The organism is Rothia sp. HMSC065C12, assembly GCF_001812085.1.
Lineage (GTDB): Bacteria > Actinomycetota > Actinomycetes > Actinomycetales > Micrococcaceae > Rothia > Rothia mucilaginosa.
Window position 1 is genome coordinate 1 of record NZ_KV807676.1, and the last position, 57,671, is coordinate 57,671.

A 57,671-nucleotide genomic window follows, 5' to 3' on the forward strand; every position below is an offset into this window, starting at 1 on the left:
AAACGATAGCCACGTCCCTTCTCAAACATTTGTACTGCCTGTTTCCGAAGCAAATGGTCATGCCTTGATCTCAGATGTTCAGACATGAAAAGCCTCCCGTTTCTTGGACTTCATTTTCGTTGTCCAAGAAACGGGAGGCAGTTCATTACGGGTACCGGGGCTTTCACATACTTCTACGAAGTTCTTCTACGTATGAAGTTGTGGGGTTAACGGCTTTCTGAACCGTCAACTTCGGCAGTGTCGGCAGCTTCTCCAGCCTCGGCAGTTTCGTCAGCCTCGGGGTCCTCGCTCACCGGTGCCTCCTCGGGAGCCGACACACGCCACGCCAGCCACACGCCCAAAGCGTACAGCGGCAGACCCATAATCAGGCGGGTCGCGCCCAGCGCCTCCACATTATTCGCAAAATACAGGGGCACCTGCACGGCAAGGCGCAGCATCATCAGCACGGTAATAATCCAGGTGGCCAGCATGTACTGGCGCAGGCGTACCGGGTTCTGGCGCCAGCTCAGCGCCTCACCGCGAATAACCGCGAAAATCAGGCCCGTAATCGGCCAACGCACCAGCATCGACAGCAGATACGCCAGGATGTACACGCCGTTCGTCCAGAAGCCCACCACAAAGTAGTCGCTCGCATTACCGGTACGGTACGCGGCAAACGCACAAATCGCCACGCCCACCAGACCGGTCAGCGCACTCACCAGCTTAGAGCCCTGCACCAGACGAATCAGCGTGAACACGCCCGCCGCAGCCAACGCCGCAATCAGGGACAGGTTCAGTTCCTTCGTCACGGTGAACAGCACCAGGAACGCCACAGCGGGCAGGGAGGATTCCACCAGGCCGCGCCAGCCGCCGATAGCGTGCAAAATATCCACATCACCGTTGGCGGTGCGGCGCATATTCGCACCCATGGAGGCGCTCAGGCTCTGCGCGAGCTGGTTCTCCTCCCCCGCAGGGCCAGTTTCAGAGCTAGTTGCGGGGTTAGCGTTCGGATCGGGCTGGGTCGAAGACTGCTCAGCGCTCATGTTTTCCCTTCTCAGCAAAGAATTGCGGCACGATCTCATAGCGCGGGTTATAAATCACCGGCTGATGAGCCCTCACCGATACCACACCGGAACAGCGCAACAACGCACCGGCAAGCACGCCGGGCACCATCTGCTGCCCCTGCCACTTCAGCAGCACCCTATCCCCCGGGTTGAACGGCGCATACGGCGGGAAAGACACCTCGTGAGGCTCCTGCACCGCCACAGTCGCCAAAGACGCCGTGTTCAAATGGTGCTGCTTCTCGGGGTCCTCGGATTCCTCCTCGAAATCCTCACCGGGCGGCTCCACAATCGGCATACCAATCAGCGCCAGCGGGCTCGACCACTGCAGAGGCTTCGACTTAGCCACCACCAGCTCGGCACGGTACATCGGCTTATCCTGCAGCGCAGGTAGCCATACCTGCTCCACGCGTCCGGCAAGGCGTACGCGAAAGCGCTCGGGGTACCCGGGAGCAAGAATCTGCTTCTCAGGAACCGCGAGCGCACTCGGGTAGTTCGAGAACTCAGGCATTAGCCAATCTCGGTAATCTCAGGGCCGCGGCGAGGCATCGGGCGCAGCTTGCTGTGCTCGTTCTCGGTTTCTTCCTCCACGGCGGGCTCTTCCTCAGCCGCAACGACCAGGTCGGCGGGCAGAGTCATGGGCAGCAGCTCGCGCGGCGGGCGCGGGTCGTCGCCACGGTCCACCACGACGGTGCGGAAGACTTCCTCCACGGAGGCGGCAGCCTTATCGTCACCGAGCACAGCCGCGCCAGAGATGACGCCGCGCAGGAACCAGCGGGGGCCGTCCACGCCCACGAAGCGGGCGATGCGCTCGCCGGGCTGACCGTCCGGGGTGACGGCGGGCAGGCGGGTGAGCATCTCGGCACCGAATACGCCGGCGTAGATTTCGACGATGCCGCCCTGGGATGCGACGGACTCGGTCAGGTCATGACGGATGTCGTCCCAGATGCCGGTGGTGCGCGGTGCGGCGAATGCCTGCACCTGCAGGGTTGCGCCGTCGCGGGTGATGGTTGCGGCGATAACCGCGCCGGTTGCGTCGTCAGTTTCGAGGCGCAGGTTCATGCCGTCGAGCAGCTTGATGCGCAGTGCACCCAGGTCGACGTAGTCTTCGAGGTCTTCGGCGGTGACTTCTTCAATGTCGTGCGGGCCGTTGACGCGGTCGTACTTGATGACCTCGGGAGAGTTCTCCTCTTCCTTCAGCTCCTCAACCTCGACGTTGGTCTCCTCATTCTCTTCGGCGACAGCCTTGTCGATGGCGGCCTTTTCAGCCTCCTCGGCGTGCTTCTTCTTACCAAATCCGAACATGGTATTCCTACTTTCACCGCACGCAGGGTGCGGGGGTTTCTTCTCTTCTCTCGTGCGACAATCGCGGTGAGAGCAGACTAGTGGATTCCGCTGGAGCCGAAGCCGCTGGAGCCGCGTTCGGTCTGTTCCAGTTCATCCACCACGGTAAAGGTTGCGTGCTCGTACTTCTGAATGACCAGCTGGGCGATGCGGTCGCCGCGCTGCACGTGGAAGGACTTGGTCTTGTCAGTGTTGAGCAGGGTGACCATCAGCTCGCCGCGGTAGCCGGAATCAACGGTGCCGGGTGCGTTCACAATGGTGATACCGTTCTTGGTCGCCAGGCCGGAGCGCGGGTGCACCAGACCAACGTAGCCTTCGGGCAGGGCAATTGCCACACCGGTGGGGACGAGGGCGCGTTCGCCCGGCTCCAGTTCGAAGTCGATGCGGGAGCGCAGATCAGCGCCGGCGTCACCGGGCTTTGCGTAGGCGGGTGCGGGCAACTCGGGGTCGAGCAGCTTAATGTGGACGTTTACGGGGGTCATCATGGTCAATACTCTAACCTTTCGCGGGTGTCTGTGCCATCACCTCGCGCTGTGTTGAGGCTCTACTGCGGGGTGTTTTCGTTGCGTGTTCGCGTTCAGCGCGTGCGGCGGCGTGCCGTGTTGGGTGCGACGCGGCGCTGTTCTTGCGTGCGAGGCTTTCACATACTCAACGGGGCGGGTGCACTCGGCACTCGCCCCGTCATGAGGTGGATGTCGGGGGGGTGTTATCCCTTCCCTAAAGTTTTAGCCCTCGCACTCGATGCAGTAGGACAGGCCGCCCTCTTCGCGCGCAATCTGCGAGCGGTGGCGCACCAGGAAGCAGGATGCGCAGGTGAACTCGTCGTCCTGAGCGGGCAGAACAACAACGTTCAGCTCCTCGTTGGAGAGGTCAGCACCGGGCAGCTCGAAGCTTTCTGCTGCGCTGTTTTCGTCTTCGTCCACCGCACCGGACTGCATCTCGGAACGGCGGGCGTTCAGCTCCTCGTAGGACTCTTCGTTCTGCTCTTCGTCCTGCTTGCGAGGTGCATCGTAATCAGTTGCCAAACTTTCACGCTCCGTTGGTTCTGTGGCTGTGTGTTGGACTAGGCCACGCTGGTTTAATGAGTGCTCTAGGTGCCGCTGGTGTGTATTTAACCCCGACGGCATGCCAGGTATTGTTCACCATTGGCACCCTATTTGTCTAATCCTGGGTAGGCTTTGGACTGTTTAGGCGTCACATTCTAGCTTTTTCGGTGCGAAAAGTACATCTTTTTTTGGTGAAAATCCCGCCTCCGCTACTGATTTACCGCGCTTTCACGGTACCCTGGTAGGTAGTTTGCGTTCCGTGCAACACATTCACGAACGCGTCCGGTTCACCTATGGAGGTTCTCATGCTTGAACTGCGTCTGATTGGCGTTCACGATGACGGCGAAAATCTGGTGCTTGAGTCTGCTGACGGCACCCGCTTCTTGCTGCCGATTGACGCGAACCTGCGCACGAGCATCACCAAGGCTCGCCGTATTCAGCCCGCCCGCGGTCTGGGCGCTAAGGGCACCTACGGTCCGCGCGATATTCAGACCCGTTTCCGTCAGGGTGCCTCCGTTGAGGAAATCGCTGAAGAGTCCGGTTGGGAGCCGGAGCGCGTGCGCCGCTACGAGTGGCCGATCGTTGCTGAGCGTGCCCACATTATTCGTGCCGCTCAGAGCGTGAAGATTGGTCGCCGTAGCTCCGCTTCGGGTACCGCACAGATTCCCGTGACTCTGAGCGCCCGCATTGAGGAAGTCTCCGAGCGTTACGGTTTTGAGGACGCAACCCAGGACTGGACCACCCGCCAACAGGAGAACGGCCAGTGGCGCGTTGAGGTTGATATTGCACTGAAGGATTCGGTGCGTCAGAACCTGCCCGCGCAAGTCGTCTTCCCCGCACGTTGGGTGTACAACCCAGCGAACCAGGGCCTGTACGCGTCGAATGAGGCGGCGTACTTCCTGATGGGCAATAGTGAGGATGCTGTTGCCGCCGCCGCGAAGAAGGCTCCCGTGGAGGTTCCTCCCGCCCGCCTGCCGAAGGCACCCGAGCCCGCACCGGCACCCCTTACTTCCTCTGAGAGCGCTGATGAGCGTAAGCTCAAGGAGCTTCTGGAACGCGCCCGCTCGGTGCGCCCGGCGCAGGTTGAAGAGCCCGAGGTGTTCGTACACCGCGAGTCCGCTCAGCCCGCTGAGCCTGTAGCACCGGCTGCGCCCGCTGCCCCGGTAGCTCCTGCTGCCCCGGCTGCACCCGAGCCCACTGCAGAAACCACCGATCCGCTGGCTGTGGATTCGGAAGCACCCGTTGACTCCGTTCCGGTCGAGTCCTTCACCCTGCCGGCACCCATCGAGGACGCACCCGCCGCTGAGGCTGCTGAGGCGCCGGCTACTGAGGCACAGGCTGAGCCCGCACCCGCAGCTGAGCCCGCCTCTGAGGAGAAGCCCAAGCCTTCCTCCTCGAAGAAGCAGCGCGTGAGCGTTCCGGCTTGGGATGACATCATCTTCGGTAGCCGCAAGTAAGCGACCGCCCGCGCCGCCCGATAAAAGCTTCTAAGCAGGGGCTTTAGGCAAGGGCATCTAGACATACGAAAACCGCTGGTTATTCACCCGAATAACCAGCGGTTTTCTATGCTCTCTGATGCTTTAGAAGACTAGTACTTTAGAAAGTCTTGAGCATGCGCAACGGCACCAGACGCTCAGCGTCCGTCAGCGAACCGTGCTGACCAACCATGTGCAGGGCACGCTCCTGATAGTGGCGCATATCGTACAGCGCCCAGTCGTCGCGAGCGCACACCATCAAATCGCCGATGCGGCCGCGCGCCGCATCCGTGATGACCGGGCCGAAGTAGCCGGCGCGTATCAGTTCGCGAGAATCAATCACCCAGGCGCGCTCGCCCCAGTACTGCGCCCAACGCTGGGCGGTGGCGGTGCGTGCCGCCTCCGAGGTGTCTTCGAGGTACAGGTGCACGGCGCGCGGTTCACCGGCGGTCATTGCGATGTTGCGGGTCAGCTCCTCCACGCCAGAGTAGTCGATGCGCTGGTGCTCGGGCACGTTCACCATGCCGTGATCGGCGGTCACGAAGAGTGCCGCCCACGCCGGGGCGCGCTCCGCCAGACGCTTCAGCGCCGAGTTCAGTTCCTCCAGCTGCTGCAGCCATTCGTCGCTACCCACGCCGTAGCGGTGGCCCGCCGCGTCAATCTCGCCCCAGTACAGGTACACGGTGGTCGGGGTGCGGCTGGAGAGCGCCTCCAGGGCGTAAGTGACGCGGGCGTTATAGCCGACGGCGTCCACGAAGTCGCCGCCGCGCAACGCCGCCTCCGTCAGGCCGGTACCGCGGTACTTACCCAGCGAAATGGTGAGCACGCGGCGGTTCGTATGGTGGCGTTCCAGCACGGTCGGCAGCGGTTGCCAGGCGTGCGGATCCACCGACTGGTCCCAACCGGACAGGTGGTTCATGACCGAGCCCGCTCCCCCGTTACCTGCCGGGTTGCGCACCTCGTAACCGGCGATGCCGTGCGCGCCCGGTGCCGTACCGGTACCCAGCGAGGTCAGGGAGGCGGCGGTCGTGGTGGGGAATGCGGCGTCCAGCGGGCCCAGATTCAGGGTCTTACGCAGAGAGGGCGCGTAGCCGCCGTAGCTGTTGATGAGCTGCTCGCCCAGACCGTCCACCATGACCACGCAGGCGTGACGGAAAGACGCCGGGTCAATATCCTGCTCCGTGAGGCGACCGGCAAGGTTCAGCGGGTCGGCTACGGAGTTGAATGCCGGGTCGGAGTCCAGGGCGTGCGCGGGGCGCGCCAGGCTTCGCTGAGCCACCAGAGAGGAGGCGGACTCCAGCACATCGGCGATGCTATTGCTGCCGTAGGCGGGCGCGGGAGGCAACGGCGCGCCCAGAACATCGTGCAGAGTGGGCTGTTCGGTGCGGGACGGGGCCGTCATAAGTTCCTCTCGGGTGTCTTAGGGGTGTAGCGAGCGCCGTTGGGGCGCTGGTTTTTATCGGCGGGTTGCGTACATGCGGGCACGGTGCAGAGCACGCGCAAAATGCTGCGCACGCTGAACCGACTCAGGACCGTCAGCGGTCGCAGAAACACGCACCGCAATGTCCTCGCGGCGCGCATCGCCGGTGAAGCCGTGGTCGGCGTTGCACTGCGGATCCTGGCAGCCAGCAGGAGCCAGCTCCATGTGCAGCGAACCGGTCCAGGCAATCTGGAAGGAAATCTCAGTCGGGGCGGTGCTACCGGCGTTGTACGCCTGCGGCTGGCTGAAACCGTAGCTGATGGTGACCGCGTTCAGGGCGCTCAGGTGCACCGCCTCCACGCTCACATGCGCCACGGTGCCCTGCGCGTCACCTTCAAGGTGCTGGTCGTCCAGGTGCGCAAAGATGACGTGCTCACCGCAGAGCACCATCACGGTGATGTGGCGGTGAAAATCATCGCGGGAGAAGTGGGTTTCATGCTGTACGAAGTGCGCGTCCGGGTTCATGCCCGCCAGCGCGTCATCCACCACTTCCAGCACGAGGTCGGGGTAGAAACCGGCATGCTTAATGTCTGCGACCAGTTGCTCGCGTTCGGGGGTGGTGGCGTACATCGTACCTCTTTCGTGCGGTGCCCTCATGAGGCGACGTCGGTCGGCGCACACGATGAAGGCGGTTAGGTATTACTCCCCTCTACCTTAGAGGGTTCCAGCCGGGCTGTGCTACTTGACCACGCTAATACAGGCTCATATGACGGTGTGCGCTCCCCCGGTGCGCTTCGGTTACTGCCCCGCAACCGTCTTGGCGCACCCCACAGATGACGCCGACCAACCAGCCCGTCTCATCCGCTACCACCCGCTAAAATAAGAGGAGCGAAAACACACCGACACGAGGAGATATATGGCTCGCCGATCCAAATCCGCCGTCAGCGACTACCCGGTGGATGTGGTAGAGAATATCGTCGACATCGACGTATCCGCCGAGATGGAAACCAGCTTCCTGGAATACTCCTACTCGGTGATTTATTCGCGCGCCCTCCCCGACGCCCGCGACGGCCTCAAGCCCGTGCAGCGCCGCATCCTCTACATGATGCAGCAGATGGGTCTGCGCCCCGATAAGGGCCACGTCAAGAGCGCCCGCGTGACCGGCGAGGTCATGGGTAAGCTCCACCCGCACGGCGACGCCGCCATCTACGACGCGATGGTGCGCCTCGCCCAGCCCTTCGCGCTGCGCCTACCCCTCGTTGACGGTCACGGTAACTTCGGCTCCCTCGACGACGGCCCGGCAGCCGCCCGATACACCGAAGCACGCATGGCGCCCGCCGCGCAGGCACTCACCGCGGACCTCGAAGAGGACGTGGTTGACTTCGTGCCGAACTACGACAACCAGTTCATGCAGCCCTCCGTGCTGCCCGCAGCGTTCCCGAACCTGCTCGTCAACGGCACCACCGGCATCGCGGTCGGCATGGCAACCAACATGGCGCCGCACAACCTGCGCGAGGTCATCGCCGGTACCCGCCACCTCATCGCCCACCCCGAGGCGACCCTCAAAGACATTATGAAGTTCATCCCCGGCCCCGACCTGCCTACCGGCGGCACCATCGTGGGTCTGGGAGGCATCCGTGACGCTTACGAAACCGGCCGCGGTACCTTCAAGACCCGCGCGAAGGTCTCCATCGAGCAGGTCAGCCCCCGCAAGCAGGGTATTGTCGTCACCGAACTGCCGTACATGGTCGGCCCCGAAAAGGTCATCGAAAAGATTAAGGACGGCGTCAACTCCAAGAAGCTCACCGGCATCTCCGACGTGGTCGACCTGACCGACCGCACCAATGGTCTGCGCCTCGTCATCGAAATCAAGAACGGTTTCAACCCGGAGGCGGTACTCGCCGCCCTCTACAAGCACACCCCGCTTGAGGATTCCTTCGGCATTAACAACGTGGCGCTCGTGGACGGTCAGCCGCAGACCCTCGGCCTGCTCGACCTGATGCGCGTGTACATTGACCACCGCCTGAACGTGGTCCGCCGCCGCACCGAATTCCGCCTGGGCAAGCGCACCGACCGCCTGCACCTGGTGGAGGGCCTGCTCGTGGCGATCCTCGACATTGACGAGGTCATCCAGATTATTCGTGAGTCTGATGAGACCGCTCAGGCACGCGAAAAGCTGAAGGTCGTCTTCGACCTGACCGACACGCAGGCGAACCACATTCTGGAGCTGCGCCTGCGTCAGCTCACCAAGTACTCCCGCCTGGAGTTGGAAGCAGAACGCGATACCCTGCAGCATGAAATCGCGGAATTGCAGCGTATCCTCGGCTCCGATGCGGCGCTGCGCGAGCTGGTTTCTGACGAGCTCGCCGAGGTCGCCGAACGCTACGGCACCGACCGCCGCACCCAGCTCAAGACCAAGGACGACATGCAGGTCGCCATTGAGGCAGTCACCGCGCAGTCCAAGGCGAAGAAGAGCCTGGGCCTCGCCCTCGAAATCGCAGACGATCCCTGCTGGGTGCTGCTTTCGGCCTCCGGCATGATGGGACGCACCCCCGGCAAGCCCATCCGCGAGGCGCTCGTGGATCCCGGCAAGCGTTTCAAGCACGACGTGTTCACCTCGATTGTGCCGACCACCGCGCGCGGCGAAATCGGTGCCGTGACCTCCGCAGGACGCATGGTGCGCCTGTCCGTCATGGACATTGCGGTGCTGGACGAGAACGGTGGCACCCCCTCCATGGCGTCTGCTGTGAAGGCAACCGAGCTGGTTCAGCTCGCCAAGGGTGAGAAGCTGGTCGCCCTCGTACCGCTGAACACGGTGCTGGCGCTGGCAACCACGGGCGGCGTGATCAAGCGTCTCAACCCGGATTACCCGCTGAACCAGACCGAATGGGACATCATGAAGCTCAAGGACGGCGACGAAATCGTAGCCGCCGCCCCCTGCCCCACCGACGATGCGGTACTCACCTTCGTCACCCGCGACGCGAAGCTGCTGACCTTCGACGCGGCAAAGGTCCGCCCGCAGGGACGCACCGGCGGCGGTATCGCAGGCATCAAGCTTGCCGACGGCGACCGCCTCATCACCCTGGGTGTGACCGCGCCCGGCGACGCGGCAGAGGTCGTGACCGTCACCAACGGCAAGGACGGCCTGGCAAGCGCCAAGGTCACCGCCCTGAGCGAGTACCCGCAGAAGGGCCGCGCGACCGGCGGTGTGCGTGCGCACCGCTTCCTCACCGGTGAGAGCCAGCTGGCTCTGGCGTGGGTTGGCGTGGGCCCGGCGAAGGCGGCGTCCTCCGGCGGTGTGGCTCGTTCCCTGCCGACTGAGCACGGTGCCCGTGACGGTTCCGGTGTGATGCTTACTCAGAGCATCGGCATTGTGGGCCCGAACTATGCGGCTGTTTCTGCTGAGCTGGCGGTTAGCCCGGAGGGTGAAAAGCTCTTCTAGGCGCGCCGTTCACGGCCTTTCGACCTCATGTTGCTAACGAAGCCGGGGGTGAAGACACGTTGTGTGTGTCTTCACCCCCGGCTTTTATGTGGTGTACCTTAAGTAACACAGCACACATTTATTGACGCATTGTTCTTAGAGGATTTGTCGTGCTTGATTTACTGTCCGTCACACCAGAGTTATTTATCGTGCTCCTGCTCGCTGCCTTCTGCGCGGGATGCATTGACTCTGTCGTGGGCGGAGGCGGCATGATCCAGCTCCCCGCCCTACTCATGGCGCCCGGATTCTCCCCCGTCGCCGCCCTGAGCACCAATAAAGTTGCCAGTTCCATGGGCACTTTGACGAGCGCCTCAACCTATATTCGCTCGCTCAAAATCCCGTGGAAAATCCTGCTCCCCGTAGCGTTCGTGGCGTTCTGCGCCTCCGCCGCCGGCGCGTACTGCGCCACGATCCTGCCAGCACATATTTTCCGCCCTGCCATTGTGGTGGTTCTAGCCGCTATCCTCGTCTTCTCAGTGCTACAACCGCGCATACCTCGCGGGCAGCCTCGCGTGCTCGCAACCTCATCGTTCCTAGTGCGCGGCTTTGCGCTGGGTCTGATTCTGGGCGGCTACGACGGCATCCTCGGGGCTGGCACCGGCGCGATGATGCTCGTCGCCCTGCAGATAGCCATGGGCTACGATATGCTCCACGCAACCGCAGCCGCCAAGGTTCTCAACACCGCCACCAACCTCGGCGCGCTCCTCTATTTCATTCCGCTAGGCTCGATTCACTGGTTCCTCGGAATCGCCATGGGATGCGCCAACATGGCGGGAAGCTGGGTTGGTGCCCGCACCGCAATTCACCTGGGCGAGCGATTCATTCGCCGCGTGCTCGTTATCGTTATGACCCTCATGCTGCTGCGGTTGAGCGCGCAGATACTCGGCTGGGTCTAGCTCTCTCCTCCCCACCCTCACCCGAACCTATTCGCGCGGAGATATAAACACTCAGAACTATCTGCGCGCACAGAAATGCCCCGGTACTTTCGTGAAGTACCGGGGCATTTCTCGCAGTTTCTTGCGTTCAGTCTCGCCCGTGGTGGCTACGCTCAGCTGCGTTTAGAGGCGAACCACCTCATCGCAGCGGGCAATATCCTCAGGACGGTGCGACACCAGAACCGTAGCCACGGAGCTGGAGCGGGTCGCCGCATCCAAGTCAGCCATCAGCGCGCGAGCAGACTCGGCGTCCAGGTGCGCGGTCGGCTCATCCAGCAGCAGCACCGGCGAGTTCACCAGCAGGGCACGAGCCACCGCCAGACGCTGACGCTGGCCACCCGACAGGAACGAACCACCAGCGCCCACCGGGGTGTGCAGGCCCTGAGGCAGAGCGTCAAACCACTCGCCCAGACCCACACGGCGCAGAACCTCAAGCAGCTCTTCCTCGCTCGGGCGGTCCGAACGATCACGAGCCAGCATCAGGTTACCCTCAAGGGTCGACTCGAAGATGTGCGCCGCCTGCGGGCACCACGCCGCGTAGCCGCGCAGCTGCTCACCCTCCAGGACCTCACCGGAAGCCAGCACACGGCCGGACTCCAGCGGCAAGAATCCCAGAACGGTCGCAAGCACCGTAGACTTACCGGAACCGGAGGGGCCGGTCACCGCAGTCCAGGAGCCCGCGCGGGCGTCCATGTTCAGGTCGGTGAAGACCGGGTGATCCATGCCGGGCCAGCGGGCGGCAGCGTCCTGCAGGCTCAGGGCGGGTTCGGTGACCTTCACACCGAGCTCCTGCGGGGTGCCGCAGCTGACCAGCTTGGGCTCGCCGGGCTTCGGCGGGCGCGGGGTATCACTCTTAGAACCAGCCGCAGATTCGGGGCGGTCAAAGCGGTGGGCACGCTGACGGTCAGCCTCCAGCAGCTCCTCCATCTCAGCCTCCGCGCGGGCACGCAGAAGCTCAGCACGACGCGGCAGAACGTGGGTGTCCACCTCAGCCTCGGTCGGCACGGAACGCTTCAGGGTCGAGGTCGCAACAACGCCCTCCAGGGATACGTCACGCACACTCGGGGCAATCGTAGCGAGCAGGCGGCTGAACGCGGGCCAGGAGCGGACCGCCTCAACATGGCCCAGGGAGCTTTCCAGCATGCCGGTGCACAGCAGCACCACAATCGCCGCTTCGGGGGCACGCACGGTGCCGTCAACAGCCAGCGGGTACGCAATGACTGCGCTCGCCAGAGCCGCACCGAACCAGCTCAGAGTCACGAGGGTACGACCCACGCCCTGAGCGGTCGAGCCCTTCTGCAGGGCGGACAGGTTCTCGGCATCCAGGGCGCCGTTAGCCTTCTCAGCGGTGGTTGCCACGCCGTTAGCGCGCAGATCCTCAGCCGCCGAAAGCATACCGGTGCCCAGGCGCAGCATCTGCGCGGTGGAGCGGCGAGCCAGCGACTCCGCACGGGCATCAGCGCGAAGCACAATCCACGGAGCCACAAAAGTGCTAACCAGCACGGCAAGCAGAACCGGGACCAGAGCCTGCGGCAGAATGCACGCGGTCGTAATCAGCGCCGCGGTCATGACCAGCAGGTGCGCAGCCGGCGGAATAATAACGCGTGGCACGCCGTCGCGCAGCTCATCAATACCGCCCACGAGGCGTTCGAGCAGCGCGTCACCACGCAGCAGAGCACGCACGCTGCTCACGCTCTGCCATGCACCAACCCAGGCGCGCAGACGCAGAATATTCGCGGCGGCAAGAACCTTCGAGTGGGTCATCAGACGCTCAGCGTAGCGGGCGCAGGCACGACCCAGGCCGAAGAAACGCACGCCCACAATGGCGACCATCAGGTACATCATTGCCGGGCCCTCAGCGGCGCGAACAATCAGCCAGCCGGACAGCGCGGTCAGTGCCGCAGCCATCAGGGAAGTAATCGCAGCCATGATGACCGGGCCGGTTGCGGCGCGAACACCGATACCGGTCAGTTCCTTCAGGGTGCGCAGGCTTGCGAACAGGCCGGCAGGCTCGGCTTCCTTGACCTCGGCAGCTGCGGAGGCGCCCGCCGGGGCGGTGCTTTCAGCCTCGTACTCTTCCCTGTCCTTGAGCAGGTGCGCGGGGGCTTGCGCGGGAACCGCAACGCGGGCGGTGTTCGCCTCGGCGGTCCATGTGTAGCCCTGGGCGGTCTGCACGGCATGAACGAGGGTGTCGCAGCCAGCGGCGAGTTCCTGCTCGTGGGTCACAATCAGCACGGTTGCGCCCAGTTCCGCCAGGCGGTGCAGGGCGCGGGTCACCAGGTACGCCGAGTAGGCGTCCAGGTGCGCGGTCGGTTCATCCACCAGGACGGTCAGCACGGTCTGCTCACCGCCGGCACGGTAGATAGCCTCGGCACGAGCCAGGGTACGTGCCACGGCGAGGCGGCGCGCCTGACCAGCACTGAGGGCACCGGGTTCAAGGGCGGTCAGCTTCTCCATGCCCAGCTGAACCAGCGGGCCAACCAGCAGCGCAGACTCGGCATCGGTGATGGACAGCTTCTTGGAGTCCATCGCTTCACCGAGCAGAGCGGCTGCACGCTCACGCTCCGCCTCGGTAGCGCTGAGTGCGTAGAGCGCCATTTCGGTCTGCACGGTCGGTGCGGTGAAGACCGGCGACTGCGGAATAACCAGGGTGGTTCCCAGACCGGTCACGCTACCGGTCAGGTGCACGGGCTCCTCCGAGCCGGTGGGCACCAGACCCTCGCGCACGGCACCGGAGAACACGTTCAGCAGGGTGGACTTACCGCAGCCGGACTCACCCATCACGCCGATAACTGCACCGCGTGCGTCCTGGGCGGTTTCAGTCTGGGTGTTGCCAACGCGACGGTCCAGGTTCAGGGACAGGTTAGTCAGCACGGCAGGACGCGCCGGGTAGCTCACCGACAGGTCCTTAACGGCGATGGTGGAAGGCTGGCCCTTCTGCGCTGCCGGATCCTGTGCAGACGAATCCTGCGCATTCGAGTCCGCAGCGGCGGCGGGCAGGGGCGCATCAATAATCTTCTGGGCGCTACGCAGGGCGGCAACGCCGTCCTCCGACTGGTGGTAGGCGGCACCCACATCACGCAGCGGCTGGTAGCATTCGGGAGCCAGCAGTAGTACAAGAATTGCGGTGTCCAGGCCCAGGGTACCGTTGACCAGGCGCACACCAATCAGCACAGCAATCAGCGCCACCGAAATGGTGGTGATGAGCTCCAGGGCGAGCGAAGACATGAAGGCGCTACGCAAAGTCTGCATGGTGCGTTCACGGTAACGCTGGCCGAGGGCGTTCATGGAGCGGGTCTGTGCACGTTCACGGCCCAGACCGATAATGACGGGCAGGCCGCGCACCAGCTCCAGAATATGGTCGGAGAGGCGGTGCAGTTCAGCCTGAGCTTCTGCGGTTTCGTCGCGGGTGTTCTTACCAATCAGAATCATGAACACCGGAATAAGCGGCAGGGTGCAGGCAAGCACCATGGCGCTCATCCAGTCTAGGGCCGCCACAACAACCCAGAGGATGAACGGCACAATCGCGGTAGACACGAACGCGGTCAGGGTCTTGGTGTAGTAGTCATCCAGAGCGTTCAGGCCACGGGACAGCAGCACAGCGGTCGCGCCGGTACCTTCGGGGGTGTCTGCACCACCGGTGGCGAGCACACGCTTGAGCAGCGAGGAACGAATCTGAGACTTCGCTCCGGAGGCGGCACGCTGCGCGCTCACAGCCAGCAGATAGTCGGTACCCGAGCGGACGAGCAGGGCAGCCACGGCGACCGCAATCAGGCCGGGGGTAATGGTGTCTGCGTCACCGAAGATACCACCGAGGCCGAGCAGCCAGCCGCCGTGCGCCTCCAGCTGCGCCTGCGCGGAGCCCGAGAACTCAATGTAGGCGCGGTACACGTCCGGGGCGCTCGTCTCTTTGAGGCGCGCGTGCTCGGCGGCAACAGCGGCGAAACCGGCGTGTGCCGCGCGGGCAATAATCACAGCCAGGGCGGCGCTGAAAAGCACCGTCGCGAGGGTGTGCACGGCGGTGATAACACCGAACGTGCTGAGGGTTTTACGGGCGTCAGGGCCCAGAGGCGGGCGGCGGTCAGCGCGGTCATTGCGCTTTCCTTCGGCCACCTCTGGTGCCTCAGTGTTCTGATGTTTGTCAGCATGACGCGGTGTGTGCGTTCGACTCACGTGTTGTCCTTAGTCTTCTGCTGTTTTTACCTCCCATCAGTTTAAGGGTTGGGCTATCTAATACCTATTTGACCAGTCAGGTTTCAGGTAATTGGTTGGTCCTCACCCGGCGCTCACTCTAGCCGCGCATCGCGTCGGCGGGGCTCTTGCGGGACGCCACCCACGCCGGGTACGCCGAAGACACCAGACCGGTAAGGGCGCCAACGCCCACGCCGAGCACCACGAATCCGGGTGAGAGAACCGCCTGCCAGCCCTGCACGAGCGAAAGAATGATCGTCGCAATCATGCCGGAGCAGGCGCCGATGGAGCCGCCGAGCACGCCGAGCATGACGCCTTCCATGAGGAAGATGCGGGCAATCAGCCATTTACTCGATCCGATGGCGCGGCGCAGCGCGATTTCGGCAGTGCGCGATTGCACGGACAGGTACATGGCGGTTGCCGCCGAGAGGGAGGCGAGCACCAGCAGAATACCGGAGAGCACACCCACGTACAGGCCCAGATCCGAGGCGATAGACGCGCGTAGGCTCTGCAGGTCGGAGGGGGTTTCCACGTTAATCTGGCTGGGTTCAGCGGGCTTGAGGGTCAGCGGAATTGCCTTGGCGACCGCTTTGCCGTAGCCCCGTTCGGTTTCGGTAATGTAGGTCACCTGGCCGCGTCCGGTGCGCTGAAGTGTGCCCGGCGAGACAATGACCGTATTCCTGAATTCGTAGCCGCTATTGCCGGGGTCGAAAAGGCCGACGACCGGCATCAGCTGACCATCCACCCAGATGCTCACACCGGGTGCCACCTGCGGCAGTCCGCCGAGCTTAATGCCGTACTCGACGGCGGGTAGCTCGCCGGGGCGGGGCTCGGTTGTGGCGTTATCTGCAGCCTTATCTTCGGGAATAATGCCGAGGGCACGGGCAGCGGAGACCGAGACGATAGCGCCGGAGAGCTGCTCGGAGCGTTCACGGTCGGCAACGTTCTGCTGGGTGAGGGTCGAGTTCATCTGTTCGAGCGCACGCAGGGTTTCGGGGTTCATGCGGGCACCGATTTGCTCGAGCCTGGTCTTCGAGGTGGAGCTGAGGCTAATCGCCGTTTTGGGTTCGTCCTCGTAGGGACTGAATCGGGTGATTCGCACGTCGGCGGGTGCCACGCTGCTGACGAATCCGGTGTTCTTCACGTAGTCCAGCGCGCTAATGCGGTCGGCAACGTTCTGTGCGGATTCGCCCTGCCGGTAGGTTCCGAGCATGTTTTGGTCATTGTCCCTGTCGCTGATGTAGAGCGTGGATTGTTCGGATCCGAGCAGGCGCTGGTTCACCTGGTAGCTGGCGGATTCGCTCATGCCGGAGGCGCTGATGAGTCCGCCCACGCCCAGCGCGAAGGACAGGCCCAGCAGCAGGGTGCGTAGCGGTCGTGAGGTGAGCGCCGAGATCGCCTCGATGCTGTCGTCGGTGAGGAAGCTTCCGCGGCGATGCGTAGCGGGCTTCTCCCCCGGTGCGAGGCCGGCGGAGGCGTCTACCGGGGCACCTACCGTGGTTTCCGCCGGAGTGTCCGTTGCAACCGGCACAGCCTCGGTAACCGGCACCGTAGCCAACTCGGCGCGGCTCTGCTCGTGCAACCGCCCATCCTCAATGCGGATCACGCGGCGGGCGGCGGCGGCAACCTCCGGGTCGTGGGTAATCACCAGCACGGTACAGCCGGTCGCGTTAATGCGCTGCAGAATCTCAATGACCTTGGCGCTATTGTGGCTATCCAGGTTGCCGGTGGGCTCGTCGGCAAGAATCAGCGGCGGGCGCGTGGCGAGGGCGCGGGCAATGGCGCAACGTTGCTTCTCGCCGCCGGAAAGGTAGCGGGTGCGGATGCTTGCGCGGTCGCTCAACCCCAGAAATTCTAGGGTTTCTTCGGTGCGTTGCAGGCGCTCGCTGTAGGGTACGCCCTGCACGCGCAGACCCATGGAGGCGTTGGTCGTGCTGGTTTCGTCCAGCAGCATGTTTGAGGATTGGAAGATGAAGCCGAGGTGGTCTCGGCGCATTTCGTCGCGTTCTCGGTCGCTGAGTCCTTCCGTGTTTTTGCCGAAGAGGCTGTAGGTTCCGCTGGTGGGCGTGTCGAGCAGGCCAATGGCGTTGAGCAGGGTGGATTTGCCGGAGCCCGACGGACCAATAATGGCGAGGAATTCGCCGCGTTCCACCACCAGGTCGAGGTGGTCGAGGACGGGCCGGTCGCTACCCTCGAAGACGCGGGTAATGCCGTGCATTTCGATGGCGGGCGCGGTACCGAGCCCGGCGGCAGGTGTAGCGGCGGCCGCTACGTTGGGCGCAATTGTAGGCGCACGTCCTGGGCTTTTGTCGGGGGTTATCTTTCGGCGGCTCATGAGACTAGCACCTTCTGTCCCGCGCTGAGGTTTGCGTTGATTGCGGCGTATCCGCCGGCGGTGCGCAGAACCTCAACATTGACTCGTTCGGTGGCGGGCGCATCCTTGCTGGTCGAGGTGGAGCTTCCGCCCTTTTCAACGAGCACATAGGTGCCCTGGGAGTCCTGGCGCACCGCGGTAGTCGGCACGGCGAGGGTGGTTGAGGTGTTGCCCTTACTGGTGATGGATGCGCTCTGCCCCGGAGTGAGCTTGCTCGGGTCGTCGGCGCTGAATCGCACGCTCTTTGCCGCACCCTTGGAGGGGTCGTTCTGCAGCTCACCGATGCTGGTGATGGTGCCCTCCACGCTACCGGTGGAGGTGCGCAGGCTAACGCGGTCGCCGACCTTGAGCTTATTGGCGACGGCGAGTTCAACGCTGGATTCCACGTAGGGTTCGCTGGTTTCTACGCTCGCGATGGGGTTGCCGTCGCTGATGAGCTGGCCGACCGCGGCAACTGCGGTGACGGTGTGGCTACCGCCGGGCAGAATCGCGTAGTTGTTGCGGGCAATGCTGGTGACCCCTTCGCTGGGCACGCCGGTCAGGTGCGCGCGGTGCAGGCGCGTGACGGCGTCGAGGGTGTCTTCGGTGACGGTGCCGCTCTGAGCGGTGGCGTACCCGGCGGAGTTCAGTGCCTTCTGGAAGGCGAGCACGTCGTCGCCGTTATCGCCCAGGTTGAGGTCGCGGTACAGCGGCAGCGGCCCTTCCAGCACGAAGACGGGGTCGGCGCCGATAATGCCGATGAAGTCACCGGCCTTGAGCACGTTACCGGGCTTCTGGTTCTGGTAGACGAGCACCGGTTCACCGTTGGTGCGCGCGCTAATCGGGGCGGTCTCTCCCGCCTTGGTGGTTCCGGCAATGGCGAGGCCCTCACTGACGGTTCGTTCTTCAACCTTCGCCCAGACCGGAATCACGGTTTTCGCCTGCACGGCCGGGTCGGGGCCCGTGGCGGCGTAGCGGGTGCCCAGGTAGAAGGACAGCATGAGCGAACCGATGGCGAGGATAGCCAGCAGCAGGAGCACGCGGGGTCGGGCGATGCGCTCGCTAAAGCGGTGCCCGCTGTTTTGGTTTTTCGTGTGAGTGGTCATGGCGGTGTCTTTCTGAACTGTGTCAGCGCTGTCTATTTCTCTGCGCTATATTTCGTTGCGCTGTCTTTTAGCGCCCCGGTTTACTGGTGCTCCAGAACGTACTGCTTGAACTTCTCGTCACGCTCACGTTCTGCCTTGCGTTCCTGCTCAAGCTGCGCCTGGTACTTGCGGATGAGCGGCATCTGGTATTGTGCCTCCAGGTCGTAGAGCTGCTTGCTCATGCCGACCTGCTGGTTACATTCGGCCTGGATGGTGGCGATGCGGATCTCTTCTTCGGAGGCGGGCTCGTTGAAACCGCCGTTCTTGCTCAGCTGCTCATTCAGCGGGCTTTCCTCGGCTACCGACCCTGCCTTAATGGGGGTGAGCCCCCGGTCAGAGACGCATTGCTTCCACTTCTCTTCGAGCTCGCGGTGCAGTTTGCTACCGTAAACGGCGCTGGTTGCGTCGCTGGAGATACGACTGGATGTGGACTGCACATCATTCTCGGGCCTCTTGCCTTCGGGCACCGCGGCGTCCAGGGTCTCGCGGGCCTTGTCAAGACATTCGGTGCGAAGCTGCTCCTCGGGGCTCAAGCTCTCCGGTGAGTTAAAGGAGATGGGGGCGGCGTTGGGGTCATGCTTCTGGAATCCGTACTTCTTGGCGTACTCGACGTTCCAGGGACCGTACTTTCGCCCATTATCGCCACGCGGCGCGCTCTCAGATTGGGGAGCTTGGTCGGGGTCGGTGTAATTCTGCCCGTGTTCGGCGTAGCACTGCTTCATGGCGATTTGATGGGCCGTGTATTCGTAATGAGTGCCCAACTCGTAGTAGAGGTAATCGTCCAGGGGCATCTTTACGATGTCCTGCTCCGCGTCGAAGATGGCGTGGACGCTTTCGTCGCGTTCCAGCGGCGGGTTGAAGAGCGAGCAGGCGCTCAGAGGGAGCACGCCGATGCAGAGCAGGGCGCCCGTGGTGAGCAGGCGGCGGCTCATGCCAGTGCGAGGGGCGGTGGTGCGGCGGGTGAGGGATTTCATCGTTGAACACCTTTCATAAGAGTGAGTTGTACACCACATTACACGTTCTGTGCCCTGTCGCGCCCGAATTTCGGGGGGGGTGTGCACCAAAAATTTTTGCGCACCCACTCATCTGCCGAGAGCTGTAGCCTCTGCGGGAATAGTCCCCTGCAGGAATAGTCCTCTGTGTGCATACTCCTCTGGGGGCATAGAAAAATCCCCCGAACTTCTCAGAAGAGAAGTTCGGGGGATCCTTCAATCAGCTACATGCTACTTGGTCGGCAGTTCAGCCAGTTCGGTAGCGTCGTGAGCGTCGGGGATGTGATCCACGTGCAGACGCTTACGGAAGACCCAGTAGGTCCAAGCCTGGTAGACGAACACGACCGGCAGACCCATGCAGGTCACGAAGGTCATAACGCCCAGGGTGTACTCGGAGCTGGATGCGTTCGCAATGGTGAGCGAGTATGCCGGGTCCAGGGTGGAGGGCAGAACGTTCGGGAACATTGCGGTGAAGATTGCCAGCGCGCCGAATGCGAGGAACACGGACAGGCCCGCGAATGCGCGACCCTCGCGGCCACCCTTTGCGGAGATCCAAGCAATCAGAACAGCAACCACAGCCAGGATGGTGCACAGCCAGGAGACGCCGTTACCGGTGGTGAAGTCCAGGGTCAGAACCCATGCAACGATCGGCAGCAGCAGGACGGGAGACCAGCGTACCAGGGTGTTGCGGGCACGGTCGCGGATGTCACCGTCGGTCTTCAGAGCAACGAAGGCCAGACCCTGAACCAGAGCGAAGCCCACGAAGCCCAGGCCGCCGAGCAGAACCGGCAGGGAGACCCAAGCGAAGGCGCCGCCGACGCGGTCACCATTGTCGTTGATGGGCAGACCCATGGAGGTCAGGCCCAGCAGAGCACCGACGAGCAACGCGATGAAGAAGGAAGAAACAGACAGAGCGATGTTCCAGTTACGGATCCACTTCTCGTCGTTCTTCTTACCGCGGTATTCAATTGCGACCACGCGCAGAATCAGGAAGACCAGCGCGAGGGTCAGAGGAATGTACAGAGCCGAGAAGAGGGCTGCGTACCAGATGGGGAATGCTGCGAAGATAGCAGCACCGCCGGACACAATCCACACCTCGTTACCGTCCCAGACGGGGCCGATGATGTTCAGCAGCAGACGACGTTCCTTCTCGTTCTTGGTGAACTTGGAACCCATCAGCATACCGACGCCCAGGTCGAAGCCGTCGAGGATCAGGTACATGATGAGGAAGACGCCAATGGCGACAAACCAGAGGGTGGGCAGGCCAGGCTGACCGGCAAAGATATTGAAATCAAAGTTCATGGTGAATCAATCCTTACCCGCCTAGTAGGCGAACTCCAGCACATCGCGCTTGGACTTGTCGTTGGACTCGTCCTCGTGGTGCGATTGAACCAGCTCGGGCATTGCTGCCACAACACCGGCCTTGACGTACTTAATGAGCAGGTAAACCTCAACCACCATCAGCACACCGTAGAGCAGGCCCAGGGTGAGCAGGGAGAAGAGGATTTCTTCACCGGAAACACCCGGGGAGATAGCTGCTGCGGTGAACAGGTGGATCGAGGGATCACCCTGAAGGTTCGGAGCCACAACGAAGGGCTGGCGGCCCATTTCGGTGAAGATCCAGCCCAGTGCGATGCCAAAGAAGGGAGCCAGGATAGACCAGACAGCAACGTTCTTGAGCAGCTTGGACTCAGGGACGGTGCCTACGCCCTTCTTACGGGTTACCCACAGTGCGTAGAGGTAGAAGGGCAGAACGATTCCGCCGAGGCCCATCATGCCGCGGAAGCCCCAGTAGGAGACCTCGAGGGAGGGCAGGTAGTCAATCTTCTGACCTGCGCGCTCACCGTAGAGCGGGTTGTTGGGCAGGTTGGTGCCGAACTTAGCTTCATACTCGGGCAGCAGGGTCTGGATGCCCTTCACCGGGGTGTCGAAGTTGTCGTGTGCCAGGAAGGACAGCACGCCGGGAACCTCGATGATGGGGGTGATCTTGTCACAGCTCTGAGCGCCGAGCTCACCGACGGTCAGAACGGAGAAGGAGGTGCCGTCGTGGCACGCAGCTTCTGCAGCAGCCATCTTCATGGGCTGCTCGTGAATCATCATCTGTGCCTGAATGTGACCGGACGCGCCGATACCTGCGAAGGCGAGGAGGCCCACAACAGCGCCCAGGCGCAGGGACTTGAACCAGACCTGGAAGTCGGCCTTGTCGCGTGCGCCCTTGTCGGACTCACCAACAACAACCTTGCCGTCAACGACCTTGTCGATGCCGTCCTTGCGGCGGCGCCACAGCTTGTACCATGCGATACCAACCAGGAAGCCACCAGCAACCTGGATAGCGGAGGTGATGACGTGAGTGAAGGTCACCCATGCGAGGGGGTTCAGCAGCACAGCACCGATGTCGGTCATACGGGGACGACCGTCAATCATTTCTGCACCAACGGGGTGCTGCATCCAGGAGTTTGCAACCAGAATGAAGAATGCAGAAATCCAGGAGCCGAGGACTGCCATGAACAGCGAGAATGCGTGTACAGCAGGCTTGAGGCGGTCCCAACCGAAGATCCACAGACCCAGGAAGGTCGACTCAACGAAGAAGGCGAAGAGGCCTTCCATTGCCAGCGGAGCGCCGAAGACGTCGCCGACGAAGCGGGAGTATTCGCTCCACGCCATGCCGAACTGGAATTCCTGAACCAGACCGGTGGCCACACCCATTGCGAAGTTAATGAGGTACAGCTTGCCCCAGAACTTCGTCATGCGCTTGTATTCGTCCTTCTTGGTACGAACGTAGCGAATGTACAGGTAGGTCACAACAAGGCCCAGACCCAGAGTCAGCGGAACCATGAAGAAGTGGTAGACGGTGGTAATACCGAACTGCCACCTACCAAAATCAAGGGGATCCATTGATAGGTCCTTACTATGTGTGTACTTAATGTGTGTTTGTGCCAGATTTCGGGTAGTCCGCCATCGATGGAGGGCATACGAGAGTTACTGACACACTGTCTCTCATGCTTCTAAGGTACAGGGTTTTCCTGAGGAGCTGTGAGTAGGCTGTGCATAGTATGGACGTTTATTGTTTGACGTTTCGCTAAAGGTACGTTGAACGTTATCCCCCGACGCGCGGGTAGATTGAGGGGCGAAGCACTGTGGTGCATTGCGGGGTTGCGAGGTAGTTTCGGAACCACGGTGAAACTTTGCGTTTTTACATTATTTCTGCAAAATTTTGGTGACAGATTCCCGGAATATGACAGGTGGTTCAAGTAGTGCTCAAAGCTTAAATTTGCCTAAACCATACCGATTTTACTGAGATTTTCAAGAAATAGTGTGACTATTATCACGGAAAAATCATGGAATGTGACACGCCAGGCACCGCTCCCCCGCAAGGTACCGCAAGCTACATATCGATGCTCTCAGTATCCAGCTGATGAGCACCCGCAATGATGAACTCCTTACGCGGAGCCACCTCAGAACCCATCAACAAGGAGAACGCACGCTCGGCAGCCTCCGCATCCTCAATGCGAATACGGCGCAACATACGATGACGCGGATCCATCGTGGTCTCAGCCAACTGATCGGCGTCCATCTCACCCAGACCCTTATACCGCTGAATGGGTTCCTTATAGGACACACCCTGCTCCTGCAAAGAATCCAGAAGCTCATGCAGCTGCTTCTCCGAGTAGGTGTACACCATCTCGTTCGGCTTACCGCGGCGCACCACCTCCACGCGATGCAGCGGCGGAACCGCAGCGTACACGCGACCCGACTCAATCAGCGGACGCATGTAACGGTAGAACAGAGTCAGTAGCAGGGTGCGAATGTGGGCGCCATCCACGTCCGCATCGGTCATCATAATGACCTTGCCGTAGCGAGCAGAGTCCAGATCAAAAGTACGGCCCGAGCCTGCACCGATGACCTGAATCAGCGCCGCACACTCAGCATTCGCAAGCACATCAGTCACCGAAGCACGCTGAGTGTTCAGGATCTTACCGCGAATCGGCAGCAGAGCCTGATACGAAGAAGAACGTGCCAGACGCGCAGTACCCAGCGCCGAGTCACCCTCCACAATGAACAGCTCAGAATGCTCAACATTGGTCGAACGGCAATCCACCAGCTTAGTGGGCATGGACGAAGACTCCAGCGCGGTCTTACGGCGCTGAGTTTCCTTATGGATGCGCGCCGAGACGCGGGTCTTCATTTCAGAGACGACCTTCTCGCACAGAGCAGTCGCCTGAGCCTTCTCCGCACGGGCGGTCGACTCCAGGCGAGCCTTCAGCGCATCACCCACAACCTTCGACACGATCTGGCGAACCGCCGGGGTACCCAGAATCTCCTTGGTCTGACCCTCAAACTGCGGCTCAGCAAGACGCACGGTCAGCACGGCGGTCAAGCCGGCGAGCACGTCGTCCTTCTCAATCTTGTCGTTACCCACCTTGTACTTGCGGGCATTATCGGCAAGGTGCTTGCGCATCACGCGCAGCAGGCCCTGCTCAAAACCGGTCGTGTGAGTACCGCCCTTGGGGGTGGCAATAATGTTCACGAAGCTGCGGACCGTCGTCTCGTAACCAATGCCCCAGCGCAGCGCAACGTCCACTTCGCAATCGCGCTCCACGTCGGTCAGCTGCGAGCGGCCGTCCTCACCCAGCACCGGCACGGTCTCGGTGAAAGATCCGCTGCCGCTAAAACGCCAAGTGTCGGTAATACGCTCATCGTGCGCCAGAAACTCGACGAACTCGCTAATGCCGCCGTCGTACTGGAAGACTTCCTCGTGGGGCTCCAACTCGCCGGGGGTGCCGGGCAGGCGGCGCTCATCGCGGATGCAAATACGCAGCCCCGGAATGAGGAACGCGGTCTGGCGCGCACGAGCAGCCAAGTCCTCGTAGCTGAACTTAGCGTCGGGGGTGAAAATCTGCGGGTCAGCCCAATAGCGCACACGGGTGCCGGTCACGCCGCGCTTAGCGCGACCCACAATTTGCAAGGCGTCAGTGCCCTCGGTTGCGGGAGTGAACGGATCTTCGGGCTTGGGGGTGCGGCCAGACTCGAAGAAGCCGGGAATGCCGTGGCGGAAGGACATCTGGTAGGTCTTCGAGCCACGGTCCACCTGCACATCCAGACGGGAAGACAGCGCGTTCACCACGGAAGCACCCACACCGTGCAAACCACCGGACGCGTTATAGGAGCCGCCGCCAAACTTACCGCCGGCGTGCAGCTTGGTGAACACGACTTCGACACCGGACAGGCCGGTGCGCGGCTCAATGTCGGTGGGGATACCGCGACCATCATCACGCACCTCAACCGAACCGTCACGGTACAGAATGACCTGGATGGACTGGCCGAAACCGGCGAGCGCCTCATCCACCGAGTTGTCGATAATCTCCCAGAGGCAGTGCATCAGGCCGCGAGAGTCGGTGGAGCCAATGTACATACCCGGGCGTTTGCGTACAGCTTCCAGACCTTCCAGCACGGAGAGGTGACGGGCGGTGTAGTTCGAAGACGCCACGGGAATCCTTTCGGGTGAATATGTCTGCGGTGGTGAACGCGTGCCACCGGGCGGAGTGCGGGTCCGGCTCAAGTGCTACGGGGGCAGAACGACAGCGGGGCACGACGCGTGTCGTGCCCCGCAGAGCGTTCAACGTTCGGAACTCTATTCTAGCGTGGCTTGGGGAAAAGAGTGATTATGACAGTCACCGCTAATGCGCTGCTCTGCTCCCACGTTCCTTCCCCTAGTGCGCCTCACCCGAGGCACGCGAGGAGCTCTCGTGACGGTTCGTGACCATGATATTGGACTTGAAGTAGAACTCTTCGGGAAGCTCATTCGTGACCGGGCCGTGCGGGAATTCGCTGAGCTTCGGCACGAAGTACCAGTCCATCAGCTCGCCGCTGCTCTGCTTGAGCACGCGGCGTTCCCTCATGGCGTGGCGTACCTTGCGGCGCAGGCGCGGGCTGTCTTTCAGGGTGCTGGTGAAGACCCACGGAGTCTCGTAACCCTCGGTGATCATGCCGAAGGTGATGCGCAGGTTGCCATTCTCGTCGGCGTCCATCGTGAAGTCGCCGTCTGCAATATCAGTGAAGGCAAGCATCCAGCTGTGTCGGCGTTCGTAGCTTTCGCGGGTGGTCTGCAGCGCTGCAATGATGCGGTGGTCGACCAGCAGCTCCACCTTGCGTTCGGTGATTTCGCCCAGACGAGCGTAGGAGCCGAAGGCGCGGTTTGCGCCGCTGCGGCGAGGCCACTTCGTCACCGCACCGTGCGGCACCTCCCCCGCAAAGGTGAAGGGGCCCGTCATGGTGCCGGGCAGACGCAGACGCTCAAACGGAGCCGTCGGCAGGAAGGTCGTCAGCAGCTGATCGGAGCTGACCGACTTACCCCAGCGCGCCATCTCAAAAATGGTCGGTTCAGGGCCTACAGGGTAGATATGCGGCATCTTGCGACCGAACTCGTCAAAGCCCTCAATAAACTCACCGTTGGAGCTGTACCCGGGCATGGTCGCACCGAGCGGGCGAGTCCACGACCCCGAATACGGCTTGGTCAGATGCGGGTTCTCCACCGGCAGGATGCTGGTGCGAGCACCCAGGTAGGCGGGCATGCGCGAGAGATTACGCCAGGCGAACTTCGCGGCAACAGCCTCGCGCCACCACATCGGGCGTTTGCCCGGGGTCTGCCCGCCCAGGCAGTGCATGAGCAACCAGAATCCAGCCCAGCCGAGGCAACCGGCGGCAACCACGCAGAAAATAATCGTCAGCACAGTGTGCAGGGTTCCGGTCGCCCAGATATTCGTGGCGATTAGAGCCATGAACGCCACCCACGCCGCCATGACGTACGGGCCGAGCGTAATCATCGGATCGACCACCTTCACGGCGGCAATGACGCGGCGGTTCAGTCCGCGCCACACGTAGGAGTACGCCCAGCATCCGGCGGCAAGGGCGAGTGCCATCAGCAGAAGAAGGATGAGCATCGGTGTGTCTCTTTCGCTGCAGGTTTTTCTACCGCGGTCGGTGACAGCAAGCATCTGGCAGATGCAGCGTTGAAAGGCTCTTCAATAGCAAAACTCGTCTGCCGAAGGTACCTTCAACAGACGAGTTTCTTTGGTGTCACTAACCTTGAGGTAAAGCTTCTCACACTATTGTGCCTTTAATTGGTATCCCTGTGGGGGATTTTAGAGGGATGCGTGAAAAAATCGCACCTAACCCCGCATTTTCACCCAACAGAGAGGCACAGTCAGAGCGGCACAGCGAGTATGCTCTGGCGTCTCAGCGACGGTTTTAGACAGCGATTTTAGGAGGTCAGCGCAGCAGCAATCTGAGGAATCAGCGCCTCAAAAGCACGCGCACGGTGGCTAATCGAGTTCTTAATCTCGGCGGGAATCTCAGCGCAAGACTTACCAGCGTACTGGCCCTCGTACAGGGCGTTCTCACCGTTCAGCTCCACGGGGCGCAGAATCGGGTCATAACCGAAGCCGCCCTCCCCCGCCGGTGCAGTCAGCAACTCGCCGGGCAGCTCGCCGTACTCGACCGCCTCAAAACCGTTCGGGGAGGCGACCGACGCCGCGCAGCAGAACTTCGCGCCGCGGTGCTCGGCAGAAATATCGCTCAGCTGAGCCAGCAACAGGTTCAGGTTCGCGGAATCATCACCGTGGCGACCCGCCCAGCGCGCCGAGAAAATACCGGGAGCGCCGTTGAGCACATCCACCGACAGGCCGGAATCGTCAGCAATAGCGACCAGGCCGGTTGCCTCGGCAACAGCGCGCGCCTTCAGCAGAGAGTTCTCAGCGAAGGTCACGCCGGTCTCGGGAACATCGGGGGCGTTCACGCTGGAGGCGTCAACCACCTGGGTGTCAACGTCCAGGCCGTCAATTCGTCCGCGCAGAATTTCACGCAATTCCTTGAGCTTGCCCTTATTGTGGCTTGCCAGAACAATCTTTGCCTCTGCCATAGTTTCTCCTTGTCGACGGAACTAGTTACTGGGACGGGTTAGTGTGCCAGTGCTTCGCGCTGAATCTGAGCCAGCTCAGCGGTGCCTTCCAGCGCCAGGTCGAGCAGGCTGTTGAGCTCGTCGCGGTCGAAAGGCGCGCCCTCGGCGGTGCCCTGAACCTCAACAAACTTGCCGCTGCCGGTGACGACCACGTTCATGTCGGTCTCGGCGCGCACGTCCTCGGTATAGGGCAGGTCCAGCATGGGGGTGCCGTCAATAATGCCCACCGAAATTGCGGACACCGAATCGATCAGCGGGTTCGCCTTAGCGGGCAGAATCTTCTGCTCCTTCGCCCAAGAAATAGCGTCAGCCAGCGCCACGTACGCACCGGTAATAGAAGCGGTGCGGGTGCCTCCGTCAGCCTGCAGAACGTCACAGTCGAGCACGATGGTGTTCTCGCCCAGCTCATCCATGTTGATGACCGCACGCAGGGAGCGACCAATCAGGCGAGAAATCTCGTGGGTGCGGCCGCCCACGCGGCCCTTCAGCGACTCGCGAGAAGAACGGGTGTTGGTGGCGCGCGGCAGCATCGCGTACTCGGCGGTCACCCAGCCCTTACCTTCGCCCTTGAGCCAGCGCGGCACGCCCTCGGTGAAGGATGCGGTGCACAGCACGCGGGTGTTGCCGAACTCGATGAGGGCGGAACCCTCAGCGTTGCGGGACCAGCCGCGGGTAATGGTGATGGGGCGCAGCTCGTTGAGGGCGCGGCCGTCTTCGCGGGTTGCAGTCATGGGTTCTCCTTGAATCTGTCTGCGGAATCTGTGTCTGTCTGTTGAATCTATGTCGAAAAGTGGGCGGGGCTGAGCGCAGTTTGAACTAGTCCAGCTCGTTTTAGCCTAGTCCAGCTCGGGCTTGGGCAGCGCAATCGCGGTGTTCAGCGGCGGATCGAGCACCTCCACCACATTAAGGGTAGATGTGACCGGGTGAGCCTCCGTCGGGCGCGGGTAGATACGGTAGCTTGCCGCCATTTCGGCAATGCCGACCGGGCCGGAGAAAGCACTGCGCGCCTCCGCGCGGGCGATGTCCGGGTCGTTCCACACGGGCAGGTGGGTCAGCAACAGGTTACGCACGCCCGCCTCCGTGGCGGCCTCGCCGGCGCGCTTGCCGGTCAGGTGAATACCGCGCAGAGCGTCGTCACGGCCCTCCTGGTAGGCGGCCTCGCAGAGGAACAGGTCAGCACCGCGCGCAGCCTTGACCAGGCCCTCGCACAGGTCGGTATCGCCCGAGTACGAGAACACGGTGTGACCCTCGCGGTCGTTGCAGGTGATGCGCAGCGCGTACGGGTCCTTCGAGGGGTGAACCACACGGAACGGCTCCACGCGGAAGGGACCAATCTGCACGGGCTCACCCTCAGTCCAGGTGTGGTACTCAAACTCGGTGCTCATGCCCGGATCCGGGTCCAGGCCGTGAGTCGCCGAAAGGTACTCGTTAATCGCGGCGGGACCGTACAGCGGAATGCGGCCCTTGGGCCAGCCGCGCGGATCCCACTTGACCGCCACGTGCAGACCGGACAGGTCGATGCAGTGGTCCGGGTGCAGGTGCGAAATCAGAATCGCGTCGATATCGCTCAGGTCGATATGGCGCTGGAGCATGCCGAGTGAGCCGTTGCCCATGTCCATGATGATGCGCCAGGTTCGACCCGCGAAGTCCGTGGCGGTGAGCATGTAGCAACTAGCCGGTGAGACGGGGCCGGGGAAGGAGCCCGTGCAACCGATAACGGTTAGACGCATGAGGTGTCGTCCTTAGGGGTGGTGCTAGAAAATTCGGTGTCCGCGGAGGTGCGTGCCGCCTCTGCAGGATCTGCCGATTCGTCGAGGGTAATGTTGCGGTGTGCCGCAAGCATTTCGGGGGTGAGTGCCGCCAGCGAGCCGGTCGGATAGCGTTCCGCCACGGAGCTGGTGTGGCGCACGTTGGTGACCTCGGGGCCGAGGAAGCGGCGTGCCAGCTGCGAGAACGTCTCAGATTCGCCGGTGGCGAGGAACTCGTGGTGCGGATTTTCCTCGGGGACCGGGCTTTCAATGGCGAGGTTGAGCAGTTCGCGGTACACGTCCTTCGCGGTCTCATCCGCGGAGGACACCAGGGTGACGTCCTCACCCATAATGTAGGAAATCACGCCGGCCAGCAGCGGGTAGTGGGTACAGCCGAGCACGAGGGTGTCCACACCGGCGTCCTTGAGCGGCTGCAGGTACTCGCGGGCGGTCTCCAGCAGCTCGGGGCCGGAGGTAATGCCCTTCTCCACGAACTCCACGAAGCGCGGGCACGCCACCGAGTGCACCTCAAGGTTCGGGGTGATTGCGAAAGTGTCCTCGTAGGCGCGGGAGGTGACGGTCGCCTCCGTCGCAATCACGCCGATCTTGCGGTTGCGGGTTGCGGCGAGCGCACGGCGGGCAGCGGGCTGAATCACCTCAATGACGGGGATGCCGTACTGGCGGGTGTAGCGTTCGCGGGCGTCGCGGAGCACCGCTGCGGAGGCGGTGTTGCATGCGATGACGAGCATTTTCACGCCGGAGTCGACGAGTTCGTCCATGATGCGTAGCGCGTTGGCGCGTACTTCTGCGATTTTGAGGGGGCCGTAGGGGCCGTGGGCGGTGTCGCCGACGTAGATGATGCGTTCGTGAGGCAGCTGGTCCATGATGGCGCGTGCCACGGTGAGTCCGCCGACACCGGAGTCGAAGACGCCAATAGGTGCCGCGGCGGTGGGGCCTACGGGCGCGGGGCTACCCCAGGGGGTGCGGGCACGGTAGGGATTGGTTGCATCGATGCTGTCACTCATGTGTCACCTACACTTCGTTATCGGTCGGGTACCACGTTCTATGCTAACTCGCTAAGGTTACCCTTTTAGTCCGTTGAGCGGTTAGATGAGTCGAGAACCACCATTATGTGGTTTTATATGACAATAGTTTGAGGGGTAATTCGAAAAATTCGTTCTATTCTTGCTCGTCTGCCCCGCCATTTTCCCCGCCAAATACTCCGCCGGTCGTTTCTTCGTCGTCCAGCCCGTCGAGCATGGCGAGCATGAGCGAGTCCTGAACCCAGGAGATGAAGTTGTACACCACAGCCATGTACTCTTCTTGGGTCTCGATCTCGGAAGGGTCGGTGAACGCCGCAATATCTTCTGCGGTGTCTTCGTCGACGATGTAGAGGCGGTCGGCGAGCACCAAGCGAATATCGCCGAGCGCGGCAGCCCAGGCGCGGGCGTGTTCTTCGTTCAGGCGCAGGTCGCTGGACTCAATGTCGAAGGCGAGCATGGCGAGGTTCGCGCGCTTAGTTTCGCGCAGGTCGCGTTCGGTGTAGCGGCGGTATTCGGTGGCGGCCTCGTCGTCACTGCTTGCGGCGGGGAGCAGGCGTGCTACGGCACTGTCGGCGGGGATGGTGGGGTTTTCGGTGATGCCGACCAGCGCCTCCAGCGGGTCGACGGTGCCGCCGTCGGCGGTGGTATCTGCCGGGCGTAGTAGCGCGCGCACGTCTTCGGCGAGTTCGCGGATCAGGTCACGTTCGGCGGGTTCGAAGGAGGCGGTGTAGCCTCCGGGGGTGCGGCGGAAGGGTCGCGCCATTAGTTTTCCACTTTCTCGAAGGTTGCCAGCAGACCCCAGGCATGCATTGCCTGGGTGTGTTTTTCGGCGTCTTCGCGCGAGCCGGTGAAGACGATTGCCTTGCCGTTGTTGTGCACCTGCAGCATGAGCTCTTCTGCGCGGGCGCGGGAGTAGCCAAAGTGGCTGCGGAAGACGTAGGACACGTATGTCATGAGGTTGACGGGGTCGTTCCAGACGATGACTTTCCAGGGGGTGTCTGTGGCGAGGATGTTCTCCAGGGCGGTGTCGAGGTCGGTGTCCTCGAGTGTTCCGGTGGAGAGGGTCACGGCGGTAGTGTTCATTGGTTTCCTTTGCGGCCGGTTCCCTTTGATTATACGGGCGGGTATGTGTTGCCCCTGTGTTGCTCCGGTGTTCGTCCTGCACTACCCCGGTGTTCGTCCTGCGTTGCTCCCGCACAGAGTGCTGGTAATTTGTCATACTACAGCACTTAGAGTCAAGAATACTTTATGTAGTGATTGACACGCCGACTCAAGAGGAAAAATACCCTAATCCCCCACTACAATAAACACATGGCTACTACTTCCCTTCTCACCGACCACTACGAACTGACCATGCTCCAGGCGGCACTCGCCTCCGGCGCAGCCAACCGTAAGTGCACCTTCGAAGTCTTCACCCGCCGCCTGCCCGCAGGCCGCCGCTACGGCATCCTCGCAGGCACCGGCCGATTCCTCGAAGGCCTCGCAAACTTCCGCTTCAACGACGAAGAACTCTCCTACCTCTCCTCCCGCAACATCGTCAACAAAGAAACCCTCTCCTACCTCGAATCCTTCACCTTCAGCGGCAATATCCGCGGCTACGCAGAAGGCGAAGCGTTCTTCCCCCACTCCCCCGTCATGCAGGTCGAAGGCACCTTCGCCGAAGCGTGCGTCCTCGAAACCTACCTGCTGTCCATCCTGAACTTTGACTCCGCCGTGGCGAGCGCCGCCTCCCGCATGAGCGCAGCCGCTGGCAACCGCCCCTGCCTCGAAATGGGTTCGCGCCGCGCCCACGAACGCGCCGCCGTCTCCGCCGCACGCGCCGCCGTTATCGCCGGCTTTGCGGGCACCTCCAACCTGGAGGCTGGCCTGCGCTACGGCCTGCACACCATCGGCACCAGCGCCCACGCGTTCACCCTGCTGCACGACAGCGAACGTGAAGCGTTCGAGGCGCAGCTGCGTTCCCTCGGCGCCCGCACCACCCTGCTCGTCGACACCTACAACGTGGACGAGGCAGTCCGCCTCGGCGTGGAACTCGCGGGCGAAGAGCTCGGCGGCGTGCGCCTGGACTCCGGCGACCTGGTCGCCACCGCGGCACGTGTGCGTGAATTGCTCGACTCGCTCGGCAACACCCACACCAAGATCACCGTCACCAGCGACCTGGACGAGTACGCCATCGCATCCCTGGCGGCAGCGCCCGTGGACTCCTACGGCGTGGGCACCAAGCTGGTCACCGGCTCCGGCGCGCCGACTTCCTCCATGGTGTACAAGGTTGTTGAGCGTGAGAACTCTGCCGGTGAAATGCAGCCGGTCGCTAAGGCGTCGGCTGGCAAGGCGTCCATCGGTGGCGCCAAGCGTGCGGCCCGCCGCCTCAATGGCATGGGCATTGCGACCGCCGAGGTTCTGGGCACCCACGAGGACCCGAACCTGCTCGAGGGCACCCGCCCGCTCATGGTGGACTTCGTCCGCAACGGCGAGCTGCTCCCCGGCTTCACCGGCGAGGAAGGTGTGCGCCGCGCAACCGCCCGCCACGTAGCATCCCTGGCTGAGCTTCCCGAAGCTGCCCACCGCCTCTCGGAGGGTGAGCCGATCATTCCGACCGAATTCATCTAAACCACCCTTCTGAGATACTGTTTTCACCTGGCGAATCAGAGTGAAAACTCATTCCTACTTGTAAAGGACAGACATGTCTAAGGCACTGATTATTGTTGACGTGCAGAACGATTTCTGCGCCGGCGGCGCCCTCGCCACCGAGCGCGGTGCGGACGTTGCCGCGCTGATTAGCGAATACGTGGAGAACAACCACCACCGCTACGACGCGATTGTCGCCACCCAGGACTGGCATATCGATCCGGGCTCGCACTTCTCTGACACCCCCGACTACGTTGACTCCTGGCCGGTGCACTGCGTCGCCAAGAGCGAAGGCTCGCAGATTCACGAGAACCTGGACACCGACTACATTGAGGCGTACTTCCGCAAGGGCCGCTTCGAGGCAGCGTACTCGGGTTTTGAGGGTCTTCTCGCCCCCGAGGATGAGGTCGCAACCGGCGAGCACGAGCCCGGTGCGGATGCGTCCGAGGACGGCCCGCAGACTCCCCTGTCGGAGTGGCTGGATGAGCGCGGTATCGAGTTCGTCGATGTTGTCGGTATCGCCACCGATTATTGTGTGTCGGCAACCGCTCGCGATGCGGTCGATGCAGGCTACGAGACTCGCGTTCTGGTTGACCTGACCGCGCCCGTGCACGAGGACAAGCTCGACGACGTGGTTGCCGAGCTTGAAGATGAGGGCGTCGAGGTGGTTGAGGTTCTCTAACCTCCACTAGCTCTGCCGGTGACTCGCCATTTCAGGCGGGTACTAAAGATACAGAGACGTTGAATACACAGAGGCGGGGAGCCTGGGATGTACTATCCCAGGCTCCCCCCCCCCCTCTTAGCGTGCCCAATATCCTGGCGTGCCCATAACTTATCGTGCCTGCAACCAGCCGAGGTCATGAAACCTCTGCGGTTATGTAGCAGATTGAGCCGCTTACTTAAAGCGGACCTCCGCCATGCCGTTCACGCGCACGTTCGGGCCGGCCGGCGCCTCCTTAGTGCCAACGATCGCACCGTTACGCACATTCGGCGCCAGGTAGGATCCGCCTGCACCACCGGAGCCGCCGCGCACCCATTCCAGGCGGCAGACCGGGCTAATGGCGTAGCTGGAGCCGACGTTTCCGGGCGCAAAAAAGCCCGCGAGCGCATACACACTCGCGGGGCTTCAAGCCAAGAACTGCTACCGGTAGTAGCTAGTTCAACATGCGCTTAAGCAATATCAAATTACTTTCCGGTCTGGCAAAGGAATACCTTCACGATACCATTATGAGAGTACGTTGCTCCGCTGAATGCCTCGCTGGAAGTGACGTTATTGGAGTTAGAAATCTCCCCCTCCATCACCTGCGGCGCCAGGTAGGAACCACCCGCACCACCAGAGCCAGCCAGCTGCACATAGCTGATGCTCTGGCGAATACCCTTCGGGTTGTTATTCCACTTCTGGGCAATTGTGATAGATGACTGCGAGAGAGCCGCGCCGGAGCCGCCACCACCGTAACCGCCGCCGCCACCACCGGAGACGATAATCTGCGCACCATTAAAGTAGGGCGCGACTCCGTAATAGTGGATTTCTTTGCGAGTTCCATCGGGGAATTCAAGAACTTCTACGTCGTCCTGACGCCACCATGCCTTGTTATCGTCCAGCTGGTAGCTCACCGACATTACGCCGTCGCCGCCTTTACCATTCAGGCCGTTAGTGCCGGGGTTGCCTGCAGTCGAGGAGCTATAAAGCACCTGCTTATTCTGACTATCAAAGCTAAAGATGCTGTTGGGAGTACCGGTCATCACGATCGACTTAGCGCCACCGGCACCACCAATACCATTACCTCCACCTTTACCGCCTTTAACAGTCAGTTCAAGGTTCAAATCCTGAGCATAGTATTCGTGGCCTTCGGTGGCGTCACCACCACGAGCCCCGCCAGCAACGCCAGCTGCGCTATACACAGGTGCGTGGGTCGGGTGCTCGGGGTCGGTCATGTGAACGTCCACAATATTGGGGAAATGATAATAATAAGGCTGTGTGGCGTACGGTTGTCCGGAGATAGAGACGCCGCCGCCACCACCGGCAACAGCAATGACTTCACCATCGATCAGCAATGCTGAGGAGCCACCTCCAGAACATCCATAGACTTCTTCAATCGGCCAAGGGTTACGGCCATGAGCCCATTGACTAGCCCAGACCCAGCGCTCAGATACTTTATCCATAACATCGTTAGGGATTCTCACTTCAGGAGTCGAGCCTCCGTCACCGAATCCGTATCCACCCTTTACCGGAGCGGTTCGGTATCCGCCACCGACTTTGTAGTCCTCGGGAGCATAGCTACCGCCGCCGCCAGCAATAATTTTGACGGTCTGGTGGGGTTTCACTTCAACGATTCCGCTGACCTTGGCGCCGGACCCTCCATCCAGGCCCTTCTCGTATCTTCCGCCTGCCCCGCCGGTCAACTCAAAACGTAGCTTATGGGTGCCCGCTGGAATGGAAAATTCTTCCTCTACCCGATAAGAATTACCCTCCCCTCTAAAAGACGCGTAGGCGTTCTCTGCAAAAGTACAGTCCACAGAAGAGGCGAAGGTCGGCACTGCTGAAGAAGCCGCAATCACGGGGGTTGCCCAGGCGGCCCCCTTCACGACCTTACGGCGAGAAATATGAGACATCACTGTCCTTCAATGGTTGGTGCAACCGTCCCACAGCGCGCTATCCGGGTGCGCGCCTTCATGGGGTTGGTTGCATGGTGTTTCTTAGAGTTTTGATGACCCAGCATAAACCTATATGCTGCGCATCAATGGAAAGTTCCCTAAGCCCGGCGACTATGCCGTGTTTTCTAAAGAACTTACCCCCACTAGGCTACACGTTCTATCTCCGCGTTGCCATGATTATCGCGCCTCAGACCCAATATTTCTGCATTTTATGCACACAAAAGCCCCGCGAGCGCATACACACTCGCGGGGCTTTTCCCTACGTTCTATTCACGTTGTTCTATCCACGTTCTAGCGTCGGCCCACGAACCAGTCCGATAGCTTATCGATACGCGCCTGAATCTGCTCAGCAGAAGCCTGCGCGACCGCCGGGCCGCCACAAATCTTACGCAGCTCATTATGAATCACGCCGTGCGGCTGACCCGAACGAATCGACCACGCCGCCACATTCTTCGCCAGCTTATTGCGTAGCTCCTTCAACTGGCGGTGATCCACCACCGAAGGCGCCGCAGTCGCCGGGCGGCGCGCCGCATGCTCACGCTGATGCGCTCGCAACAGCGTACCGACCTGTTCGGCATCCAGCAGGCCCGGAATACCCAGGAAGTCCTGCTCCTCCTCACTACCCACGGCGAGGTTGCCGGAGGCGAACTCGGCGCCGTCGAACAGCACACCGTGAAAGGATGCCTCGGAACCGAGCGCCTCGAACTTGCCGCGTGCCAGCTGCTCGGAGGCGCGCTCCTCGCGGTTTGCTTCTTCAAGGAGGTGATCGTCCAGGCCCTCAACCATGGGGTCGATTTCCTGGGGTGCGCCGCGGTCGAGGGCGTGGTCGCGTTCTACTTCCATGTCGTTGGCGAGCATCATCAGCTGCGGCACGGACGGCAGGAACACGGAGGCTGTTTCGCCGCGCTTGCGGGCACGCACGAAACGGCCAATCGCCTGGGCGAAGAACAGCGGGGTGCTGGTGCTGGTGGCGTACACGCCCACGGCGAGGCGGGGCACGTCCACGCCTTCGGACACCATGCGCACGGCAACCATCCAGCGCTGCATGCCTTCACGGAATTCGTCGATTTTCGCGGAGGCTTCACGGTCGTCAGAGAGGATCACGGCGGGGTATTCGCCGGTGATTTTCTGAATCTGCTCTGCGTAGGCTTTGGCGTCCGCATGGTCGGTAGCGATGACGAGCGCACCGGCGTCGGGCACGGTGCGGCGCACCTCAGTCAGGCGCTTATCGGCCGCCGCGAGCACGGTCGGAATCCATTCTCCGTTAGGGTCGAGGGCGGTTCGCCACGCCTGGGAGGTGATGTCCTTGGTGAAGCCTTCGCCGAGGTTTGCCGCCATTTCCTCACCTGCGGAAGTGCGCCAACGCATCTGGCCCGAGTACGCCATGAAGATGACCGGGCGCACCACGTGGTCCTTCAGCGCGGGGCCGTAACCGTAGGAGTAGTCTGCCTTGGAGCGGCGGATACCGTCATTGTCGACCTCGTAGGTGACGAATGGAATCGGGGAGGTGTCCGAACGGAACGGGGTACCGGTCAGCGCCACGCGGCGAGTCGCGTCGTCGAACGCTTCACGCAGGCCGTCACCCCAGGAAAGGGAATCACCGGCGTGGTGAATCTCGTCAAAAATCACGAGGGTTTTCGTTTCCTCGGTGTTGCGGGCGTGCAGCTGCGGCTTATTCGCCACCTGCGCGTAGGTCAGCGCCACGCCCTTGTAGTGGCGGCTGATGGTCACATCCGCGTTCTTGAAGTTCGGGTCAATGGGAATACCGACCTTCGCGGCGGCGTCTGCCCACTGCTTTTTCAGGTGGTCAGTCGGCGCCACAACGATGAGCTGGCGGACCGTGCCGCGGTTGAATAGTTCCTTGGCGAGGGTGAGCGCGAAAGTGGTTTTACCCGCGCCGGGGGTTGCGACTGCCATGAAGTCGCGGGGGTTGGTTTCGAAGTACTTCTGCATGGCTTCTGCCTGCCAGGCGCGCAGGCTGACGGAGGTACCCCAGGGGGCGCGGTCGGGGTATGCCGGGGAGAGCTTCGGCTTCACCATACTGTCGAATAGTGTGGGTTCCTCTGCGGGTGCGCTCATTCTCTCCTTCTTCCTCGTCTGCATCTGCTGTTGCGGCGGGTTAGGCTCGGGACGGCTGATGCCCGCCGGGCACAGCGAGGTTAAATTCTAGCACCACATCCGCGGGTTGGGCCGGGCTGTGGTGCAAGAATTTAGTGCTCGTCAGCAAAGTCTCATGAGCGGTGTTGGGCCGTTGAGTCTTGCTGCTGCGGCGTGTTATTTATTCGTATTTATTCAGGCGTATTGTCTGAGATGTGTTGTCTGAGGCGTGTCGTCTGGCGTGTATTATTCGCCGGAGCCGTTGTCGCCGTCGTTGCCGGGTGCGAGGCCTTCGTAGATTTCCTTGCACTGGGGGCAGACGGGGAACTTCTGCGGGTCGCGGCCGGGTACCCACATTTTGCCGCAGAGGGCGCGCACGGGTTCACCGGTCAGCGCCGATTCGAGGATCTTTTCCTTGCGTACGTAGTGGGAGAAGCGCTCGTGGTCGCCGGGCTCAGAAAGCTGGGTTTCTTCGCGTTCGAGCAGGGCGGTGCCGCCTGCGGTTCCGGGGCCAAAGGGGTCTTCGATGCCTTCGATCGAGCTCATGTTTCTCCTTGATGATGAGGTGGGATACATAGGGTGAGGGGTGCCGCTGCACGGTTGGGTGATTGGCGCCTTCTCTATTTTAGTAGCAGTTGGGAGGTGCTGAGCCCCCGGGCGGTCAATATGGAGGCAGGCCACAGCTCAACCATAGACTCTTAGGTATTGCGGTGAGCTTCTTTCCGTTAGAAGTTCGGGGCTAGAATTTCGGGCGGCATAGAAGCATAGAAAAGGGGTTCCGCGCCAGGCGTAGTACCTAACACGGAACCCCTCTCGTTTATTCCTGATGTGCTGGAGCTTCGACTCTTGTTAGTTCGCCTGGAAACGTGCCACGCGTTCCAGCATCTTGGAGCTGACCTTGTCGTAGCGGTGACCGCCCCACGCCACGCCACCCACGAGCAGTGCGGCACCAATCAGGAGCTGAATCAAGCCACCGAAGACGAGGGTTAGTAGATCTTGGGTCACGAAAATGTACACAACAACCGAGATACCGCCGGGTAGCGCGCTGAGCATCACCAGAATTACGGTGAGCATGAGCAGCAACTGATTAGCGAAGCCCTCATTGTTCTTCGGGTTCTTGAACGGGTTAGCACCCGGAGGCGCCACGGGCGGGCTAATGAAGGTGTCCATCACGCTGCCCATACCAGCCGCTGCGGCGAGCACGCCCAGCTGGTGCATCAGCACGATGGGGAAAAGCTCCAGGTGTCCATTTGCCGCTGAGGCGACGAACACCATCACCACCACGATCGGAACCATCAGGATGCTGTAACCCCAAAGACGGCCGAGACGATCGTCAATACCGCGTAGCGGGGAGAGCACGTGCAGGCTGAATGCGGTGTTGTCGTAGGAGACGAGGTAGCACATGTAGTAGCCGGTGAAGACAGTACAGAAGTACATCCAGAATCCGAAGAGCTGCATCACGCCGCTATTGATGATCTGGTTAGCTTCAGCCGCGTTGACGCCGTTAAAACTGGCCCGACTTTCGAAGGAGCCTACAGAGCTCAGGAACAGGGGCATAGCCACCGTCAGTATCAGATAAAGCATGGCGGTGCTTGCGGTCAGCAGCTGCAGACGGTTGTCTTTCAGAAATGAGTGCAGGGTTCGTGCCGCCACGGCGCCACGCGGGGTTGCGGGGAACCGTGCCAACAGACCCAAATCACCTGCGGCGACTTCGGCAGCGCTGGCGTGGTGCGCGCTACTGCCCACATTCGCCATGGAGCGTGCCAGGTTCTTACCCCACAGCCACCATCCGCCAGCCAGGTAGACGAGGGTCAGAGCCAGGCAACCAAGGGCGGTACCCATATTGCCGGTCGCCATAAAGTAGGGCACCGCAAATGCCGACCCGAAGGGCGTCACGCTGAGCCACGGCAGGTAGGGCAGCACCTCTTCCCAGTGCTTGGTCAGGTAGGTTATCGTTCCACCGAAGATAAAGCCGGCGCTCATCATCAGTAGCATGGCAACGATCATCAGGGTGTTGGCGATGCGCGGGTTATCATTCAGCGCCATGCCCAGGCGGTTGGCGAGACGAGCCCACACCATGAGGTTCGCAAGGCCGAGCACGCAGCAGATGAGGTACACGACCAGCGCGAGCGGTTGCGATATAAACGCGATCGCACCCAGCAGCACGGCAATGATGCTGGCAATGCCGGGGATACCCACGAACCCGCCGAGGAACTGGCCCTTCTGCAGGGTGGAGGGCTTGATGGGGAAGAGCACGAATCGGCTCTCGTCCAGGGTGCCGTCCAGTCCGCTAAAGAAAATGGGGACAATAGCCCAGGCGAGCGCAATAACCGCGCCTACCAGGAGGGTTCCGAGCTGACCGTATTCGGGTACCTCCGAGTTAGCGATAAAGTATGCGGAGCCGAGGCCGAAGAGCATACCGCCCGCGTAGAGCGCCGCAAAAATCAGGCCGATCAGTGCCCAGATGCTGCGGCGGAAGGAAGCGAGCACATACTGCCACTTTAGTGAGACGAGGTGCCCAACCATGACAATCCTTCCGAGGAGGTGCGGCCGCCGACCAACTGCACGAATCGTTCTTCAAGGCTCATGCCGGCGCGTACTTCATCGACCGTTCCGGCGGCGAGAATACGGCCGGAGTCCATGACGGCTACGTGGTCGCACAGGCGCTGGACAAGGTCCATCACGTGCGAGGAGATAATGACAGTTCCGCCGGAGGCAACGAAGCCACGCAGAATGTCCTGAATATTAGCGGCGGAAACCGGGTCGACCGCCTCAAAGGGCTCGTCCAGGATCAGCACGGAGGGCGCGTGAACGAGAGCGGCGGCGAGCGCAATCTTCTTGGTCATACCGGCGGAGTAGTCGGCAACGGCACGGCCCGCAGCGTCGGTCAGGTCCATTGCGGCGAGCAGGTCCTTGACGCGGGAGGCAACGGTTTCCTTATCGATCCCGTGCAGGTAGCCGGAGTAGGTGATGAGCTGTTCACCGGTGAGCTTGTCGAAGAGGTGCACGCCGTCGGGCAGCACACCCAGGTGCGCTTTGGCTTTGAGCGGGTCGGCCCACATGTCGATGCCGCGCACGTAGGCGGTGCCTTCATTGGGCTTGAGCATGCCGGTGACCATGGAGATGGTGGTGGTTTTACCGGCGCCGTTGCGGCCGACCAGCCCGTAGAACGATCCGGAGGGAATGTCCAGGTTGATGCGGTCGACGGCGACCTTCTGACCGAACGCCTTGGTGAGGCCGCGGATTTCGATGGCGGGGCGGGCGCCAGCGGCCGGTGCGGCCTGCGGGGTGACGGGTAGCTGCGGTGCTACCGACGCGGGAACTACAGCTTCCGGAGCTGCAGGCTCAGGGTTTACAGCTTCCGGCGCTGCAAATTCGGGGACTATAGCTTGAGGTACTGCCGTGGCGGGTGCTGCCTCTACTGCCGTCTCTTGTACCGGGTTCTGCGGTGAACCTGGTTCTTGCGGGTTCGGGTCTTGGGGAAAGTGACTAGTGTTCATATTTTCACCCTATCACCCCCCCCATGAGGTCTAGCAGGTTTGGTGATGAAACCTGCATTATTAAGTACTCACAACGCATATTATGGACATTCCGGGGTGCTATACGTAGCGTCCTAGCGCGCTATCAGACAGGTTGAGTCGATAAGCTCTCCCCACCCTCAAAACCGCCAAAAACCGCAAAACAGAACGGGCTACAGCCTCCCCCGCAGCCCGGAGTGCAGGGGTAGACGATAGCCCGTCCGTATTCAACGTTTCAGCCGCCTAGATTAGCCAGAGCTAGCTAGACCGGCTCATGACGTTTCCCGGGTGACAGATATTTTTAGAACAGCGCCATGGTCAGTGCCGCCCGCGCCTTGACGGTGCGCGGGTCAGATGCACCCACCACATCGAAGAGCTGCACGAGGCGCTCGCGCACACACGCCTTATCATCGGGACCTACCGCGCTGAACAGGCGCAGCAGACGGTTGTACGCGTCCTCCACATGACCACCTACCAGGTCCAGGTCGGCTACGTTGAACGCGGCGTCAATGTTCATGGGATCTGCTGCGGCCGCCGCACGTTCGGTTGCCATGTCCAGGTCCTTCACGCGGGCGAGCAGTTCAACCTGTTCCAGGCCGAGCTTCGCTTCCTTATCGCCGGGGTTCTCGGTGATTGCCTTGCGGTATGCGGCGCGGGCGCCCTCCAGGTCGCCGCGATCAAGGGCGGCGACGGCTTCGGCATGCAGGGGCGGCAGGGGCTTTTCATCGTCGGGAACGACCGGGTCGAAGCCGCCGGGCAGCTGGTACTGTGCCGCGAGTTGCAGAACCTGGGAGAGCACATCGCCGAGGTCTTCTGCGCTGACCGGGCCGGTGTAAATCGGTGCCGGGCGGCCCGCCAGAACGGCAACTCCCGCGGGCACGCCGCTCACGCCGAATGCCTGGGCAGCTTCGGGGAGCTTGGTAACGTCCACGGCGGCGCAAATCATGCTACCTGCGGCGGAGTCAACGAGCTTCTGCACGCCTTCGAGCATCTGCAGGGAGGAGGGCGAGTGCGGCGCGTAGAGCGTAAAAATCACGGCACCCTGGCTGGAAAGCTGCACGAACTTCTGGAACTCTTCGGGGGTGTTGACCTCGTAACGCCAGGTGGGGGCGGAGGGGGTCTGCTCGCCACCCTGTTCGCCAGCAGACTGTGCCGCGTTGGGGTTCAGTTCCATGGCGTTGCGTACGGAGGCGGGAATCTCCTGCGCTGCACCACCCTGCGCGACGTTACCCTGTGCCGCGTTCTGGGATGTGCCGCGGTCTGCCGGATCAAAAATAATGCTCATCCTGGGCTCCTTTACGTTCTGTATCTATTGTTGCGTGCGGGCTAGATCCTTCACGCGTTCCTTCCTCTATTATCTCCACAACGCGCCGTTGCAAGCGCGCGTTCCTTGCCGCCTACGCTCTGAGCTCATGCCGGGGATAGTGTTTAGGTTAGCGCCCGAACCACTCTGCAGATGCCTCTCCCACATGCACTCCCCTGCCCTTGGGATTCACCGTTGACGCCGTAACAAAGTAAACCAGCCGGTAGAATGGCACAGTAGAGAAAAAATACCCGGAATGATCCGGAAAGGAAGAGCATGAGCGAGAAGAAAGCCTCAGCAGCTCACGAAGAGACAACATCGTCCGACGAGCCACGCAAGAAGGAATCCCTCACCGACCAGATAACGGAGACTTTCAGCGAGCTGACCGAAAGCATTAGCCAGGTGCGTTCTAACCGCCGCCGCGCTTCCATGCCTCCTACGGATACTATTCCGGTGGTCCCCGCCGCTTCTGAGGATGCGCCTCCCGCCCCGAAGGTGGTCGGCAACGGCAAGGCATCCATGATGCACAACCCGGTCGCGTTTGGTTTCCTCATGACCGTTGGCGTGGGTTTGGCGCTCTTCGCCTACTACATTTTCAATAATGTGGGTGCCTTGGTGGGTTGGGTGACCGGCGCTATTTTCATTGCTCTGGGTCTGGACCCGATTGTGCGCCGCCTGGAGTCGTGGGGCATTAAGCGCGGTATCGGCGTGATTGCTGTGCTTGCTGGTTTTGCTGGCGCCGTGACCGGTCTGGTCATGACGATTGGCCCGGTTATTAGCGAGCAGGCTTCTAAATTTATCCAGTATGCGCCGGGTATTTATCAGAACACGATTGATTCTGATTGGTACCACGAGCTTGATCAGCGCTTTAATATCAGCACCTGGGTGAATGAGAACATCCCGAAGTTCTTGGAGACAACGTTCTCCTCTTCGCAGGTCAATAGCTTCATGTCGAGCCTGGTTTCTGCGGGCTCTACCCTGGCGCAGAGCGTGACCGGCGTGATTATTGTGCTGTTCCTGTCCCTGTACTTCCTCACTTCAATGGACACCATCAAGGCGTGGGGTGTGCGCCTGGCGCCGGCGTCTAAGCGTGTGCGTGTCAAGTATATTACCGACAAGATTACCGAGTCGGTGGGTAACTACGTGATGGGTCAGGCTCTGGTTGCTGTTCTGAACGCTTTTGTGGCGTTCTTTATTATGCTGTTTGTGGGCTTCAGCTTCCCGCAGTTGATGGCTTTGGTCGTCATGATTCTGGCGTTCATTCCGCTGGTTGGTGGCGTGATTGCGCTGATTTTGACCTCGCTGATTCTGCTGACCCAGGGCTGGAGCCTGGCGTTGTGGTTTGCGGTGGCGTACTTCCTGTACTTGCAGGTGGAGGCGTACCTGATTTCTCCGCGTATTATGGCTCGCGCTGTGTCGGTCCCTGCCGGTGTTGCGATTATTTCGGTGGCTGCCGGTGGCGCGCTTTGGGGCGTGCTGGGCGCACTGATTGCTATTCCGGCGGCGGCTTCCATGCTGATTCTGGTGCGTGAGGTGTTCATTCCTCGCCAGGATCAGCTGTAGTCACCGCCCAACTGTAGTCACCTCCAGCTGTAAACAGCTCTAGGTTTCTCTACGCGCTCGCTACTCTTCCCGCGGGGCACGCATCGCGTATAGATACGAAGGCGGCGGCTTTGGATGTTCTATCCAAAGCCGCCGCCTTGATATTTTTATGTAGCGTTTTTATGCCGTGTTTTTATGCCAAACCTTAAAGCTCAGTGATTTCTTCTGCCACCGGGCCGTCGTATTCGGTGGGCAGTTCGGTGGGAACACCGGTCACGATGCTGACCACGGTGTTGAGGACCTGCTGCACGGACTTCTCGCCCACCCACAGGTGCTTGCAACCCTCAAAGGGAATCACCTGAGTACGCGGTACAGCCGCAAAACGCTCGCGCGCCGCAGGAGGCTGCAGGTAGTCGTCGTGCTCGGGCACCAGCGCGTACAGCGGGTTCGAGATCTTGTTCCACTCGTCCAACTCAGCCGGGTGCACGCGGTGTAGCGGCGGAGAGAGCAGAATAGCGCCGGTGAACTCGTTTGCGTATTCGGGCGCGTACTTGAGCACCAGCTCGGTGCCGAAGGACCAGCCGACCAGCCAGGGGTTCGGCAGGGCGCGCTCGCGTACGAACTTCAGGATTGCGTCGAAGTCCTTCTTCTCGGCAAAGCCGCCGTCAAAGACGCCTTCGCTGGTGCCGCGAATCGAGGAGGTGCCGCGAGTGTTGAAACGCAGCACTGCAATGTTCGACAGCGCCGGCAGGCGGAAGGACGCCTTCTTGTACACGTGCGAGTCCATGTAGCCGCCGTGGGTGGGCAGCGGGTGGAAGGTCACCAGGGTTGCCTTGACTTCGCCTTCGGGCAGGGCGAGTTCACCGACGAGGCGCTTGCCGTCCGCGGTGGTGACGGTGAAGTTCTCGCGGCGTGCCGGAAGCACAGTACGTGCCTTAATGGGGGTGGGCTCAGCGGCGGTGCTGAAGACGTAGCGGGCGGGATCGAATTCCTGCTCGCGGGTGATATCGGCGGTGTTGCTCATTGCGTTCCTTCAAGAAATGGATTCGAGAATATGGTCTTGGGCTGCACCTCAAGTGCACTGTTCAGCCTATTTGCGGCGAGTGCGCCAGCAATGCTGATGCCAGTGCCTGCGCTCGTCAATGGCGCGGCTACGGCCCATTGTGTGGCTTTCTTGCCACACCACCAGGTGCGCTGTTCTGGGCGGAATCGGGCGGTAGCATTCGGGGCAGGTGTAGGTTTTTTGGGCGTTGACGGCGGGAATGTATTGCACCAGCCAGTCACCGTATCGGTCACGTTCCAGTCGGGGCGCAGGATCGAGGATCCTGCTGATATCACGCCCTGCGGGTGCTTGACGGTGCCACTTATCGCTGGTGGTGCCGGATACTCGCCTGCCGGGATGATTCTTACGTGCCATGAGCCCTATTCTACCGCGCCGCTCAGCTATCTCTATCTACCAGCCCTGCCGCTGTTCGCTCTACGCCCTTCCTCATATTGGCCTGGTACTCATGCTGAGGCGGTACTCCCCCGCTCTGTACCGCCCCTCCCTACTGTGCCGTACTTCCCTACTGTCCCCTGTACCGCGACCTGTACCAAGCTCAGGTTCCCTAACTCATACCCTCACCTGCTAGAGCCAAACACTCGTACCTGCTAGAGTGGACGGATGCGTATTGTCATTGCTGAATGCTCCGTAGATTATGAGGGCCGCCTCCGCGCCCACCTGCCCCGCGCTACCCGCCTGCTGATGGTCAAGAATGACGGCTCCGTCCTCATTCACTCCGACGGCGGTTCCTACAAGCCTCTGAACTGGATGAGCCCTCCCTGCTCCCTGCTGGTGGCTGAGCGTGAGGACGTTCCGCAGAGCATCCGTGAGGACCTGGAGTCCGATGTTCAGCAGCTGTGGACCGTTCAGGCAGCTAAGAGCGATGACCGCCTCATGATTCGCATCTACAAGATTGAGCACGAACACGCCACCGACCTGGGTGTTGATCCTGGCCTCATCAAGGACGGTGTGGAGGCTGACCTGCAGCGTCTGCTCGCCGAGCAGATCCACACTCTCGGTGAGGGCTATTCGCTGGTACGCCGCGAGTACCCGACCGCTATCGGTCCGGTAGACATCATGGCGAAGGATGCGCACGGCGTCTCCGTGGCGGTCGAGCTCAAGCGTGTGGGCGATATTGACGGTGTGGAGCAGCTGACCCGTTACCTGGAGCTGCTCAACCGTGACCCGCTGCTAGCTCCGGTGCGCGGCGTGTTTGCGGCGCAGACGATTAAGCCGCAGGCTCGTACCCTGGCTGAGGACCGCGGCATCCGCTGCGTGAGCCTGGATTACGACGCGATGCGCGGCGTGGACGACTCCGCTGACCGTCTGTTCTAGCTGACCGTCTGTTCTAAACGGCTCTAGCTAGGCGGCTGCACATAGCTTGAGGGGCGCCTCCCGATACATGGGAGGCGCCCCTTTTCTGTGCGCATTATCTTTCTATGCACGCTGTCGTTCTGCACGCGCGCTCTTTCTGGGCCCATGCTCTACCCCCGGATACACCAATCGCCGGTGCCCCTCCCCTTTCAGGGTGGAACACCGGCGAGGTGTACACAGCGGTCAATTCCCTCTGTAGAGAACCGACTTTAAATCTGTGCGTGCTTTGCAGCGATGGTCACGTGATCGTTCGAGACGGTCAAGAAACCTGCGTTGAGGATGGTCTTAATGGGCTCACCATCAACAGGTTCAATGAGCAGCTCGCCGTCCTGTGCCAGCAGCGTGCAGGTGGGGATCATGCCCGGCAGGATGCCGAGGTCACCGCTGACGGAGCGTGCACGAACGTACTTCGCTTCGCCAGTCCACACGACGCGTTCGCGGGAAACAACTTCAACTTTCAGAGCCATGATTACTTAGCTCCAGTCTGTGCCTTGATTTCCTCGTAGCGGCGCATAACGTCGTCCATACCACCAATGTTGTAGAACGCCTGCTCGGGGATGTGGTCGACATCGCCGTTGCAGATCATCTGGAAGGACTCGATGGTGTCCTTCAGCGGAACGGTCGAACCCTCGACACCGGTGAACTGCTTTGCAGTGTAGGTGTTCTGGGAGAGGAACTGCTCGATACGACGTGCACGTGCCACGACAATCTTCTGCTCCTCGGAGAGCTCGTCCACACCCAGAATCGCGATGATGTCCTGCAGTTCCTTGTTTTCCTGCAGAATAGCCTTCACGCGAATTGCGGTGTCGTAGTGCTCCTGACCGATGTACTGTGCGTCCAGAATTCGGGAGGTGGAGGACAGCGGGTCAATTGCCGGGTACAGACCGCGCGATGCGATTTCACGAGAGAGCTCGGTGGTCGCATCCAGGTGCGCGAAGGTGGTTGCCGGCGCCGGGTCGGTGTAGTCATCCGCAGGCACGTAAATTGCCTGCATGGAGGTGATGGAGTGACCGCGGGTGGAGGTAATACGCTCCTGCAGCAGACCCATTTCGTCCGCCAGGTTCGGCTGGTAACCCACTGCGGAGGGCATGCGGCCCAGCAGGGTGGAAACCTCAGAACCTGCCTGAGTGAAACGGAAGATGTTGTCGATGAACAGCAGCACGTCCTGGTTCTGAACATCGCGGAAGTACTCCGCCATGGTCAGACCGGTCAGTGCCACGCGCAGACGGGTTCCCGGGGGCTCATCCATCTGGCCGAATACAAGAGCGGTGTCCTTCAGAACGCCTGCTTCTTCCATTTCGACCCACAGGTCGTTACCCTCACGGGTACGCTCGCCAACACCGGTGAACACGGAGGTACCACCGAAGTTACGAGCCACACGGGTAATCATTTCCTGGATCAGCACGGTCTTACCCACGCCTGCACCACCGAACAGACCGATCTTACCGCCCTTGATGTAGGGGGTCAGAAGGTCGATGGACTTAATACCGGTCTCCAGCATTTCGGTGGAGCCTTCCAGCTCTGCGAAGCCGGGAGCGGCACGGTGAATCGGCCAGTAGGTGTCAGCCTTGATCTCGGAGTTCGGCACGTCGAGTGCGTCACCGAGAACGTTGAAAATGTGGCCCTTCACGCCGTCACCAACGGGGACGGAGATCGGTGCGCCGGTGTCGACTACAGCCTGACCGCGGACCAGGCCGTCAGTCTGCTGCAGGGAGATAGCGCGAACGATTGAGTCGCCCAGGTGCTGTGCGGTCTCGAAGGTGATGGTGCGGGTGCGGCCGTCGAGGGTCAGCTCGGTGGTCAGAGCGTTGTAAATCTCGGGGACCTGACCGGCGGGGAACTCGACGTCGACCACGGGGCCGATGACGCGGGCAATACGACCCGTTGCGCCCTGAGTCGGTGCGGAGACCGATTCGTTGTAGGTGGCAGTCATATTTCTCACTTACTTAGAAAGTTTGGACAGTTGATGGCTTCGTTGGCGTACAAGTACTAGGAGCCGAGGGCGTCTGCGCCGCCCACGATTTCGGAGAGCTCCTGAGTAATTTCCGCCTGACGTGCGTTGTTCATCAAACGGGTGTACTTGGTAATCAGCGTCTCAGCGTTGTCACCTGCGGTCTTCATTGCGCGCTGGCGGGATGCCAGCTCACTTGCTGCTGCCTGCAGGAGGCAGGAGAAGATACGCGATGCAATGTAGCGCGGCAACAGCGCGTTGAGCACTTCCTCAGCGGAGGGCTCGAACTCGAAGGATGCCGCCTGCTCGTACTCAGCCTTGGTCAGTTCCTGGTCGGGAACGATTTCCTCGCCCATAGCCTTTGCGTCACCCACGTGGATGGGCAGCAGGCGCAGGATCTTGGGTTCCTGAACAACCATCGACTTGAACTCGGTGTATACGATGTGCAGTTCGTCCACGCCGCCCTCTTCGAAGGGCAGGTCGTAGGCTTCGAGCAGCGCGTCACGAATCTCGACGGCGGTTTCGACGCGAGGTGCATCGGTGTGGCCCTCCCACGCACGGGCGTAGGGGCGCTCACGGAACTCGAAGTAAGCCTTTGCCTTACGACCAACCAGGTACAGCTGTACCTCCTGGCCGTTAGAGCGCAGCCTCTCAATCAGAGATTCGGTACGACGCAGGATAGCGGAGGAGTACGAACCTGCCAGACCGCGGTCACTGGTAACAACCAGGATTGCGGAGCGGCGGTGTTCGTAGGCTTCGGACTCGTTCGGCTTGTGAATCAGCGGGTGCTTAATACCGTGCTGAGTCGCAACCGCAGTCACCACGCGGGTCAGAGCGTTCGCGTAAGGTCCGGCTGCCTGAGCAGCGTTACGAGCCTTGTTAATGCGGGAGGTCGCGATCATCTCCATCGCCTTGAAGATCTTCTTCATAGACGACGTCGAAGCAATCTTCTGTCGGTAAACCCTAATCTGGGCTCCCATAGAGCTTCCTTTCTCCTTGCTTTCTGCCCCGCCCCAGCCTCATAGCTGAGGCGGGGAGAAGGCGAGGACTAATCGCTAACCGATGGTTTCCTGAGTGATGTCGCTATCGCGAGCTGCCTTGTGCTCCTCGTGACCTGCGTCGACGAGGTGGCTGCTGCCCTCAGACTTGAAACCCTGCTTGAAGTCAGCAACTGCGGACTTCAGAGCTGCAACGGTGTCATCCTCAAGCTTGCCGGAGGAAGCGATATCGGTCAGTACCGAGGTCTTGTGACGCAGGTACTCGATGAATCCTGCCTCGAAGCGCAGCACGTCGGAAATCTCGATGTCGTCGAGGTGACCGGAGGTACCAGCCCAAATGGAGACAACCTGCTCTTCAACTGCGTACGGGGTGTACTGCGGCTGGCGCAGCAGCTCGGTCAGGCGAGAACCGCGGGTCAGCTGTGCCTTGGTAGCGTCGTCCAGGTCGGATGCGAACATTGCGAACGCTTCCATTGCACGGTACTGTGCCAGCTCCAGCTTCAGGGTACCGGAGACCTTCTTCATAGCCTTGGTCTGTGCAGCACCACCAACACGAGAGACGGAGATACCGACGTCGACTGCCGGACGCTGGTTAGCGTTGAACAGGTCGGACTGCAGGAAGATCTGGCCGTCAGTAATGGAGATGACGTTGGTCGGAATGAAGGCGGAAACGTCGTTTGCCTTGGTCTCAATGATCGGGAAGCCGGTCATCGAACCTGCGCCGAGGTCGTCAGAGAGCTTAGCGCAACGCTCCAGCAGGCGGGAGTGCAGGTAGAAGACGTCACCGGGGTATGCTTCACGTCCCGGCGGGCGGCGCAGCAGCAGGGACACAGCGCGGTATGCTTCTGCCTGCTTCGACAGGTCGTCGAAAATGATGAGGACGTGCTTGCCACCGTACATCCAGTGCTGGCCGATAGCCGAACCGGTGTAGGGTGCCAGGTACTTGAAGCCTGCTGCGTCGGATGCGGGAGATGCCACGATGGTGGTGTACTCCAGCGCGCCGCGAGTCTCAAGGGTGTGGCGGACAGCTGCAATGGTGGATGCCTTCTGGCCAACAGCCACGTAGATGCATCGAACCTGCTTCTCGGGGTCACCGGAAGCCCAGTTGTCCTTCTGGTTCAGAATGGTGTCAATCGCGATAGCGGTCTTACCGGTCTGGCGGTCACCAATGATCAGCTGACGCTGACCGCGGCCGATCGGAATCATCGAGTCGATTGCCTTCAGACCGGTCTGCAGCGGCTCGTGAACCGACTTACGCTGGGTCACGCCGGGAGCCTGCAGCTCCAGTGCGCGGCGACCTTCGGACTCAATGGGGCCCAGGTCATCGATCGGGTTACCGAGGGGGTCAACAACGCGACCGAGGTACGCGTCGCCAACGGGCACCGAGAGGACCTCACCGGTGCGGTGTACGACCTGGCCCTCTTCAATACCGGTGAAGTCACCCAGGACAATCACACCAATATTGCGGGTATCCAGGTTCTGTGCGAGGCCGAGGGTGCCGTCTTCGAAACGAAGCAGCTCATTCGCCATAACCGAGGGAAGGCCCTCGACACGAGCGATACCGTCGGAGGCCGATACAACTCGACCCACCTCAACACGTTCTGCATTGCCGGGTTCGTAAGACGCTGCAAACTCGTTCAGCGCATTACGGACATCTTCGGCATTGATGGTCAGTTCGGCCATCTTGTGTCCCTGCTCTCTCATTGTGGTTGCGTTCCGTCAACGGAACCAACCGAAACTTGCAATTCGGGTTGAACGGGCGGGCAATGCCGCCACTTCTGCGAAGGAGGCATCAGCCACGCACCCGCTACCCGAGGTATCTTCTAAATCACCGTTGCGACGAACGGTTCAGCGTCGCTAGCTTGAGCCGCTAGCCGATGGAACGAGTCAGGTCGGACATGCGGGTCTCGACGGTACCGTCGATCACCTCGTCGCCCACCTGAACACGCAGACCGCCCAGAACGGCGGGGTCCACCGAAACGTCGAGCTTCAGCTCACGGCCGTACACGGCGTTGAGCGCGCGACCGAGACGTTCAAGCTGTGCCTGCGACAGCGCAATCGCGCTAGTTACTCGCGCAATGTAACGGTTCTGTCGCGTGACGATGATTTCTGCGAACTCATCGGCTACCCGTGCAGCGTGACGGCCGCGGGGGTTGGAGCCAACTCGTTCGAGCAGAAGCACACCTTCGGCGGTGGTGGCGGGGCCACCGAGCGCCACGGCGAGCTTCTTCTTTGCTTCTTTGCTTGCCTGATGGTCGGACAGCGCTTCCTGCGCCTGAGCGTTGGAATCAACGGTACGCACAAAGGTGAGTAGTTCGTTGAGCACCTCGTCCAGGGCATCCACGCCACCGCGAGACTGAGCCGATGCGGTCACGGCGAGCACTGCTGCACGCTCCAGGGCGTTCGCTAGATCTGCATCATCAGACCAGCGCTGAGTCACCGCATTGGTGAGCACAGCCATAGCCTGCGAAGAGATCTTACCGTCGAAGACGGTGTTAGCGATACCCTGACGTGCTGCTGCATCACGCGAAGAATCGGTGACAGCACGGCGCAGGGTGCCGTTGTGGTCGAGAACATCAACCACAGCGAAAAGCTCGCTCGCCAGGTTCAGAGGCTGCAGGGAAGCGTGAGCTTCCAGCACCTCTTCCACCTTGCTCAGTGATTCAGTAGATACTCCTGCCATTACCGAGCCGCACCTGCGTTCTGCTTCTCGGTTTCAAGGTCAGCAAGAAAACGATCTACCACACGGGCCGATCGCTCATCATCGTTGAGGGCTTCGCCCACAATCTTGCCGGCAAGGGTCGTAGCAAGAGTGCCAACCTCGGAACGGAGGGACACTGCTGCTGCCGCACGCTCTGCCTCGATAGCCTTTGCTGCATTATCGCTAATGCGCTGAGCCTCAGCGGTTGCACGCTCGCGAGCGTCGGCAATGATTGCCTCGCCCTCTGCGCGTGCCTCTTCACGAATCTTCTGAGCCTCCAGTCGAGCGCTTTCGAGCTGCTGGGTGTACTCATCGCGAGCCGCTGCAGCCTCTGCCTGTGCCTTCTCGGCCTTGGCAAGGCCACCTTCGATTGCTTCCTTACGGTCCTGGTAGATCTTCTCGAACGCCGGGACAACGTACTTAGCAACGATGTAGTAGAGGATCAGGAATCCGATGAGGGTAATGACAATTTCCCCGACGTCGGGAATCAGGGGGTTCGAAGTTGCCTCCGCTCCCCCTTCGCTTGCCAGATAAATCATGGAGGGAATCCTGTTCTATGGGATGGGTCGTTTAGGATGTGGCAGAGCCGGTTACTTGATGAAGACGAGAACCAGGCCCAGAATTGCCAGTGCCTCGACCAGTGCGAAGCCCAGGAACAGCATGGGCTGCAGGGTCTTCTGGGACTCGGGCTGACGAGCAACGCTGGTCATGTATGCCGCGAAGATCAGACCCACGCCGATGCCGCCGCCAATAGCTGCCAGACCGTAGCCAACCGCAGTGATGGAACCAACCATTATTTTTCCTTTCAACAGTGTTCGACCGGGAACATACCCGGACCGAACAGAGTTTGATTTGAGTTAATAGCCCGCACAGTGAACGTGTGGGTTGCTTTATTCACGCCCAATGACGAACGTGAAAACCTAAAAAACTAGAGAGTTTAGTGTCCCTCGGAAACCGAGCCCTGCAAGTACACAGCCAGCAGCAGAGCGAACACATAAGCCTGGATGCACTGAATCATGAATTCCAGGAAGTACAGGAACATGCCCAGAGCACCGGGAGCAATAGCAGCCAGGTAGCCGATGCCACCCAGGGTCTCAACCATGTAGGTCACCATGCTGGATGCAACCATCAGCGCCAGGTGACCACCGAACATGGTCGCGAAGAGACGCAGTGCGTGAGTTGCCGGACGAATCAGCAGGTTCGAGAAGAACTCGATCGGAATCAGGATGGGGTAAATCCAGACCGGCAGACCCGAAGGCATGGTGATGTCCTTGAAGAAGCCGCCCAAGCCCTTGCGCTTGATACCAACACCAACCCAGGTCAGGTATGCGACGCCAGCCAGTGCGTAGGCGCTACCGGGGTGGGAGAAGGAGGGCAGCTGAACAAACGGAATCGAACCGAAGAGGTTGTTCACCAGAACGAAGAAGAAGGAGGCGAACAGAATCGGCACGAAAGGCTTGTAGTGCTGAACGCCCAGGGTTTCCTTGCCGAGGGAGTTACGAGCAAACATGTAGCCGGATTCAGCAATGAACTGAGTCTTGCCGGGAACCATGGCACGCTTACGTGCTGCGGTGAGGAAGAAGACCGCAATAATCACCACGGACAGCAGAATCAGTACGTTCTGCTTACCGAAAGCGAAATCACCAATGGTGAAGAAGGGGGGCAGATGCATGTCTTCAGGGGTCGGCGGCACATAGGCTTCCGCGAGGATCAACCCGTTCTCGATCAAAGCAAGTCCTTTCTTGCTACTAGTGGCTATCAAGAGCCCATGTCTGCCTATAAACGACTGACATGCTAACTACATGGATGAATGTGTGACCTAGCGGTCCGCGTTCAATGACCTAACGGTCTTTATTCTGCCTGGTCATGTGGGTAAAGACGAGGGTCAAACCTCCAACAGCGCCAATCAAGACGCCAACCCACACCAGCCAGGTGGTGGAGAAGACCAGGTCACCGAGGTAACCGATGCCTCCCCACACTGCTACACCGATGATCAGATAGAGAATCGACATGACTGCGCCGGAGAGACCTCCGTCAGATACCAATTCTCCGGTGGTGCGGAGCTTTTTATCTCCGTCCCACCATTTCTTCTCTTCGGCCAAACGTTTTTCCTTTCAAACACCAATCGTGTTACCGACCATGGTCTTCCGAGTCGGTGTCGAAGTACAAAATTCTCAGTCGTGCGATGCTGACTGTTTCAATAACAATCCACAGAATCACGCCGGTACATGCGCCTGCGAGAGTCCAACCGTGCCTCAGATTCTCGGGGAATGGCACAAACATCAATACCAGACCGAGCAGAGCAATCTTCACGAGGTAGCTCACCACCAGCGATTTGGGTACACCCCAGTCGAAAATGGGAGCAACCAACATAACTAATACGCCCAGAGTGAAGCATATATAGATTATCAGAAAGCCCAATGTTATTCCTAGCGCGCCCACAGGACCCGCAAACAGGTACGCACTCATCATACCGCCCAACCAAGCCAGCAGAGAGTAAGCCGATACTCTGTAGAACAAAAATTTCCAGGAAAGCTCTTGACTCTCGAAAGAAGAGGCCTTCAGACCTGCTTGAGCACGCTCTCGGCGGCGTTTCTGCTGCCTCATACGTTCCGCCGGCGGATACCACAGAACGTCGACCACATGCCTCCAGAGAGGCTCTACGGAAGCCTCAACCGAAGGTTTAGAGTGTTCAGAAGCCATTAGTGTTTCTCCCCACGATTCTGATTCGACTGAGCCGAAGAAGAGGAAACAGAAGAAGGCAGACCCGCACGATCCTTCACGGAGTCCGGCATAATCGGCTCCGGATGCAGCGAGGTCGGCTCAACCTTCTCAGGAGTTGCCGGAACACCAGTAGCAGATGCCAAAGAATCAGTAGCAAGGTCGGACGCAGTGGGCTTCGCCTTCGGCGCCGAGCCCTTCGACTCCGTCGCAAAACGCTTCGACAGGTCAATCGTAGACGTAGGAGCCTCACCGCCGAAGAGCTGCGGCATACGCAGATACACCACCAACACGGCAAGAGCCACCACCATCACGCCCACAGTCGCCACCACGGCACCCGAAGCATACAGGTCAGACGCAAATGCCAACAGCACCCACACCAGAATGGTCGTACCCGTCACCACGGCGGTCGAACCAAGGTGGCTGAAACCGACATCCGTCAGACGCTGATAAGTGTGAGTACGGTGCGGCTTGTACCACTGCTCCCCCGCCATAAAACGACGGAACAGAGTCGTACCCGTATCCGCAAGGTAAGTCATCAGCGGAGCAAAAGCCAGCAGGAACGGAACATCCGCAAACCACGCACCCACAGCCAACGTACCCAGCGCCGCACCCAAAACATAAGAACCCGCATCGCCCAAAAACACGTTCTTACCAGGGCGCACATTCCACGGCAGGAACGCCGCAAAAGCACCGGCAACAGCCACACCAGCCAAAGCCAGCCACGGAAGGTTCACCATCCAACCGGTCAGCGCATACGCCAAACCAGCCACCAGACCGTGAGCACCAGAAATGCCGTTAATACCGTCCATAAAATTCGCCACGTTAATGTAGCCGGCAATAAAAATCGCGCCAAGGATCAGCAGCAGAATATTCGTGCCCTGTACCGTCGCAAAGCTCACGCTTACCAGAAGACCAATGACCAGCTGCAGGCCCGCACGACGCACAATGCTCACGCCGCGGATATCCTCAAGCCAGCCCAGGGCAAGAGCACACAGAATCGCTGCGGCAATCGTCACCGCCAGCTGCAAAGACTCAGCAGAACGGTACGTCCAGCCGAACAGGGTAGCCACCACAAACGCCACAAGAGTCGCGGCTGCAGTCGCCAACCCCATACCGCGGTACGTCGGAGCAGTATGCGAAGAACGCTCATTAGGAACATCCACCATGTCGTAGCGGTGCAAAATCGGGCGCACCGCAAACGGCAAAAGGGCACCCAAAACAAAAGCAAGAGCAAAAATACTCAACAGCTCAGAAAAGGAGGTCATACCAGCTCCAAAGCATTGGCGCCGCTCCCCTGGACGCAAACTCCAGAATCGCGGCTGAGGGACGATGTGTGCGTAGTGTGTGTGTTTACTTCGTATTCTATAGAACTCTTCAGTAGCCCGGGACTAAACGGTACAGAATCTCTCCATACGCTCTGCATATTCTGCGTCCTGATATGTTCTACACCCGAGAAAGAGAAAACACCGGATACCGCACCTGCCACGCAAGTGCAGCATCCGGTGTCATTTCCGTAAAGATTAGAACGTCTGCGCATCCGCCAAAGTACGCGGATCAGGGGCACGCTCCAGGCCATGACGCTCATAGCCGCTGTGCTCCCGATAGTTCTGAATCCACCGCTCATAATCGAGCTCATCAGGGTCAAGTGCCGGGGCACTCGACCGGGAAATATACCGGTTCTCCTCGCTCGGCACCAGCTTCTCAGTACCGCCGAAGAGAGTCTCATCCAGCTTCTCACCCTTGCGAAGACCAATCTCCTTGATCTCCACGTCATACCGCTCATACGCCTGGCGCATCGCCTTCGCAACGTCCAGAATCTTGACCGGCTGGCCCATATCCAGCACCATAACCTCGCCCGGGCGACCAATCGCACCGGCAAGCATCACCAGCAGGCAGGCATCGGTAATCAGCATGAAGTAACGGGTCGCACGCTTATCCGTCAGGGTAATCGGACCACCCGAAAGAATCTGCTTCGTAAAGAGCGGCTTAATCGAACCGCGCGAACCAAACACGTTACCGAAACGAACCGACACGTAGGTGTTGCCGGTCTTCTCGCCAAAGTACGCGGTCAGACGCTCCGCCACGCGCTTGGACTGACCCAGCGCAGTCTTCGGATCCGCCGCCTTATCGGTCGAAACGTTCACGAAGGTCTTCACGCCCACCGCCTCCGCGGCACGCAACACGTTCAGAGTACCCAGAGAGTTCGTCTTCCATGCTTCCTGCGGGTACGCCTCCAGCGCCGACACATGCTTCAAAGCCGCAGCGTGGAACACCACCTCGGGGCGACGGTCACGGAAAATCTCCAGCAGGTTATCGCCCTCACGAATATCAGCCAGAATAATGCGGTCATCATCCAGACTCGACTCGTGAGTAATCGAAACCTTCGTCTCCATCAGAAGAGTCTCATCATGATCAAGCATCATGAGAGTCTCAGGGCCAAACTCGCTAATCTGACGGCACAGCTCCGAACCAATCGAACCGCCCGCACCGGTGACCAGCACGCGCTTACCGTGCAGGTACGAACGCAGAATATCGCGGTCAATATCGTAGTTAATCTCGCCACGAATCACGCGCATCAGGTCGTTATCGCTCGCGGTAATCAGACGCTCACCCATCAGGCGAGCATTCGCGCTACTAATACGCTGAACCTCAACCTTAAGCTTACGCATGCGGTTGCAGAAGGACTCGAAGTAGTCCTCCGACATATCCGAAATCGTCACCAGAATCTTACGGGTACCCGACTCACGAATCACCTGCTCCAGCTCAGGGTAAGTCGTAATCACCGAAATGCCGTGGAACTTCGTACCAGCCTTCAGCTGGTCATCATCGAAGACCGCAACCGGGCGAAGCTTCGCCTCCTCATCGTGCAGCATCGAATCCATGACCATGCCGCCAATAAAGCCGGCACCGTACACAATCACCGGCTCGCCGGTCAGCTCACGCACAGCACCGCGCTCAGTGTACACAC

General features: G+C 60.8%; 49 protein-coding genes (1 of these 49 running past the window's edge). 7 read left to right on the plus strand and 42 right to left on the minus strand.

Annotated features, from left to right (window positions below; translation table 11 throughout):
* Positions 1-206: 206 nt before the first annotated feature.
* From HMPREF2836_RS03615 to HMPREF2836_RS03635, 5 genes are all read right to left on the minus strand, one after another.
* The gene (locus HMPREF2836_RS03615; RefSeq protein ID WP_070629473.1) at positions 207-1,022 is read right to left on the minus strand and encodes a DUF3159 domain-containing protein; all 816 of its coding nucleotides are present in this window, start codon (positions 1,020-1,022) and stop codon (positions 207-209) included.
* Positions 1,012-1,551, minus strand: a complete 540-nt coding sequence (locus HMPREF2836_RS03620) for an asparaginase (RefSeq protein WP_049326956.1) — start codon at positions 1,549-1,551, stop codon at positions 1,012-1,014. Before HMPREF2836_RS03620 ends, HMPREF2836_RS03615 begins: the two co-directional genes overlap by 11 nt.
* Complete coding sequence (locus HMPREF2836_RS03625) at positions 1,551-2,345, minus strand: DUF3710 domain-containing protein (RefSeq protein ID WP_049326955.1); 795 nt, start codon at positions 2,343-2,345, stop codon at positions 1,551-1,553. Before HMPREF2836_RS03625 ends, HMPREF2836_RS03620 begins: the two co-directional genes overlap by 1 nt.
* A 77-nt stretch (positions 2,346-2,422) precedes the next feature.
* Positions 2,423-2,869 carry a dUTP diphosphatase gene (gene dut / locus HMPREF2836_RS03630; RefSeq protein ID WP_044142235.1) on the minus strand — a complete coding sequence of 149 codons (447 nt, stop codon included), beginning with the start codon at positions 2,867-2,869 and terminating at the stop codon, positions 2,423-2,425.
* Positions 2,870-3,109: 240 nt separating this feature from the next.
* The gene (locus HMPREF2836_RS03635) at positions 3,110-3,409 is read right to left on the minus strand and encodes a DUF4193 domain-containing protein (protein WP_005506382.1); all 300 of its coding nucleotides are present in this window, start codon (positions 3,407-3,409) and stop codon (positions 3,110-3,112) included.
* Between the two features lie 326 nt (positions 3,410-3,735).
* On the opposite strand from HMPREF2836_RS03635, the gene sepH reads away from it, so the two are divergent.
* A complete protein-coding gene (sepH, locus tag HMPREF2836_RS03640; protein WP_193389605.1) occupies positions 3,736-4,887 on the plus strand; it encodes a septation protein SepH in 1,152 nt (383 codons plus the stop codon).
* A 139-nt stretch (positions 4,888-5,026) separates the two neighbouring features.
* Here sepH and HMPREF2836_RS03645 read toward each other — a convergent pair whose 3' ends face one another.
* Both HMPREF2836_RS03645 and HMPREF2836_RS03650 read right to left on the minus strand, forming a co-directional pair.
* Positions 5,027-6,307 carry an alkaline phosphatase family protein gene (locus tag HMPREF2836_RS03645; protein ID WP_070629474.1) on the minus strand — a complete coding sequence of 427 codons (1,281 nt, stop codon included), beginning with the start codon at positions 6,305-6,307 and terminating at the stop codon, positions 5,027-5,029.
* Positions 6,308-6,361: 54 nt separating this feature from the next.
* Positions 6,362-6,955 (minus strand): DUF5998 family protein, encoded by a 594-nt coding sequence (locus HMPREF2836_RS03650; protein WP_005506389.1) that lies wholly within the window; start codon positions 6,953-6,955, stop codon positions 6,362-6,364.
* Between the two features lie 286 nt (positions 6,956-7,241).
* Here HMPREF2836_RS03650 and HMPREF2836_RS03655 point away from each other — a divergent pair, with 286 nt between their 5' ends.
* Complete coding sequence (locus HMPREF2836_RS03655; RefSeq protein ID WP_070629475.1) at positions 7,242-9,767, plus strand: DNA gyrase/topoisomerase IV subunit A; 2,526 nt, start codon at positions 7,242-7,244, stop codon at positions 9,765-9,767.
* Positions 9,768-9,955: 188 nt separating this feature from the next.
* On the plus strand, positions 9,956-10,702 hold the full coding sequence (locus HMPREF2836_RS03660) for a sulfite exporter TauE/SafE family protein (protein WP_256388394.1): 747 nt from the start codon (positions 9,956-9,958) through the stop codon (positions 10,700-10,702).
* Between the two features lie 162 nt (positions 10,703-10,864).
* Here the strand turns inward: HMPREF2836_RS03660 and HMPREF2836_RS03665 are convergent, their stop codons facing one another.
* The 14 genes from HMPREF2836_RS03665 to clpS all read right to left on the minus strand — a co-directional run bounded on the left by HMPREF2836_RS03665 (position 10,865) and on the right by clpS (position 31,253).
* Positions 10,865-14,854 carry a thiol reductant ABC exporter subunit CydD/CydC gene (locus HMPREF2836_RS03665; protein ID WP_246822814.1) on the minus strand — a complete coding sequence of 1,330 codons (3,990 nt, stop codon included), beginning with the start codon at positions 14,852-14,854 and terminating at the stop codon, positions 10,865-10,867.
* Positions 14,855-15,032: 178 nt separating this feature from the next.
* Complete coding sequence (locus HMPREF2836_RS03670) at positions 15,033-17,267, minus strand: ABC transporter ATP-binding protein/permease (protein WP_070629478.1); 2,235 nt, start codon at positions 17,265-17,267, stop codon at positions 15,033-15,035.
* Positions 17,264-18,391 (minus strand): efflux RND transporter periplasmic adaptor subunit, encoded by a 1,128-nt coding sequence (locus tag HMPREF2836_RS03675; RefSeq protein ID WP_060823615.1) that lies wholly within the window; start codon positions 18,389-18,391, stop codon positions 17,264-17,266. The genes HMPREF2836_RS03670 and HMPREF2836_RS03675 overlap by 4 nt, the downstream gene beginning before the upstream one ends.
* Positions 18,392-18,471: 80 nt before the next feature.
* Positions 18,472-19,404 (minus strand): multidrug transporter, encoded by a 933-nt coding sequence (locus HMPREF2836_RS03680; protein WP_083309154.1) that lies wholly within the window; start codon positions 19,402-19,404, stop codon positions 18,472-18,474.
* Between the two features lie 249 nt (positions 19,405-19,653).
* Positions 19,654-20,724 carry a cytochrome d ubiquinol oxidase subunit II gene (gene cydB, locus HMPREF2836_RS03685; RefSeq protein ID WP_070629479.1) on the minus strand — a complete coding sequence of 357 codons (1,071 nt, stop codon included), beginning with the start codon at positions 20,722-20,724 and terminating at the stop codon, positions 19,654-19,656.
* Positions 20,725-20,745: 21 nt separating this feature from the next.
* Complete coding sequence (locus HMPREF2836_RS03690) at positions 20,746-22,317, minus strand: cytochrome ubiquinol oxidase subunit I (protein ID WP_070629480.1); 1,572 nt, start codon at positions 22,315-22,317, stop codon at positions 20,746-20,748.
* Positions 22,318-22,807: 490 nt separating this feature from the next.
* Positions 22,808-24,910: a DNA gyrase/topoisomerase IV subunit B gene (locus HMPREF2836_RS03695; RefSeq protein ID WP_070629481.1), complete on the minus strand. Its 2,103-nt coding sequence runs from the start codon at positions 24,908-24,910 to the stop codon at positions 22,808-22,810.
* A 223-nt stretch (positions 24,911-25,133) separates the two neighbouring features.
* Positions 25,134-26,363 carry an RDD family protein gene (locus HMPREF2836_RS03700; protein WP_049350310.1) on the minus strand — a complete coding sequence of 410 codons (1,230 nt, stop codon included), beginning with the start codon at positions 26,361-26,363 and terminating at the stop codon, positions 25,134-25,136.
* A gap of 320 nt (positions 26,364-26,683) precedes the next feature.
* Positions 26,684-27,340 (minus strand): non-canonical purine NTP pyrophosphatase, encoded by a 657-nt coding sequence (locus HMPREF2836_RS03705; protein WP_070629482.1) that lies wholly within the window; start codon positions 27,338-27,340, stop codon positions 26,684-26,686.
* A 38-nt stretch (positions 27,341-27,378) separates the two neighbouring features.
* A complete protein-coding gene (gene rph / locus HMPREF2836_RS03710; RefSeq protein ID WP_005506419.1) occupies positions 27,379-28,110 on the minus strand; it encodes a ribonuclease PH in 732 nt (243 codons plus the stop codon).
* 105 nt (positions 28,111-28,215) lie between these two features.
* The gene (locus tag HMPREF2836_RS03715) at positions 28,216-29,109 is read right to left on the minus strand and encodes an MBL fold metallo-hydrolase (RefSeq protein WP_005507828.1); all 894 of its coding nucleotides are present in this window, start codon (positions 29,107-29,109) and stop codon (positions 28,216-28,218) included.
* A complete protein-coding gene (gene murI / locus HMPREF2836_RS03720; RefSeq protein ID WP_049362042.1) occupies positions 29,100-30,152 on the minus strand; it encodes a glutamate racemase in 1,053 nt (350 codons plus the stop codon). The genes HMPREF2836_RS03715 and murI overlap by 10 nt, the downstream gene beginning before the upstream one ends.
* A 154-nt stretch (positions 30,153-30,306) precedes the next feature.
* Positions 30,307-30,933 carry a DUF2017 domain-containing protein gene (locus tag HMPREF2836_RS03725; protein ID WP_070629483.1) on the minus strand — a complete coding sequence of 209 codons (627 nt, stop codon included), beginning with the start codon at positions 30,931-30,933 and terminating at the stop codon, positions 30,307-30,309.
* Complete coding sequence (clpS, locus tag HMPREF2836_RS03730; protein WP_005507825.1) at positions 30,933-31,253, minus strand: ATP-dependent Clp protease adapter ClpS; 321 nt, start codon at positions 31,251-31,253, stop codon at positions 30,933-30,935. Before clpS ends, HMPREF2836_RS03725 begins: the two co-directional genes overlap by 1 nt.
* 228 nt (positions 31,254-31,481) lie before the next feature.
* Here clpS and HMPREF2836_RS03735 point away from each other — a divergent pair, with 228 nt between their 5' ends.
* On the plus strand, positions 31,482-32,780 hold the full coding sequence (locus HMPREF2836_RS03735; RefSeq protein WP_070629484.1) for a nicotinate phosphoribosyltransferase: 1,299 nt from the start codon (positions 31,482-31,484) through the stop codon (positions 32,778-32,780).
* Between the two features lie 73 nt (positions 32,781-32,853).
* A complete protein-coding gene (locus HMPREF2836_RS03740) occupies positions 32,854-33,480 on the plus strand; it encodes an isochorismatase family protein (RefSeq protein WP_049326936.1) in 627 nt (208 codons plus the stop codon).
* Between the two features lie 213 nt (positions 33,481-33,693).
* Here HMPREF2836_RS03740 and HMPREF2836_RS03745 read toward each other — a convergent pair whose 3' ends face one another.
* The 7 genes from HMPREF2836_RS03745 to HMPREF2836_RS03775 form a co-directional block, all read right to left on the minus strand.
* The gene (locus HMPREF2836_RS03745; RefSeq protein WP_070629485.1) at positions 33,694-33,912 is read right to left on the minus strand and encodes a hypothetical protein; all 219 of its coding nucleotides are present in this window, start codon (positions 33,910-33,912) and stop codon (positions 33,694-33,696) included.
* A gap of 71 nt (positions 33,913-33,983) precedes the next feature.
* On the minus strand, positions 33,984-35,411 hold the full coding sequence (locus HMPREF2836_RS03750) for a transcriptional initiation protein Tat (RefSeq protein ID WP_141752102.1): 1,428 nt from the start codon (positions 35,409-35,411) through the stop codon (positions 33,984-33,986).
* 333 nt (positions 35,412-35,744) lie between these two features.
* Positions 35,745-37,532, minus strand: a complete 1,788-nt coding sequence (locus HMPREF2836_RS03755; protein ID WP_005507820.1) for a DEAD/DEAH box helicase — start codon at positions 37,530-37,532, stop codon at positions 35,745-35,747.
* Positions 37,533-37,796: 264 nt separating this feature from the next.
* On the minus strand, positions 37,797-38,096 hold the full coding sequence (locus HMPREF2836_RS03760; protein WP_005506434.1) for a DUF3039 domain-containing protein: 300 nt from the start codon (positions 38,094-38,096) through the stop codon (positions 37,797-37,799).
* Between the two features lie 303 nt (positions 38,097-38,399).
* Positions 38,400-40,076 (minus strand): transporter, encoded by a 1,677-nt coding sequence (locus HMPREF2836_RS03765; protein ID WP_070629487.1) that lies wholly within the window; start codon positions 40,074-40,076, stop codon positions 38,400-38,402.
* A complete protein-coding gene (locus tag HMPREF2836_RS03770) occupies positions 40,052-41,050 on the minus strand; it encodes an ABC transporter ATP-binding protein (RefSeq protein ID WP_070629488.1) in 999 nt (332 codons plus the stop codon). Before HMPREF2836_RS03770 ends, HMPREF2836_RS03765 begins: the two co-directional genes overlap by 25 nt.
* Before the next feature lie 319 nt (positions 41,051-41,369).
* A complete protein-coding gene (locus HMPREF2836_RS03775) occupies positions 41,370-42,353 on the minus strand; it encodes a tetratricopeptide repeat protein (protein ID WP_070629489.1) in 984 nt (327 codons plus the stop codon).
* Between the two features lie 294 nt (positions 42,354-42,647).
* Here HMPREF2836_RS03775 and HMPREF2836_RS03780 point away from each other — a divergent pair, with 294 nt between their 5' ends.
* On the plus strand, positions 42,648-43,934 hold the full coding sequence (locus tag HMPREF2836_RS03780; protein ID WP_070629490.1) for an AI-2E family transporter: 1,287 nt from the start codon (positions 42,648-42,650) through the stop codon (positions 43,932-43,934).
* A 184-nt stretch (positions 43,935-44,118) separates the two neighbouring features.
* Here the strand turns inward: HMPREF2836_RS03780 and HMPREF2836_RS03785 are convergent, their stop codons facing one another.
* Positions 44,119-44,937: an alpha/beta hydrolase gene (locus HMPREF2836_RS03785; RefSeq protein ID WP_070629491.1), complete on the minus strand. Its 819-nt coding sequence runs from the start codon at positions 44,935-44,937 to the stop codon at positions 44,119-44,121.
* 66 nt (positions 44,938-45,003) lie between these two features.
* Entirely contained in the window at positions 45,004-45,330 is a 327-nt protein-coding gene (locus HMPREF2836_RS09105) for an ATP/GTP-binding protein (protein ID WP_083309155.1), read from the minus strand.
* Positions 45,331-45,576: 246 nt separating this feature from the next.
* Here HMPREF2836_RS09105 and nucS point away from each other — a divergent pair, with 246 nt between their 5' ends.
* Positions 45,577-46,290, plus strand: a complete 714-nt coding sequence (gene nucS, locus HMPREF2836_RS03790; protein WP_005506450.1) for an endonuclease NucS — start codon at positions 45,577-45,579, stop codon at positions 46,288-46,290.
* A 248-nt stretch (positions 46,291-46,538) separates the two neighbouring features.
* Here the strand turns inward: nucS and HMPREF2836_RS03795 are convergent, their stop codons facing one another.
* The 12 genes from HMPREF2836_RS03795 to HMPREF2836_RS03850 all read right to left on the minus strand — a co-directional run.
* Positions 46,539-46,796 carry a hypothetical protein gene (locus HMPREF2836_RS03795; protein WP_070629492.1) on the minus strand — a complete coding sequence of 86 codons (258 nt, stop codon included), beginning with the start codon at positions 46,794-46,796 and terminating at the stop codon, positions 46,539-46,541.
* 2 nt (positions 46,797-46,798) lie between these two features.
* Positions 46,799-48,262 (minus strand): F0F1 ATP synthase subunit beta, encoded by a 1,464-nt coding sequence (gene atpD / locus HMPREF2836_RS03800; protein WP_005507810.1) that lies wholly within the window; start codon positions 48,260-48,262, stop codon positions 46,799-46,801.
* Between the two features lie 56 nt (positions 48,263-48,318).
* A complete protein-coding gene (locus HMPREF2836_RS03805) occupies positions 48,319-49,260 on the minus strand; it encodes a F0F1 ATP synthase subunit gamma (RefSeq protein ID WP_070506648.1) in 942 nt (313 codons plus the stop codon).
* A 75-nt stretch (positions 49,261-49,335) separates the two neighbouring features.
* Complete coding sequence (gene atpA, locus HMPREF2836_RS03810) at positions 49,336-50,961, minus strand: F0F1 ATP synthase subunit alpha (RefSeq protein ID WP_070629493.1); 1,626 nt, start codon at positions 50,959-50,961, stop codon at positions 49,336-49,338.
* Between the two features lie 187 nt (positions 50,962-51,148).
* Positions 51,149-51,961 carry a F0F1 ATP synthase subunit delta gene (locus tag HMPREF2836_RS03815; RefSeq protein ID WP_005507806.1) on the minus strand — a complete coding sequence of 271 codons (813 nt, stop codon included), beginning with the start codon at positions 51,959-51,961 and terminating at the stop codon, positions 51,149-51,151.
* A complete protein-coding gene (locus HMPREF2836_RS03820; protein WP_049326923.1) occupies positions 51,961-52,518 on the minus strand; it encodes a F0F1 ATP synthase subunit B in 558 nt (185 codons plus the stop codon). The genes HMPREF2836_RS03815 and HMPREF2836_RS03820 overlap by 1 nt, the downstream gene beginning before the upstream one ends.
* Before the next feature lie 51 nt (positions 52,519-52,569).
* Positions 52,570-52,773, minus strand: coding sequence for an ATP synthase F0 subunit C (gene atpE, locus HMPREF2836_RS03825; RefSeq protein ID WP_005506461.1), 204 nt, complete (start codon positions 52,771-52,773; stop codon positions 52,570-52,572).
* 143 nt (positions 52,774-52,916) lie between these two features.
* Entirely contained in the window at positions 52,917-53,708 is a 792-nt protein-coding gene (atpB, locus tag HMPREF2836_RS03830; RefSeq protein ID WP_005507804.1) for a F0F1 ATP synthase subunit A, read from the minus strand.
* A gap of 112 nt (positions 53,709-53,820) precedes the next feature.
* Positions 53,821-54,081 (minus strand): hypothetical protein, encoded by a 261-nt coding sequence (locus HMPREF2836_RS03835; RefSeq protein WP_005506464.1) that lies wholly within the window; start codon positions 54,079-54,081, stop codon positions 53,821-53,823.
* A 28-nt stretch (positions 54,082-54,109) separates the two neighbouring features.
* Positions 54,110-54,682: a hypothetical protein gene (locus HMPREF2836_RS03840; protein WP_070629494.1), complete on the minus strand. Its 573-nt coding sequence runs from the start codon at positions 54,680-54,682 to the stop codon at positions 54,110-54,112.
* Positions 54,682-55,968 carry an MraY family glycosyltransferase gene (locus HMPREF2836_RS03845; RefSeq protein ID WP_070629495.1) on the minus strand — a complete coding sequence of 429 codons (1,287 nt, stop codon included), beginning with the start codon at positions 55,966-55,968 and terminating at the stop codon, positions 54,682-54,684. The genes HMPREF2836_RS03840 and HMPREF2836_RS03845 overlap by 1 nt, the downstream gene beginning before the upstream one ends.
* Before the next feature lie 255 nt (positions 55,969-56,223).
* Positions 56,224-57,671: the 3' portion of a polysaccharide biosynthesis protein gene (locus HMPREF2836_RS03850; RefSeq protein ID WP_070629496.1), read on the minus strand. It continues 511 nt past the right edge of the window; 1,448 of the gene's 1,959 nt are visible here — the last part of the coding sequence; its start codon lies off the right edge, out of view — the gene reads right to left on this strand; the stop codon is at positions 56,224-56,226.

Excerpts from the sequence above, each read along its gene's own strand:
- rph (WP_005506419.1), bottom strand. The coding sequence starts at position 28,110 with ATGACTGCAACCCGCGAAGACGGCCGCGCCCTCAACGAGCTGCGCCCC.
- HMPREF2836_RS03700 (WP_049350310.1), bottom strand. The coding sequence starts at position 26,363 with ATGCTCATCCTTCTTCTGCTGATGGCACTCGCCCTTGCCGCCGGATGC.
- HMPREF2836_RS03725 (WP_070629483.1), bottom strand. The coding sequence starts at position 30,933 with ATGGCGCGACCCTTCCGCCGCACCCCCGGAGGCTACACCGCCTCCTTC.
- HMPREF2836_RS03675 (WP_060823615.1), bottom strand. The coding sequence starts at position 18,391 with ATGACCACTCACACGAAAAACCAAAACAGCGGGCACCGCTTTAGCGAG.
- nucS (WP_005506450.1), top strand. The coding sequence starts at position 45,577 with ATGCGTATTGTCATTGCTGAATGCTCCGTAGATTATGAGGGCCGCCTC.
- HMPREF2836_RS03795 (WP_070629492.1), bottom strand. The coding sequence starts at position 46,796 with ATGGCTCTGAAAGTTGAAGTTGTTTCCCGCGAACGCGTCGTGTGGACT.
- sepH (WP_193389605.1), top strand. The coding sequence starts at position 3,736 with ATGCTTGAACTGCGTCTGATTGGCGTTCACGATGACGGCGAAAATCTG.
- HMPREF2836_RS03845 (WP_070629495.1), bottom strand. The coding sequence starts at position 55,968 with ATGACCTCCTTTTCTGAGCTGTTGAGTATTTTTGCTCTTGCTTTTGTT.
- HMPREF2836_RS03620 (WP_049326956.1), bottom strand. The coding sequence starts at position 1,551 with ATGCCTGAGTTCTCGAACTACCCGAGTGCGCTCGCGGTTCCTGAGAAG.
- murI (WP_049362042.1), bottom strand. The coding sequence starts at position 30,152 with ATGAGTGACAGCATCGATGCAACCAATCCCTACCGTGCCCGCACCCCC.
- HMPREF2836_RS03690 (WP_070629480.1), bottom strand. The coding sequence starts at position 22,317 with ATGGATCCCCTTGATTTTGGTAGGTGGCAGTTCGGTATTACCACCGTC.
- HMPREF2836_RS03760 (WP_005506434.1), bottom strand. The coding sequence starts at position 38,096 with ATGAGCTCGATCGAAGGCATCGAAGACCCCTTTGGCCCCGGAACCGCA.
- HMPREF2836_RS03655 (WP_070629475.1), top strand. The coding sequence starts at position 7,242 with ATGGCTCGCCGATCCAAATCCGCCGTCAGCGACTACCCGGTGGATGTG.
- HMPREF2836_RS03780 (WP_070629490.1), top strand. The coding sequence starts at position 42,648 with ATGAGCGAGAAGAAAGCCTCAGCAGCTCACGAAGAGACAACATCGTCC.
- HMPREF2836_RS03820 (WP_049326923.1), bottom strand. The coding sequence starts at position 52,518 with ATGATTTATCTGGCAAGCGAAGGGGGAGCGGAGGCAACTTCGAACCCC.
- cydB (WP_070629479.1), bottom strand. The coding sequence starts at position 20,724 with ATGAACTTTGATTTCAATATCTTTGCCGGTCAGCCTGGCCTGCCCACC.
- HMPREF2836_RS03770 (WP_070629488.1), bottom strand. The coding sequence starts at position 41,050 with ATGAACACTAGTCACTTTCCCCAAGACCCGAACCCGCAAGAACCAGGT.
- HMPREF2836_RS03615 (WP_070629473.1), bottom strand. The coding sequence starts at position 1,022 with ATGAGCGCTGAGCAGTCTTCGACCCAGCCCGATCCGAACGCTAACCCC.
- dut (WP_044142235.1), bottom strand. The coding sequence starts at position 2,869 with ATGATGACCCCCGTAAACGTCCACATTAAGCTGCTCGACCCCGAGTTG.
- HMPREF2836_RS03785 (WP_070629491.1), bottom strand. The coding sequence starts at position 44,937 with ATGAGCAACACCGCCGATATCACCCGCGAGCAGGAATTCGATCCCGCC.
- HMPREF2836_RS03715 (WP_005507828.1), bottom strand. The coding sequence starts at position 29,109 with ATGCGTCTAACCGTTATCGGTTGCACGGGCTCCTTCCCCGGCCCCGTC.
- HMPREF2836_RS03750 (WP_141752102.1), bottom strand. The coding sequence starts at position 35,411 with ATGTCTCATATTTCTCGCCGTAAGGTCGTGAAGGGGGCCGCCTGGGCA.
- HMPREF2836_RS03705 (WP_070629482.1), bottom strand. The coding sequence starts at position 27,340 with ATGGCAGAGGCAAAGATTGTTCTGGCAAGCCACAATAAGGGCAAGCTC.
- HMPREF2836_RS03645 (WP_070629474.1), bottom strand. The coding sequence starts at position 6,307 with ATGACGGCCCCGTCCCGCACCGAACAGCCCACTCTGCACGATGTTCTG.
- HMPREF2836_RS03815 (WP_005507806.1), bottom strand. The coding sequence starts at position 51,961 with ATGGCAGGAGTATCTACTGAATCACTGAGCAAGGTGGAAGAGGTGCTG.
- HMPREF2836_RS03650 (WP_005506389.1), bottom strand. The coding sequence starts at position 6,955 with ATGTACGCCACCACCCCCGAACGCGAGCAACTGGTCGCAGACATTAAG.
- HMPREF2836_RS03740 (WP_049326936.1), top strand. The coding sequence starts at position 32,854 with ATGTCTAAGGCACTGATTATTGTTGACGTGCAGAACGATTTCTGCGCC.
- HMPREF2836_RS03625 (WP_049326955.1), bottom strand. The coding sequence starts at position 2,345 with ATGTTCGGATTTGGTAAGAAGAAGCACGCCGAGGAGGCTGAAAAGGCC.
- HMPREF2836_RS03775 (WP_070629489.1), bottom strand. The coding sequence starts at position 42,353 with ATGAGCATTATTTTTGATCCGGCAGACCGCGGCACATCCCAGAACGCG.
- HMPREF2836_RS03735 (WP_070629484.1), top strand. The coding sequence starts at position 31,482 with ATGGCTACTACTTCCCTTCTCACCGACCACTACGAACTGACCATGCTC.
- HMPREF2836_RS03755 (WP_005507820.1), bottom strand. The coding sequence starts at position 37,532 with ATGAGCGCACCCGCAGAGGAACCCACACTATTCGACAGTATGGTGAAG.
- atpD (WP_005507810.1), bottom strand. The coding sequence starts at position 48,262 with ATGACTGCCACCTACAACGAATCGGTCTCCGCACCGACTCAGGGCGCA.
- HMPREF2836_RS03805 (WP_070506648.1), bottom strand. The coding sequence starts at position 49,260 with ATGGGAGCCCAGATTAGGGTTTACCGACAGAAGATTGCTTCGACGTCG.
- HMPREF2836_RS03680 (WP_083309154.1), bottom strand. The coding sequence starts at position 19,404 with ATGAAATCCCTCACCCGCCGCACCACCGCCCCTCGCACTGGCATGAGC.
- atpA (WP_070629493.1), bottom strand. The coding sequence starts at position 50,961 with ATGGCCGAACTGACCATCAATGCCGAAGATGTCCGTAATGCGCTGAAC.
- clpS (WP_005507825.1), bottom strand. The coding sequence starts at position 31,253 with ATGAACACTACCGCCGTGACCCTCTCCACCGGAACACTCGAGGACACC.
- atpE (WP_005506461.1), bottom strand. The coding sequence starts at position 52,773 with ATGGTTGGTTCCATCACTGCGGTTGGCTACGGTCTGGCAGCTATTGGC.
- HMPREF2836_RS03840 (WP_070629494.1), bottom strand. The coding sequence starts at position 54,682 with ATGGCTTCTGAACACTCTAAACCTTCGGTTGAGGCTTCCGTAGAGCCT.
- HMPREF2836_RS03765 (WP_070629487.1), bottom strand. The coding sequence starts at position 40,076 with ATGGTTGGGCACCTCGTCTCACTAAAGTGGCAGTATGTGCTCGCTTCC.
- HMPREF2836_RS09105 (WP_083309155.1), bottom strand. The coding sequence starts at position 45,330 with ATGGCACGTAAGAATCATCCCGGCAGGCGAGTATCCGGCACCACCAGC.
- HMPREF2836_RS03670 (WP_070629478.1), bottom strand. The coding sequence starts at position 17,267 with ATGAGCCGCCGAAAGATAACCCCCGACAAAAGCCCAGGACGTGCGCCT.